The 57671-nt window shown below is 34.2% G+C and carries 56 protein-coding genes, 2 pseudogenes and 1 riboswitch (2 of these 59 cut by a window edge); of the genes and pseudogenes, 22 read left to right on the forward strand and 36 right to left on the reverse strand.

Annotated elements, in window-relative coordinates:
• On the reverse strand, positions 1-780 hold the 5' portion of the coding sequence (gene moaA, locus ACFQ02_RS03185) for a GTP 3',8-cyclase MoaA (RefSeq protein WP_380819208.1). Its footprint begins 237 nt before the window's first position; 780 of the gene's 1017 nt are visible here — the first part of the coding sequence; its start codon is at positions 778-780; its stop codon lies beyond the left edge, outside the window.
• A riboswitch (molybdenum cofactor riboswitch) is annotated at positions 769-917 on the reverse strand. It overlaps the preceding gene by 12 nt.
• Before the next feature lie 198 nt (positions 918-1115).
• Between moaA and ACFQ02_RS03190 the strand changes: the two genes are divergently transcribed.
• Positions 1116-2042 carry a gluconeogenesis factor YvcK family protein gene (locus ACFQ02_RS03190; protein WP_380819211.1) on the forward strand — a complete coding sequence of 309 codons (927 nt, stop codon included), beginning with the start codon at positions 1116-1118 and terminating at the stop codon, positions 2040-2042.
• A gap of 62 nt (positions 2043-2104) precedes the next feature.
• Here the strand turns inward: ACFQ02_RS03190 and uvrD are convergent, their stop codons facing one another.
• From uvrD to ACFQ02_RS03205, 3 genes are all read right to left on the reverse strand, one after another.
• Positions 2105-4291 (reverse strand): DNA helicase II, encoded by a 2187-nt coding sequence (uvrD, locus tag ACFQ02_RS03195; RefSeq protein WP_380819214.1) that lies wholly within the window; start codon positions 4289-4291, stop codon positions 2105-2107.
• A gap of 87 nt (positions 4292-4378) precedes the next feature.
• Positions 4379-5464 carry a 23S rRNA (cytidine(2498)-2'-O)-methyltransferase RlmM gene (rlmM, locus tag ACFQ02_RS03200; RefSeq protein WP_380819217.1) on the reverse strand — a complete coding sequence of 362 codons (1086 nt, stop codon included), beginning with the start codon at positions 5462-5464 and terminating at the stop codon, positions 4379-4381.
• Positions 5457-6359 (reverse strand): transcriptional regulator GcvA, encoded by a 903-nt coding sequence (locus ACFQ02_RS03205; protein ID WP_380819223.1) that lies wholly within the window; start codon positions 6357-6359, stop codon positions 5457-5459. Before ACFQ02_RS03205 ends, rlmM begins: the two co-directional genes overlap by 8 nt.
• Before the next feature lie 436 nt (positions 6360-6795).
• On the opposite strand from ACFQ02_RS03205, the gene ACFQ02_RS03210 reads away from it, so the two are divergent.
• Complete coding sequence (locus ACFQ02_RS03210) at positions 6796-7815, forward strand: branched-chain amino acid aminotransferase (protein ID WP_380819227.1); 1020 nt, start codon at positions 6796-6798, stop codon at positions 7813-7815.
• A gap of 106 nt (positions 7816-7921) precedes the next feature.
• Here the strand turns inward: ACFQ02_RS03210 and aroG are convergent, their stop codons facing one another.
• The 9 genes from aroG to prfA form a co-directional block, all read right to left on the reverse strand.
• On the reverse strand, positions 7922-9010 hold the full coding sequence (aroG, locus tag ACFQ02_RS03215; RefSeq protein ID WP_380819230.1) for a 3-deoxy-7-phosphoheptulonate synthase AroG: 1089 nt from the start codon (positions 9008-9010) through the stop codon (positions 7922-7924).
• Between the two features lie 76 nt (positions 9011-9086).
• A complete protein-coding gene (lolE, locus tag ACFQ02_RS03220) occupies positions 9087-10349 on the reverse strand; it encodes a lipoprotein-releasing ABC transporter permease subunit LolE (RefSeq protein WP_380819238.1) in 1263 nt (420 codons plus the stop codon).
• Positions 10346-11035, reverse strand: coding sequence for a lipoprotein-releasing ABC transporter ATP-binding protein LolD (gene lolD, locus ACFQ02_RS03225; RefSeq protein ID WP_380819586.1), 690 nt, complete (start codon positions 11033-11035; stop codon positions 10346-10348). The genes lolE and lolD overlap by 4 nt, the downstream gene beginning before the upstream one ends.
• 28 nt (positions 11036-11063) lie before the next feature.
• A complete protein-coding gene (locus ACFQ02_RS03230) occupies positions 11064-12248 on the reverse strand; it encodes a lipoprotein-releasing ABC transporter permease subunit (RefSeq protein WP_380819241.1) in 1185 nt (394 codons plus the stop codon).
• 65 nt (positions 12249-12313) lie between these two features.
• Entirely contained in the window at positions 12314-13255 is a 942-nt protein-coding gene (locus ACFQ02_RS03235) for a 2-hydroxyacid dehydrogenase (protein ID WP_380819244.1), read from the reverse strand.
• A 125-nt stretch (positions 13256-13380) separates the two neighbouring features.
• Positions 13381-14235, reverse strand: coding sequence for a 3-deoxy-8-phosphooctulonate synthase (gene kdsA / locus ACFQ02_RS03240; RefSeq protein WP_380819247.1), 855 nt, complete (start codon positions 14233-14235; stop codon positions 13381-13383).
• Between the two features lie 13 nt (positions 14236-14248).
• On the reverse strand, positions 14249-15064 hold the full coding sequence (locus ACFQ02_RS03245; RefSeq protein WP_380819250.1) for a SirB1 family protein: 816 nt from the start codon (positions 15062-15064) through the stop codon (positions 14249-14251).
• Complete coding sequence (prmC, locus tag ACFQ02_RS03250) at positions 15054-15959, reverse strand: peptide chain release factor N(5)-glutamine methyltransferase (protein ID WP_380819253.1); 906 nt, start codon at positions 15957-15959, stop codon at positions 15054-15056. Before prmC ends, ACFQ02_RS03245 begins: the two co-directional genes overlap by 11 nt.
• A gap of 29 nt (positions 15960-15988) precedes the next feature.
• The gene (gene prfA, locus ACFQ02_RS03255; RefSeq protein WP_380819256.1) at positions 15989-17071 is read right to left on the reverse strand and encodes a peptide chain release factor 1; all 1083 of its coding nucleotides are present in this window, start codon (positions 17069-17071) and stop codon (positions 15989-15991) included.
• A gap of 234 nt (positions 17072-17305) precedes the next feature.
• Here prfA and ACFQ02_RS03260 point away from each other — a divergent pair.
• Positions 17306-17458: pseudogene (locus tag ACFQ02_RS03260) on the forward strand (IS3 family transposase); the annotation flags it as partial.
• A 198-nt stretch (positions 17459-17656) separates the two neighbouring features.
• Here the strand turns inward: ACFQ02_RS03260 and yfbV are convergent.
• A pseudogene (gene yfbV / locus ACFQ02_RS03265) lies at positions 17657-18033 on the reverse strand (terminus macrodomain insulation protein YfbV); the annotation flags it as partial.
• 227 nt (positions 18034-18260) lie between these two features.
• On the opposite strand from yfbV, the gene ACFQ02_RS03270 reads away from it, so the two are divergent.
• From ACFQ02_RS03270 to ACFQ02_RS03280, 3 genes are all read left to right on the forward strand, one after another.
• The gene (locus ACFQ02_RS03270) at positions 18261-19463 is read left to right on the forward strand and encodes an acetate kinase (RefSeq protein ID WP_380819259.1); all 1203 of its coding nucleotides are present in this window, start codon (positions 18261-18263) and stop codon (positions 19461-19463) included.
• A gap of 64 nt (positions 19464-19527) precedes the next feature.
• On the forward strand, positions 19528-21669 hold the full coding sequence (gene pta, locus ACFQ02_RS03275) for a phosphate acetyltransferase (protein ID WP_380819262.1): 2142 nt from the start codon (positions 19528-19530) through the stop codon (positions 21667-21669).
• Positions 21670-21759: 90 nt separating this feature from the next.
• Positions 21760-22566: a hypothetical protein gene (locus ACFQ02_RS03280; protein WP_380819265.1), complete on the forward strand. Its 807-nt coding sequence runs from the start codon at positions 21760-21762 to the stop codon at positions 22564-22566.
• A 62-nt stretch (positions 22567-22628) separates the two neighbouring features.
• Here the strand turns inward: ACFQ02_RS03280 and ACFQ02_RS03285 are convergent, their stop codons facing one another.
• Positions 22629-23180, reverse strand: a complete 552-nt coding sequence (locus tag ACFQ02_RS03285; protein WP_380819267.1) for a hypothetical protein — start codon at positions 23178-23180, stop codon at positions 22629-22631.
• Between the two features lie 435 nt (positions 23181-23615).
• Between ACFQ02_RS03285 and nrdD the strand changes: the two genes are divergently transcribed.
• A complete protein-coding gene (gene nrdD, locus ACFQ02_RS03290; protein WP_380819270.1) occupies positions 23616-25739 on the forward strand; it encodes an anaerobic ribonucleoside-triphosphate reductase in 2124 nt (707 codons plus the stop codon).
• Positions 25740-25745: 6 nt separating this feature from the next.
• Entirely contained in the window at positions 25746-26219 is a 474-nt protein-coding gene (gene nrdG, locus ACFQ02_RS03295) for an anaerobic ribonucleoside-triphosphate reductase-activating protein (protein ID WP_380819273.1), read from the forward strand.
• Between the two features lie 64 nt (positions 26220-26283).
• Here the strand turns inward: nrdG and ACFQ02_RS03300 are convergent, their stop codons facing one another.
• Together ACFQ02_RS03300 and ACFQ02_RS03305 are read right to left on the reverse strand one after the other, a co-directional pair.
• The gene (locus tag ACFQ02_RS03300) at positions 26284-27174 is read right to left on the reverse strand and encodes a hypothetical protein (RefSeq protein ID WP_380819276.1); all 891 of its coding nucleotides are present in this window, start codon (positions 27172-27174) and stop codon (positions 26284-26286) included.
• 77 nt (positions 27175-27251) lie between these two features.
• Positions 27252-27524, reverse strand: coding sequence for a hypothetical protein (locus tag ACFQ02_RS03305; RefSeq protein WP_380819279.1), 273 nt, complete (start codon positions 27522-27524; stop codon positions 27252-27254).
• 308 nt (positions 27525-27832) lie between these two features.
• On the opposite strand from ACFQ02_RS03305, the gene ACFQ02_RS03310 reads away from it, so the two are divergent.
• Complete coding sequence (locus ACFQ02_RS03310; RefSeq protein ID WP_380819283.1) at positions 27833-28117, forward strand: helix-turn-helix domain-containing protein; 285 nt, start codon at positions 27833-27835, stop codon at positions 28115-28117.
• Here ACFQ02_RS03310 and ACFQ02_RS03315 read toward each other — a convergent pair.
• Together ACFQ02_RS03315 and ACFQ02_RS03320 are read right to left on the reverse strand one after the other, a co-directional pair.
• Positions 28064-28864 carry a TatD family hydrolase gene (locus tag ACFQ02_RS03315; protein ID WP_380819285.1) on the reverse strand — a complete coding sequence of 267 codons (801 nt, stop codon included), beginning with the start codon at positions 28862-28864 and terminating at the stop codon, positions 28064-28066. The genes ACFQ02_RS03310 and ACFQ02_RS03315 overlap by 54 nt on opposite strands.
• A gap of 6 nt (positions 28865-28870) precedes the next feature.
• Positions 28871-29380: a peptidylprolyl isomerase gene (locus ACFQ02_RS03320; protein ID WP_380819288.1), complete on the reverse strand. Its 510-nt coding sequence runs from the start codon at positions 29378-29380 to the stop codon at positions 28871-28873.
• Between the two features lie 117 nt (positions 29381-29497).
• Between ACFQ02_RS03320 and cysS the strand changes: the two genes are divergently transcribed.
• Positions 29498-30883, forward strand: a complete 1386-nt coding sequence (gene cysS, locus ACFQ02_RS03325) for a cysteine--tRNA ligase (protein ID WP_380819291.1) — start codon at positions 29498-29500, stop codon at positions 30881-30883.
• Positions 30884-30991: 108 nt separating this feature from the next.
• On the opposite strand, the gene ACFQ02_RS03330 is transcribed toward cysS, so the two are convergent.
• Entirely contained in the window at positions 30992-32431 is a 1440-nt protein-coding gene (locus ACFQ02_RS03330; protein ID WP_380819293.1) for an alanine/glycine:cation symporter family protein, read from the reverse strand.
• Between the two features lie 244 nt (positions 32432-32675).
• Here ACFQ02_RS03330 and ACFQ02_RS03335 point away from each other — a divergent pair, with 244 nt between their 5' ends.
• Positions 32676-32867, forward strand: a complete 192-nt coding sequence (locus tag ACFQ02_RS03335; protein ID WP_380819296.1) for a hypothetical protein — start codon at positions 32676-32678, stop codon at positions 32865-32867.
• A gap of 17 nt (positions 32868-32884) precedes the next feature.
• Here the strand turns inward: ACFQ02_RS03335 and ACFQ02_RS03340 are convergent, their stop codons facing one another.
• Complete coding sequence (locus ACFQ02_RS03340) at positions 32885-33151, reverse strand: hypothetical protein (RefSeq protein WP_380819299.1); 267 nt, start codon at positions 33149-33151, stop codon at positions 32885-32887.
• Positions 33152-33436: 285 nt separating this feature from the next.
• Positions 33437-34102: a GTP cyclohydrolase II gene (gene ribA, locus ACFQ02_RS03345; protein ID WP_380819302.1), complete on the reverse strand. Its 666-nt coding sequence runs from the start codon at positions 34100-34102 to the stop codon at positions 33437-33439.
• A gap of 74 nt (positions 34103-34176) precedes the next feature.
• Between ribA and ACFQ02_RS03350 the strand changes: the two genes are divergently transcribed.
• The 3 genes from ACFQ02_RS03350 to ettA all read left to right on the forward strand — a co-directional run bounded on the left by ACFQ02_RS03350 (position 34177) and on the right by ettA (position 37834).
• Complete coding sequence (locus ACFQ02_RS03350; protein WP_380819305.1) at positions 34177-34935, forward strand: phosphatase PAP2 family protein; 759 nt, start codon at positions 34177-34179, stop codon at positions 34933-34935.
• 24 nt (positions 34936-34959) lie between these two features.
• Positions 34960-35871, forward strand: coding sequence for an N-acetylglucosamine kinase (gene nagK / locus ACFQ02_RS03355; RefSeq protein WP_380819307.1), 912 nt, complete (start codon positions 34960-34962; stop codon positions 35869-35871).
• 292 nt (positions 35872-36163) lie between these two features.
• Positions 36164-37834, forward strand: coding sequence for an energy-dependent translational throttle protein EttA (gene ettA / locus ACFQ02_RS03360; RefSeq protein WP_380819310.1), 1671 nt, complete (start codon positions 36164-36166; stop codon positions 37832-37834).
• A gap of 110 nt (positions 37835-37944) precedes the next feature.
• Here the strand turns inward: ettA and ACFQ02_RS03365 are convergent, their stop codons facing one another.
• Positions 37945-38862, reverse strand: coding sequence for a LysR family transcriptional regulator (locus ACFQ02_RS03365; protein ID WP_380819313.1), 918 nt, complete (start codon positions 38860-38862; stop codon positions 37945-37947).
• 265 nt (positions 38863-39127) lie between these two features.
• Between ACFQ02_RS03365 and fabG the strand changes: the two genes are divergently transcribed.
• The 7 genes from fabG (at position 39128) to ACFQ02_RS03400 (ending at position 47453) form a co-directional block, all read left to right on the forward strand.
• Positions 39128-39865 carry a 3-oxoacyl-[acyl-carrier-protein] reductase gene (gene fabG, locus ACFQ02_RS03370; protein ID WP_380819316.1) on the forward strand — a complete coding sequence of 246 codons (738 nt, stop codon included), beginning with the start codon at positions 39128-39130 and terminating at the stop codon, positions 39863-39865.
• Positions 39866-39931: 66 nt separating this feature from the next.
• Positions 39932-41272 (forward strand): GntP family permease, encoded by a 1341-nt coding sequence (locus ACFQ02_RS03375; protein WP_380819319.1) that lies wholly within the window; start codon positions 39932-39934, stop codon positions 41270-41272.
• Between the two features lie 16 nt (positions 41273-41288).
• On the forward strand, positions 41289-42866 hold the full coding sequence (locus tag ACFQ02_RS03380) for an acyl CoA:acetate/3-ketoacid CoA transferase (protein WP_380819322.1): 1578 nt from the start codon (positions 41289-41291) through the stop codon (positions 42864-42866).
• A gap of 18 nt (positions 42867-42884) precedes the next feature.
• Positions 42885-44126: a thiolase family protein gene (locus ACFQ02_RS03385; RefSeq protein WP_380819326.1), complete on the forward strand. Its 1242-nt coding sequence runs from the start codon at positions 42885-42887 to the stop codon at positions 44124-44126.
• 63 nt (positions 44127-44189) lie between these two features.
• Positions 44190-45692: a class I adenylate-forming enzyme family protein gene (locus tag ACFQ02_RS03390; RefSeq protein ID WP_380819329.1), complete on the forward strand. Its 1503-nt coding sequence runs from the start codon at positions 44190-44192 to the stop codon at positions 45690-45692.
• 28 nt (positions 45693-45720) lie between these two features.
• Entirely contained in the window at positions 45721-46500 is a 780-nt protein-coding gene (locus ACFQ02_RS03395; RefSeq protein WP_380819332.1) for an enoyl-CoA hydratase/isomerase family protein, read from the forward strand.
• 20 nt (positions 46501-46520) lie between these two features.
• Positions 46521-47453, forward strand: a complete 933-nt coding sequence (locus ACFQ02_RS03400) for a nitronate monooxygenase (RefSeq protein ID WP_380819335.1) — start codon at positions 46521-46523, stop codon at positions 47451-47453.
• Between the two features lie 73 nt (positions 47454-47526).
• Here ACFQ02_RS03400 and ACFQ02_RS03405 read toward each other — a convergent pair whose 3' ends face one another.
• The 8 genes from ACFQ02_RS03405 to xthA form a co-directional block, all read right to left on the reverse strand.
• Positions 47527-47745, reverse strand: a complete 219-nt coding sequence (locus tag ACFQ02_RS03405; protein WP_380819338.1) for a hypothetical protein — start codon at positions 47743-47745, stop codon at positions 47527-47529.
• A gap of 103 nt (positions 47746-47848) precedes the next feature.
• Positions 47849-48088 (reverse strand): hypothetical protein, encoded by a 240-nt coding sequence (locus ACFQ02_RS03410; RefSeq protein ID WP_380819341.1) that lies wholly within the window; start codon positions 48086-48088, stop codon positions 47849-47851.
• Positions 48089-48221: 133 nt separating this feature from the next.
• Positions 48222-48392, reverse strand: a complete 171-nt coding sequence (locus tag ACFQ02_RS03415) for a phage tail assembly protein T (RefSeq protein ID WP_449329120.1) — start codon at positions 48390-48392, stop codon at positions 48222-48224.
• A gap of 44 nt (positions 48393-48436) precedes the next feature.
• Complete coding sequence (locus tag ACFQ02_RS03420) at positions 48437-48712, reverse strand: hypothetical protein (RefSeq protein ID WP_380819344.1); 276 nt, start codon at positions 48710-48712, stop codon at positions 48437-48439.
• Positions 48713-48896: 184 nt separating this feature from the next.
• Entirely contained in the window at positions 48897-49712 is an 816-nt protein-coding gene (locus ACFQ02_RS03425; protein ID WP_380819347.1) for an OmpA family protein, read from the reverse strand.
• 226 nt (positions 49713-49938) lie between these two features.
• Positions 49939-50988 (reverse strand): protease SohB, encoded by a 1050-nt coding sequence (gene sohB, locus ACFQ02_RS03430; protein ID WP_380819350.1) that lies wholly within the window; start codon positions 50986-50988, stop codon positions 49939-49941.
• Positions 50989-51108: 120 nt separating this feature from the next.
• Positions 51109-51894, reverse strand: coding sequence for a TIGR01619 family protein (locus ACFQ02_RS03435; protein ID WP_380819353.1), 786 nt, complete (start codon positions 51892-51894; stop codon positions 51109-51111).
• Positions 51895-51903: 9 nt separating this feature from the next.
• Complete coding sequence (gene xthA, locus ACFQ02_RS03440; protein ID WP_380819358.1) at positions 51904-52707, reverse strand: exodeoxyribonuclease III; 804 nt, start codon at positions 52705-52707, stop codon at positions 51904-51906.
• Positions 52708-52892: 185 nt separating this feature from the next.
• On the opposite strand from xthA, the gene ACFQ02_RS03445 reads away from it, so the two are divergent.
• Positions 52893-53834 (forward strand): Kdo(2)-lipid IV(A) acyltransferase, encoded by a 942-nt coding sequence (locus tag ACFQ02_RS03445; protein ID WP_380819362.1) that lies wholly within the window; start codon positions 52893-52895, stop codon positions 53832-53834.
• A 70-nt stretch (positions 53835-53904) separates the two neighbouring features.
• Here ACFQ02_RS03445 and ACFQ02_RS03450 read toward each other — a convergent pair whose 3' ends face one another.
• The 5 genes from ACFQ02_RS03450 to sstT all read right to left on the reverse strand — a co-directional run.
• Entirely contained in the window at positions 53905-54471 is a 567-nt protein-coding gene (locus ACFQ02_RS03450; protein WP_380819367.1) for a TorD/DmsD family molecular chaperone, read from the reverse strand.
• Positions 54464-55111, reverse strand: a complete 648-nt coding sequence (locus ACFQ02_RS03455; RefSeq protein ID WP_380819372.1) for an NAD(P)H-dependent oxidoreductase — start codon at positions 55109-55111, stop codon at positions 54464-54466. Before ACFQ02_RS03455 ends, ACFQ02_RS03450 begins: the two co-directional genes overlap by 8 nt.
• Positions 55108-55587, reverse strand: a complete 480-nt coding sequence (locus ACFQ02_RS03460; protein WP_380819378.1) for an NfeD family protein — start codon at positions 55585-55587, stop codon at positions 55108-55110. Before ACFQ02_RS03460 ends, ACFQ02_RS03455 begins: the two co-directional genes overlap by 4 nt.
• Positions 55588-55656: 69 nt before the next feature.
• On the reverse strand, positions 55657-56574 hold the full coding sequence (locus tag ACFQ02_RS03465) for an SPFH domain-containing protein (RefSeq protein ID WP_380819382.1): 918 nt from the start codon (positions 56572-56574) through the stop codon (positions 55657-55659).
• A gap of 127 nt (positions 56575-56701) precedes the next feature.
• Positions 56702-57671, reverse strand: partial view of a serine/threonine transporter SstT gene (gene sstT / locus ACFQ02_RS03470; protein ID WP_380819387.1) — the 3' portion only. 275 nt of this gene lie beyond the right edge of the window; only the last 970 of its 1245 coding nucleotides appear in the window; its start codon lies off the right edge, out of view — the gene reads right to left on this strand; it ends in the stop codon at positions 56702-56704.

Consider the following 57671-nt stretch of genomic DNA (forward strand, 5'->3'; position numbering starts at 1 on the left):
AGGCATAATCAGACCAATCTCACCAACATAGTCGCTATGTCTAAATATTTTTGCAGGCCCATCTAAAGGTAGCTTTGGCTGTAATTGCCATCCAGTATGAAGCAATTTTTGTTCTAAAACTTTACCTGACAAATGATACTTTTCAAAAAATTCTTTCATATCATTAGTTTGCATTAATTCAATAAATCGCATTTGAATTGGTTGATCTTTGATCCAAGCTAAAAATGAGTCAAAATCTTTATCATTTAAATTCTTCATGAGAACAGAATTCACTTTGACTTTTTTATAACCAACTGTAAACGCTCGTTCAATTCCTTGCATTACATCATTAAACCTGTTAGTCCCTGTAATAGCATGAAACATTTTGGGATCAAGGCTATCCACACTCACATTGATTGATGTGATACCTGCTTGTTGCCAATCTGATACTTGAGTCGCCATTCTGTAACCATTAGTTGTTAACGCAATTTGTTTAATCTGTTCTTGCTGTGCTACGGTTTCAACAATAGATAAAAAATCTTTACGTAAAGTTGGTTCTCCACCCGTTATACGTATTTTTTTAGTGCCAAATTCAGCAAATCCATTAACTAAACGACGAATTTCATCAATATCGAGAAAGTGCGGTCGATTTGTAGTACATTTATATCCCTGAGGTAAACAATAATTACAACGAAAATTACAAGCTTCAGTAATGGAGAGCCGTAAATAATGATACTCACGCTGAAAAGAATCAATTAAGCGATCTTCACTTATATTTTTAACAAAGATTGGTTGTTGCATTATACACCTTTCTAAAATACGAGAGGATAAATCGTTTCCAATTTTATCCTTGAGCAGTATAAATACTACTGGCATTGCCACCTTGTTTTTATAAAAACTAAAAAGTTAGGTAAACAAGCTCGGAGTCATGCGTAATATTGCGTTAATTCTAATATAAAGCGTTTATCTACGCTATCATTTTTGATATAAATTTCCTTAAAAATCAATTATATAAAAAAATACATAACGATATTTTATAGCAATTTGAGAGAGTAAATTGATTTATTTGATTGGCTTTAAAATACAAGTGAGTATAATGAGGCTATTGAAATCACTACAAAATAAAAGAGGATGAAATGACTAACTCTCGCCCTTATACCAGTCATAAAAATCTTGATAAAATAAAAAAAATAGTCGCAATTGGTGGTGGACATGGTTTAGGACGTGTTATGTCGGCATTGAGTTTCATGGAAGAACGTTTAACTGCGATTGTAGCAACCACAGATAATGGTGGTTCTACAGGGCGAATTCGTAGAGAACAAGGCGGTATTGCGTGGGGAGATTTACGTAATTGTCTCAATCAAATCATTACTGAACCCAGCACAGCCTCTGCATTATTTGAATACCGTTTTTCTGGTAGCGGTGAGCTAGCAGGACATAACCTTGGTAATTTAATGCTCAAAGCTCTAGAGAATATGCACATTCGCCCCACAGATGCGGTAAATTTAATTCGTGATTTGCTTAGAGTGAAATCTTTTATTATTCCCATGTCAGAACATTCAGTGCATTTAGCTGCAACATTACCATCAGGTAATGGTATTGTTGGGGAAGTCGATATTGATAATCTAGCAGAATTACCTAAATCTGTATTTTTGGTTCCGTTAGTAAAGGCAACTCCCGAAGCTATAACCGCACTTCAACAAGCTGAAATCATTTTGTTTGGACCTGGTAGCTTTTTCACAAGTATTCTTCCTCCTATTCTATTGCCTGAAATTGCTGAAACTTTGAAACAAAGTGTAGCAAAAAAAATATTCATTGATAATCTTGGCGTAGAACATAGCCCTGCAGCAGAGCTTTCTTTATCGGCTCGAGTTGATTGGATCAATCGTACTGTAGGTAAAGATATTATTGATGGAGCAATTGTACAACATGATACTGTAGAAAAAATATTTACTGATAGAATAAACGTTATTGCACGTCGTTTAAACGATGATAATATTAACTACCGTCATGATCGCACTTTATTATGTAAAGCAATTGATGATCTACTAGAAACATTATAGCTTATTCATTTTTGCAATAGAAAATTGAGCAATATTACTCGATTTTTAACATCGGTGATTAATCAAAACAATTTTTCTAATTTTGCTAAGGAAGCAATCAACCATTTTATCCCCTGACCTTGGAAAGCAATTTGAAGCCGAGTATTATTTTCAGAACCTTCAATATTGATGATTGTCCCTGTTCCAAATTTAGCATGCTTGACCTTTTGCCCCACCTTCCAATCGGATAATTCGTTTTCTATGAAAAGTCTATTAGTACTGACCGCACTTCTATTATAAGCTCGACGAACCGTTCCTCGTAAACGCACAGCTTGAATATTGGCTTCGGGTAACTCGGCAATAAAACGAGAAGGAAAATGTTTTTCTTCTTTTGCATATAAACGACGATTTTCTGCATAGCAAAGCGTTAATTTTTTCTTTGCTCTAGTAATACCTACGTAAGCTAATCGACGTTCTTCTTCCAATTGTTGTGGTATTTCTAAAGATTGAAAGCTTGGGAAAATACCATCTTCCATACCAATAATAAATACTCGATCAAACTCTAATCCTTTTGCTGAATGCAAGGTCATCATTTGTACTGAGCTTTCATGCACAGAAGCTTGTTCTTCACCAGCCTCAAGAGAAGCGTGAGTGAGAAAAGCCGTTAAATCAGACATATCTTCTGCATCAGTAGGTTTAACAAATTCTTTTGCTGCAGTAACTAACTCTTCTAAGTTTTCAATTCGAACTTCGCCTTTTTCACCTTTCTCTTGTTGATACATTTGATATAAACCAGAATGTTTGATGACAAAATCCGTTTGAGCAAACAGCGGCATTTCTGATGTATCTTGTTCTAGTGAATTAATTAATTCTATGAAACGAAAAAGTGCAGTAGCAGCACGGCTAGCCAACATATTTTCATTAATTGCGAGTTGAGTTGCCTGCCATAAAGTGATTTGCCGTTCTCTTGTCAACGTTCTTAATACATCAAGAGTACGCTCCCCAAGACCTCTTAGCGGAGTATTAACGATACGCTCAAAAGCAGCATCGTCTTGGCGGTTAGCAATTAAACGTAAATATGCTAATGCATCTTTAATTTCCTGACGTTCGAAAAAGCGTAATCCACCGTAAATACGATAAGGGATATTTGAACGAATTAAAGCATCTTCAATAACACGAGATAATCTATTGCTACGATATAAGATAGCACAATCATCTAATTTTCCGCCTTCATCTAGCCATAAGTTAATTTGTGATGCTACAAATAAAGCTTCGTCTAGCTCATTAAACGCTGCATAAATTTCTACAGGCTCGCCTTTTTCTCCCGCTGTCCAAAGATTTTTTCCTAAGCGTTTTTCATTATTGGCAATCAACTGATTTGCACTCTGTAAAATATTTTCTGTAGAACGATAATTCTGCTCTAAAATAATCTTTTTAACTTTTTGAAAATCCTGTAAAAAATGGTGAATATTTTCTACTTTAGCACCACGCCAACCATAGATAGATTGATCATCATCGCCAACAATCATCAACTTTGCACTATCACCTGCTAATAATTTAATCCAAGCATATTGAATTTTATTAGTATCTTGAAATTCATCAATTAAAATATGTTGAAAACGTTGTTGATAGCGCTGAAGAATAACTGGTTTGCTCTCTAATAATTTATATGCTCGCAATAGCAATTCTGAGAAATCAACTAAACCAGAACGATCACAAACATCTTGATAAATTTGGTAAATTCTAACCCACTGTTTTTCTTGAGGATCATTATAATGCTCAATTTGGTTTGGTCTTAACCCTTCTTCTTTTTTATGATTGATATACCAGCAGGCTTGTTTAGGTGGAAAATTATGTTCATCATAGTGGTGTAGCTTCATTAAACGCTTGACTAACCTTAACTGATCTTCACTATCCAAAATTTGAAAATCTTGTGGTAGCTTTGCATCAAGGTAATGTGATCGTAATAAACGATGTGCAATACTGTGAAACGTACCAACCCACATGCCAAATAAATTAGGTTGCGAATATTGTGCTAGTGTAGATTCAATACGATGTCGCATCTCCGCCGCAGCTTTATTTGTGAAAGTAACTGCCATAATGCTACTTTCGGAAATGTTTTCTACTGCAATCAACCAAGCTATACGATAAGTTAAAACTCGAGTTTTACCACTTCCCGCTCCAGCCAATACTAAATAGTTACCTAAAGGAGCAGACACTGCTTCACGCTGACGATCATTTAATCCATTGAGTAATTCTGAAATATCCATCACATCACCACTGTTTTTTTATACAGCAACATTATAATCAATTTTAGTTCAAATGCAATAAGACAAAAATTATGTGACATTTCACTGTCACATAATTTGAATGTGAACTGTGACTTCCTCTCGATCATGATACAGTTGTTTTGCCTGTATTTTCACTTTAAATCCTTTTTCATCAAGAATGGTTTCAATATAACTTAAACACTTTTGTACTTCTTGATAACGTTTTTTCATTGGTAATTTTAAATTAAAGATACTTTCTTTACACCAACCATAACTAAACCACTTTGCAATAAGAGTAATCACACGACTAGGTTGCTCTACCATATCGCATACCAACCAATGAATTTTTTTACGTTTTGGAGGATGAAATTTAAAACCATCTTCAGCACAATGTTCAATACGCCCAGTCTCATGCAAGCTTGATGCCATTTTGCCATGATCAACAGCATAAACAAACAAGCCTCGTTTCACTAGCTGATAAGTCCACCCACCAGGACAAGCACCTAAATCTACAGCATACATTTCTTGGTTGAAATGCAGATGTTCTTTTTCTTTAGGAATAAAAGTTCGGATAGCTTCTTCCAGCTTAAGTGTTGAGCGACTAGGTGCTTCTACAGGAAATTTTAACCGCAAAATTCCCATAAAATAGGGAGCATGATGTTGGTTATAAGAATAACCGATATAACAATTATTTGGTTGAATGAAAAAAATATGCAAAGTTAGACCGCACTTTAATTGTTTATTAGATACTAACCATCCTTGTTTTTTCATTGCATTTCGCATAGGTACTGTAAATTTACGACAAAATGTTAAAAGCTCTTTCGCTTCATTAGTATCTGCTGTTTCCACCCATAGTTCAGTACTCTTAGTCAGATCAAGTGCGGTATTATTTTTATATTTTTCGATAATAGGAGTAATGCGATCTTGGGGATTTAAAGAAGATAATAAATCAGATACTACTATCATTTGACGAGCAAAAATTAGTTGTTGTATAGATAATTGTTGTGCTAACCAATCAGCTTCAGACTCTTGATAGCATTCAAATAACAAATAACCACTGTTTTCTACTACTCTAGCAAAACCAAACACGCCCAATGCACTAGATTTTTCCGTTATTTCTGCAGCAAGCTCTTTTTCAAAACCTGCTCGACAATACAAAAGTAGACTATTCATTTGTATTACCTTGCTTTTGTTTGATTGCACTCATAATCCAATTTCGAAAAGCCACGATTTGTGGATTATTTGCTTGTTCAGGATAATTTACAACATAAAAAGACTTCGGATCTTTTAACACCGTTGGTAAAGCTATTTGCAAGTCCCCATTATCCACTTCCTGCTGTGCCAATAATTTATTTGCCAGTACAATTCCTTGTCCATGTATTGCGGCTTGCAACGCCATAAATGTATGACTAAAAAGAGGACCATGTTGAATATTCATACCTTCTAATTGCAAATAATCAGTCATTGTTCGCCAATTATCATAAGTGTGAATATGAATGAGAACATGATTATGTAAATCTTCTGCCGACAAGAGCGGTTGTTTTTCCAACAATTTTGGAGAAGCTAACACCAGTAGCTCTTCCTCTACTAACTTTTCTACTTGCAAATTATCCCAATGCCCGCGTCCATAATAAATTGCGACATCAACATCTTTACTCAATGCACCTTCATCTTGATCAACACCTTTTAAGCGAACTTCTATATCAGGATATAATTTATTAAATTCACTCAAATGTGGAACAAGCCATTGAATCCCAAAAGTTTGCGGTACACTGATTGTTAAATGTTTTTCATTTACTTGTGCAAGCAATTTGTTTGTTGCTTCAGACAAACGTTGCAAAATTTTACTTATATCTAAAAAATAAGCCTTGCCTGCATCCGTAAGCTCTAACGAACGATTTTTACGCTTAAATAACTCAATACCTAAAAAATCTTCTAGCAACTTTATCTGGTGACTAACCGCTGCTTGAGTCACAAAAAGTTCATCTGCTGCTTTAGTAAAGCTTAAATGACGAGCAGAACATTCAAAAGCCTTCAATGAATTCAAAGGAGGCAAACGTTTATACATAAAAGATCCTATTAAAAAACATTATCTTTTGATAACCCATTGATCTCAGATTAGTTTTTTTTATATCTGTAATAAAAAAATATACCTTGTGGGATTCTAATTCCCTCATTAAAATAAACACATACTTAATGATTGGTAATTCCTTACTGGTTAAAGAGTTTCGGACTTAAGTATGATGTTGTGTTTGCATATTGTCCGAGAGATCGGACAGAGTAACTAGTCTAGTTACTCATTTCACTTCCTGTATATTTGAACCTATTTAGGTTATGCACCGCTCTACAAGGGCGGTGTTTTTTTACTTTGGATCCTATCATAATTTCTCTGATTTTTCCTATCTAAATAAAAGAAATTTAAAATTCTTTATATTTTTAGTTTTAAAAATTTTTATAATAGTGTAGATTGAAACGATTCTGTCGTATAGAACCAAGGAAATAAGATGACTAAAAATATAGATTGGCAAAACTTAGGATTTAATTATATTAAAACAGATTATCGCTATATTGCTTATTGGAAAGATGGTAAATGGTCAGAAGGCGAACTCACTAAAGATAATGTATTGCATATTAGCGAAGGTTCAACTGCTCTTCATTATGGTCAACAATCTTTTGAAGGACTAAAAGCTTATCGCTGTAAAGACGGTTCAATCAATTTATTCCGCCCAGATCAAAATGCATTGCGTATGCAAGCCAGTGCGAGACGCTTACTCATGCCAGAAGTCCCTGTAGAAATGTTTATTGATGCTTGTAAGCAAGTAGTAAAGGCTAATGAACAATGGCTTGCTCCATATGGTACTGGAGCAACTCTCTATTTACGTCCATTCCTTATTGGTGTAGGTGATAATATTGGAGTGCATCCTGCCCCAGAATATATATTCTCTATTTTCTGTTGTCCTGTTGGTGCTTATTTTAAAGGTGGAATGTCTCCAACTAATTTTATTGTATCAGAATATGATCGAGCTGCACCACATGGTACGGGAGCTGCAAAAGTAGGTGGAAATTACGCAGCAAGTCTCTATCCAGGGTTGATAGCGAAAACACGCCATTTTGGTGACTGTATCTATCTCGATCCAGCTACACATACAAAAATTGAAGAAGTTGGATCTGCAAATTTCTTTGGTATTACAAAAGATAATAAATTTATTACTCCGCTTTCACCTTCTATTTTACCTAGCATTACTAAATATTCTTTGCTTTACTTAGCAAAAGAACGTTTAGGAATGGAGATTATCGAAGGTGATGTATATATCGATCAATTAGAACAATTCAAAGAAGCTGGTGCTTGTGGTACTGCTGCTGTCATTACACCAATCGGCGGTATTCAGTATGGGGATAATTTCCATGTATTTTATTCAGAAACTGAAGTCGGTGAAGTTACACAAAAGCTGTATAACGAATTAGTCGGCATTCAATTCGGTGATATAGATGCACCAAGTGGTTGGATCGTTAAAGTAAAATAGAAATTCTTTAAATTAAAAGGCAGTTAATAAAATGCCTTTTAATTTATACCTAAAAAATTTTTGCAGTATTACACCGCACTTAATAAATGATGATTTGTATCAGTAATCAGATGCAAGAGCTATTCTTATGACGACGAGCAATAACGGCCTGAGACAAATCAGCCAAAACTTGTTCTGAATCAGACCAGCCAAGACACGCATCTGTTACACTTTGACCATAACAACTCGCGGTACCGTCGATAATATCTTGACGACCTTCAATTAAATGGCTCTCAACCATTACACCAAAAATTTGGGTCGAACCAGCGGAAATTTGATGGCATACAGATTTACACACATCTAATTGTTTTTTAAATTGTTTATCACTATTAGCATGACTAAAGTCAACCATAACATGTCCAATTCGACCGCTCTCTTTAATTTTATCACAAACTAAAGTTACGTCTTTTTCACTGTAATTTGGACCTTTATCTCCACCTCGTAAAATGACATGGCAATCATTATTACCTGTCGTAGATACAATGGCTGAGTGTCCAAATTTCGTGACGGATAGAAAATGGTGGGGTGCTTCCGCTGCACCTATCGCATCAAGGGCTATTTTAACAGAACCATTTGTTGCATTTTTAAACCCCACAGCACAAGAAAGTCCCGACGCTAACTCGCGATGAACTTGAGATTCTGTAGTTCTAGCTCCAATCGCCCCCCAACTAATAAAGTCAGCTAAGTATTGCGGTGTAATCATATCTAAAAACTCACTAGCTGCAGGAACTTCTAAATCATTAATATCGGATAGTAATTTACGAGCAATCCGCAATCCATCATTTAAAGCATAAGTATTATTTAAAAAAGGATCATTAATTAATCCTTTCCAACCAACTGTAGTTCTCGGTTTTTCAAAATATACTCGCATGATAATTTCAAGAGTATCTTGATACTTCTCTCGCATTTGTTTAATTTTTAAAGCATATTCTAAAGCAGAATTAGGATCATGAATTGAACAAGGTCCAATAATTACTAACAAGCGATCATCATTTTGATGAATAATATCATGAGCTTTTTGACGAGTTTGCTTTACAATGTTAATTGCTTTCCTACTTGCTGGATATTTTTCTAATAATGCAATAGGCGGTAGTACCTGAGCTGTTTTTACAATTCGAGTATCATCATTTGCAATTTTAATTTTTGTTTTTGTCATATATCACTCACTTAATTATCAACATTTATTATTTGTTTTCACGAAAAAATAAAAAAATTACCACATTTTCAACAAATCAATAGTTACTCAGCACTTGTGCTGGTTGTAATTTTGCGGCACGATTGGCTGGGTACAAACTTGCTAGCAAGCTCAACATTAATGTAGCTAACAAAACTAATAACACATCTTGCCAATGTAGTTCACTTGGTAAAAAATCCACAAAATAGACACCATCTGATAATAATTTTTTACCAATGATCGATTCAAGAGCTTGAATAAGTGCGGTTAAATTTAAAGATAGTACTATACCTAAAATAGTACCAATAATACAACCTTTCATTCCCACTAATAAACCATAAAAAATAAAAATCTGCCTAACAAAGCCGTTATTTGCCCCTAACGTCCTCAGTACAGCAATATCACTTTGTTTATCTTTTACTGCCATTATTAAAGTAGAAACCACATTAAAACAGGCTACACTAATTACTAGTATCATTGAAATATACATTACTGCACGTATTAACTGAATATCACGATACATATAACCAAATTTATCACTCCAATTTTGAACAGCAAGTCTTTGTGGATAATCTTGCAATTCAGCGTAACGCATTGAGCTAATTTTGAAAGGATCTTGTACTTTTATTTCTATACCATTAATTTGTTGTGAATTATAACCTAATAATTGCTGAGCTTGTTTTAAAGGCATCAGAGCATAACTATGATCCAGTTGTCCATCCAAACGCAAAATACCAGTAACATAAATAGAATAACGTTCTGGTTGCTCAAATTTATTATTCGAGGCATTGCTTTGATTTTTTGAAATTAACAAAGTGACTACATCACCCACTTTCACTCCAAGTTCTTTCGCAATACCATTACCTAATATCAAACCGCCTTGCTGATCAAATTTTTGCCAGTTTTGTTCCAAAACATATTGTCCTAACTGACTCACTTTATCTTGTGCTTTTTTTGCCACACCTTTAATTTGAACAACTTTCAATTTTGTACCATTTTCAATTAATGCAGAGAACGAAACAAAAGGTGAGCTAGCAACAATTTGCGGATTTTGTTGTAAAAGTGCGGTCAAATTTTGTCTCTGTTCAATTACTGAAATGCCACCCTTTTCCGCTAGTGTAAAAATTTCAGCATGGGGTACAACTGCAAGAATGCGATTATTTAGCTCTCGTTCGAAACCATTCATTGCACTTAGTCCTAAAATCAACACAGCTACACCAAGTGCGATGCCAATTAAAGAGAAAGCGGAAATTAACGATACTAATGGATTTTTTTGTTTAACTTGTTGATAACGCAGACTAATAAAGAATGGGTGACTCATGCTATTTCTCCTGTCAGAGTACCATCTTGCATCACTAAACGTTTTGAGAATTTTTCTGCTAAATGTAAATCATGAGTAACTAATAAAAATGCCGTATTTTGTTCAGCGTTTAATTGTCGGATTAAGTCAAAAATACTTTCTGTAGTATAGCGATCTAAATTTCCCGTAGGTTCATCAGCTAAAACAAGAGCAGGATTATTGACTAATGCTCTGGCAATAGCAACTCGTTGACGTTCTCCCCCTGATAGGGCTGACGGACGATGAGTCAAACGATGAGCAAGCCCTACAGAATTTAAAATATTTTCTGCTCGATTTTGAGCTTCAGTTTTATTTTGTCTACCAATCAACATTGGCATCATTACGTTTTCAATAGCGGTAAAATCTGCTAACAAATGGTGAAACTGATATACAAATCCTAAATACCGATTACGTAAAATAGCTAATTCATCACTATTTGCTTGTTGAAGTGATTGCCCTTTAATAAAGACTTCGCCACTATCTGGTTGATCAAGTCCACTTAGCATATGCAGAAGGGTGCTTTTACCAGATCCCGAAGTACCAACGATTGCGACAAGTTCACCTTGTTGTAGTGAAAAATTCACATTTTTGACTACAAGAGTTTTAGTGTCTCCTTGCAAATAAGACTTGCTCAAATTTTTACAATCTAATAAACGTTTCTCATTCATATTTTTTAAATTACCACAAATTTGTTTATCACTCATAACGTAGCACTACTGCTGGTTCTGTTTTTGCTGCTCGATAAGCTGGATATAATGTTGATAGTAAAGATAATAACAACGAAAACACAAGGATCATGATGATTTGGACATTGTTGATTTCTATAGGCAAATATATGCCATAAGGATTAATGAGAGTGAGTATATGATTTAGATTTAAAGTCAAGATCAGTCCTAACAACAGTCCAGATAGCGTACCAATTGCCCCGACAATCAATCCTTGAAAAATAAAAATTTGTTGAATCTGTTTATGTTTTAAACCCTGCGTTTGTAAAATAGCAATTTCTCCCTGCTTATCTACTACCATTAAACTCAATGATGTAACAATATTCGATACCGCAACAATAATCATAAGACTCACAAGTAAACCCATCATATTTTTTTCCATTTTAACTGCTTGGAAAAATTCCCCTTTTTGAGTTCGCCAATCTTTAATTTTCCATTTTTCCGTAGGAAAAGATCGTGATAATTCAGTAATTAAAAATGGATCTTGTAAAAATAAACGATAGCCTTCGGCTTGAGTAGTGGAAATCCGCATTAATCTTCCAATATCAGTTAGCTCAGTAAAAATTGTTGAATTCTCAAAGGGTGAAAAATAAACAGCAGAGACAGTAAATAAACGCTGTACAGGTACTCGCCCAAAAGGAGTATATTGACTATTTTCTGTAATCATCAACCTAACTTTATCTCCAACTTGTAGCTTTAGTTGTTGAGCAAGCTGAGAACTAATAATAACTCGAAAACCACCTTTAGGTAATAATTGTTGTAATTCACTCGCACTAAAATTTAGTAATAAAGGATCGTCAGTTTCTTTTTGCACGCCAATTACTTTCCCTGCACTAACTGCATTCGCCGATTGTAGTATTACATCCGTACTATTGATAGCTACCGCACTTTGCACTTCTTTGGGTAAAATAGGCAAAGAATCTGATAATTCAATATGCCCCTGTAATGGACTAATAATAGCATGTGGAATAGTAGCTAATACTTGTTGTTTTTGGTTGTTTTCTAGGCCGTTCATCACTGATAATACAATAATTAACGCACAAACACCGAGCATAATCCCAATAGAAGCAAGATTACTCACTAAACGACCAAAACGATCCGCACTTTTAGCTCGCCAATAACGCAAAGCAATAAAAAAAGAAATAGGCAATGTCATTTTATAGCCAAATTAAATTCCCCTGTGAAATCAGGGGAATGATTTCAGAATTTGAAGATTATACGTCATTTACCCTCTACAACAAAATCTTCTATATTCTTACAAAGTTTTTTTACTAAAATATCTACTGCTTGATTTGATGCCCAAGCTATATGTGGTGTAATAATAAGATTTGGTAACGTCTTTGCGGCTTGTAATAGTAAGTTATCTTTTTCTGGTGGTTCTTTAACCATTACATCAATAGCTGCAGCTGCAATAGTATTATTTTGTAGAGCCTCTACTAACGCTTGTTCATTAACTAATGGACCACGACCAGTATTAATTAAATAAGCAGTCGGTTTCATTAATTTTAGAGTATCAGCATTAATTAAATCTTGAGTGTCTGCTGTTAATGGGCAATGCAAAGTAACGATGTCAGCTTCTTTTAGTACTGTTTCAAAAGGTAAATAACCATCACGTATCGTTTTGGCTCCTTTACGTTCTGCATACATGACGTTCATTCCAAGTGCGGTAGCTAAACGTCCAATTTCCGTTCCTAAGCTTCCCTTTCCTACAACCCCCAAAGTTGAACCTTTAACATCGTTGATAGGGTAATCAAAATAACAAAATTGCTTGCAATCAGCCCATTTTGCAGAAAGTTGATCTCTATACCAGTTCATCAAATTATGTCTAAGAGCAAAAATTAAACCCAATACATGTTCTGGTACAGTAACTGATGAGTATCCAGTAATATTTTTTACTGTAATACCGAGTTCTTTTGCCGCAATAAGATCAATATTATTTGTACCTGTTGCTGTAAGTGCAATCAGTTTTAAGTTTGGTAACTGTTGCATAACTTCGCGATTAAAAATGACTTTGCTAGTAATGATAATATCTGCTTCTTTAGCTCGCTCAACAGTTTGTTCAGCACTCGTATATTCATATTCAATCCATTGATGAGGAAAATTTGGACGTGGAATAGGAATATGTTTGGGTAATGCAGTACTATCAAGAAAAACAATTTTCATAAAATCTCCTTTAGCAAGTTATGATTAAATTACACTTCGACTATACAACAAGGCTTATTAATTAACAATATTTTCACTTTTGTTTTGCAAAAAAGATTAAACTGAAGCATAAATTTTAACTATTATTAATTTGTAGTATCAATTTCAACAAAGGATTTTACTAAATCATCAACAGCCTTAATTTGTGAAACAAAAGCTTCTAGCTTCGATAATGGTAATGCAGAAGGTCCATCGCATTTAGCTAAATCTGGCTGAGGATGAGCTTCCAAAAATAATCCAGCTAAGCCAACTGCCATTCCAGCACGAGCAAGTTCTGTTACCTGTGCTCTACGCCCACTTGATGCTGCACCAAAAGGATCTCGACATTGTAAAGAATGAGTCACATCAAAAATAATAGGGCAACCTCTAGAAACAGTTTTCATTACACCAAAACCAAGCATGTCAACAACTAAATTGTCATAACCAAAATTAGTACCTCGATCACATAAAATTATTTGATCATTGCCACACTCTTCAATTTTTTCTACGATATTTCCCATTTGACCAGGACTTAAAAATTGTGGTTTTTTTACATTAATTACCGCTCCTGTTCGAGCCATAGCCTCAACTAAGTCAGTTTGACGAGCAAGAAAAGCTGGAAGTTGGATAATATCTACAACATCTGCAACAGGTTGACATTGATAAACTTCGTGTACATCTGTAATGATTTTTACTCCAAAATTTTCTTTCAAAGCCTGAAAAATTTTCAGCCCTTGTTCCATACCTGGTCCTCGATAAGAATGAATAGAAGAGCGGTTAGCTTTATCAAAAGAAGCCTTAAATACATAAGGTACTCCTAGTTTTTGTGTTACTTCTACATATTTTTCACAAACTCGCATTGCCATATCAAGGCTCTCTAACACATTCATACCGCCAAACAATACAAAAGGTTTGTGATTAGCAATCTCAATATTGCCTAAACGAATAATTTTATTTTTCATAAATAATTTCCTTTTAATGAATAGGTTCTAGTTCATTTTTAAGTTCAGAAATTTGATTCGCTAATAATATCGCTGAAGGATCATGGGGACATTTTTCAACAAAATGTGTCAAGTCATCAACTGCTGCTCTAATACAACCTAATTTAACAAACACAATACCTCGATCTCTGACTTCATAAGGACTATTTGGATGTCGATCAACTAAAGCTTCAATATAAACTAACGCACTAAAATTTAACTGATCTCGAATAAGTGCATTTTTTGCTATTTCACTAAATCGTTTCACTAATTCATTACAACCAGCGTATTGCAAAGTTTCTTCTTTCATTTCCGCGGCAAAACCAAACGCACCTTCATATAATTGCTGTAAATATTGATATGTGACATATTTCCCATCCCAAGGATCAACAAAAAAAGTTTCCTTTTCTATGTCCACTCGCAAAATTAGTTGTGTTGGAAAATTAACTGGATAAATAGGTAATGACAAACTTTCCGCTAAGTATAAAATAATTCCTGCAATACTAATTGGCATTGCGGAGCGATTTTTTAGCACATAATGTAAGTATAAATTTGAAGAATGAAAATAATTACTCGGGTCACAATAAAATCCCCAATCGTCATAAACTAACGCAAGCAAACGATCAACTTTTTGTTTAATCGTCATTTCAGGACTAAAGGCTTTACGTGCTTTTCTAACCAAGTTTCCCATTAATCCCCGAATACGATAAATTTCCTCTCCATCATCATCAAAAGTAAGTTGGTAAAAATAGATCATTTCATCATACAATGCTCGGTGATAATATTTTTCCCCTAGCCAGTTATTTTTCATTTTTTTGTCCTATCGTCACTCTATCGTTACCACTATAATCTTTAATAGTCATAACATGCTGCCACTGATTCTTTGTAAAAAATGACCGCACTTTGTTCGCCTGTTGCCAACCATGTTCTAATAATAAGACTCCTTGTGGCTTTAGATACTGCGGTGCTATTTTAATAATATGTTTTAAGTCAGAATAACCTTCTTCTGCTGAGACTAATGCTGTTTTAGGTTCAAACTGCACATCACCTTGAGTTAAATGTTCATCGTTTTCATCAATATAAGGGGGATTTGCTACAATCATATCATAATGATCGTTGATTTCATTAAACCAATCACTTTGGATAAATTCCACTTTATTCAAATTATGACGTATGGCATTAGATCTTGCTAACTCCACTGCCTCTAACAAAAAATCTACTCCTACAATACGTAAATTGAATTTATGTTGCTCAGCAATATCCTCTAATTCAGATGCTAGAGAAAGTGCGATTGCTCCCGTGCCAGTCCCTAAATCCAAAATAGCAAATTCTTGTTGCACTAAATTTTGTGGATATTTTAACCGCTCTTTAATTATTTTTAATGCTTGCTCTACTAAAATTTCCGTATCTGCACGCGGTATTAACGTACAAGGAGATACTTTTAAATTTAAGGTCCAAAAAGATTTTTCCCCTAAAATATACGCCATCGGTTGCTGCTGACAACGTTTTTCTAATAGTTCTGTTAATTGTGTTAGTTCGAATTCAGTTAACCGATCATCAGAAAATGCCAAAATACTAGCTCGATTACGTTTAGTAACGAATTCTAATAACAAAAGACTATCGCTTTTAGGATTAAGAAAAGGATCTAAACTCTGATTTTGAACTAATCTTTCCTTAGCAAACTCAAGCCATTGAGCATAATTCATGTTATTACACCAATTTAATGAAGTTCAAATTAATTTTGCTCAGAAAGTGCTGCAAGCTGATCTGCTTGATATTCAGTAATAATCGGCTGAATAAGCTCATCAATTTTACCATTCATTACTTCATCAAGACGATAGATAGTCAAATTAATTCGATGATCTGTTACTCGTCCTTGCGGATAATTATAAGTCCGAATTTTATCGGAACGATCGCCTGAGCCGAGCAAGTTGCGTCTAGTATCAGCTTGTTCTTGAGCTTGTTTTTCTTGTTCTGCTTGCACAATACGAGATGCCAATACAGACAAAGCCTTAGCTTTATTTTTATGTTGTGAACGTTCATCCTGACATTCAACTACAATTCCCGTCGGAATATGAGTAATACGTACTGCGGAGTCCGTTGTATTAACATGCTGACCACCTGCACCAGAAGAGCGGTAAGTATCAATACGTAAATCTGTAGGATTAATTTCTGGCATTTCACTTTCGGGTAATTCTGGCATTACAGCAACAGTACAGGCAGAAGTATGAATTCGACCTTGAGACTCTGTTTTCGGCACACGTTGTACACGGTGACCGCCTGATTCAAATTTCAATTGACCGTACACACCGTCACCAGAGATCTTTACAATGACTTCCTTGTATCCGCCTTGCTCACTTTCATTAGCACTTAGCATTTCTACACGCCACCGCTTGCTTTCTGCATAACGACTGTACATACGGAATAAGTCTCCAGCAAAAAGACCTGCTTCATCACCGCCTGTTCCAGCTCTAATTTCTAAATAGCAGTTATACTCATCGTTTGGATCTTTCGGTAATAATAAAATTTGTAATTGTTGCTCAATACCCTCTAACTCTGATGTACAATTTTCGATCTCTTCTACTGCCATTTCTTTCATACTTGGATCGTTAAGCAAAAACTCCGCTTCTTGTAAATCAACGTTTAACTGCTTCCAACGAGCAAAACATTTAACAACTTCTTCTAATTGAGAATATTCTTTTGAATATGCACGAAATTTGTCTTGATCATTAATCACCGATACATCACCGAGCAAAGCTTCTAACTCTTCATGACGTTCATTCAAGCTTTCTAACTTATTGATAATAGAAGATTTCATTAATTTATTTATCCTAAATTTTAAATACTATACAAAAACAACCATATTCTAACATACTTCTATAAAAATCCCATGTGTGAATAAACCATATTACAATTCTAAATTATGTTTAATTTCTAACTACTTAATTATTACTATAACTTAATTTTTCCAAAGTAATTTTTGGAAAAATAATAAATTTGCTTAGAGAATAGAGCGATAGAAAGCTTTTCAATAGGCTAAAAAAATGAGTGTTATTTGGAGAAACAATTTGAGACTTTTGCCGAGCTTGAAAAAAAGATTCAAGAGTATACTTATTACAACAATAAGCGTATTCAAATGAAATTAAAAAGGCTGAACTTTGCGGAATACAGAACGCAATCTTTGAATTACATCAGTAAATTTTGAACAGCGAATCATTATATATGTAACTATACTACTCCGTAAAACAGATCCAAATAATAGGCTACATATAAAAAAACAACTAAATGCAAATAAATATAATTAAGTGATATATAAATGAAATTTTGATTATAGCTAAACTTAAATATCTTGCCAAAAATCTGGATCTAACTTTTGTTGAGCTTTTTTCAACACATCTGCTAGGTCTTGGTAAGTTGGAGTTTCTTTAACTGGCACAACTATATTTTGTTTTTTCAACATGGTACAAATTTTCTTAAACCACACCGCACTTTTCGGAGGTAAATAGGTTGTTGCGCGTTTACCCAACCAATATAGACCTTGCAATGGTAGTGCTAATGCAACTAAACCAGTTAAAATAGCAGCAGCTAAAGCAACATAATCACCTTTGGCATAAAACTGCTGCCATAAAATCGCAAATACAGCAATAAAAGGCATAAATTTTGCCCAAACATTGTGGCTCGGATTACTCTATTTTCTGGAAAAATCATCGCTAGCTTTTTTTCTAAAGGCCAAGTTAATAAATAACGTTGCCCCTTTTTAAGCAAACTAAAAAAATTCATAGTGATTGTCCTAAAAGCTAATATTCATGATTTAACGCAAGCTTGCTTGCTTACAATAAAAACGTATAAATCTATAAAAAAATTAAAATTATTGCAACCAAATCATTATTTTTCTAATTTAAGAATTTATTTTAATCACAAAAAGTTGTATTCTAGGGTAGTAAAACGATTGACTCAATTTATTTGAGTCTTTCTTATTCTAACTTAATCAAAAAATAGGTCTTAATATGTCACAAAAATCAGTTCTTATATTAAACTGCGGTAGCTCTTCATTAAAATTTTCTGTTTTAGATCCAATGTCAGGGGATGAAAAATTATCTGGACTAGCTGAAGCCTTTCATTTACCAGATGCTAGAATCAAATGGAAATTACACGGTGAGAAAGGAAATGCAGATTTAGGTGCAGGTGCAGCACATAGCGAAGCTCTCGCTTTTATCGTTAATAATATTTTTCCATTAGACCCATCTTTGCAAGATGACATCGGAGCTATCGGACACCGTGTCGTACATGGTGGAGAAAAATTTACTTCTTCTGTCATTATTGATGATAGCGTACTTCAAGGGATTAAAGATTCTGTGCCTTTTGCACCTTTACACAATCCTGCTCATTTAATTGGTATTGAAGAAGCATTTAAAATGTTCCCTCATTTGAAAGATAAAAATGTTGCTGTATTTGATACAGCATTCCACACTACAATGCCAGAAGAAGCTTATTTATATGCTCTTCCTTATTCTTTGTACAAAGAACACGGTATTCGTCGCTATGGTTTCCATGGCACAAGCCATTATTATATTACGCAAAAAACTGCAGAATTTTTAAATGTTCCTGCAGATCAAGTCAATTTAATCAGCTGTCATTTAGGTAACGGTGCTTCTGTTGCGGCTATTCGTCATGGTAAATGTATTGATACTTCTATGGGCTTAACTCCGTTAGAAGGTTTGGTAATGGGTACTCGTTCTGGTGATTTAGATCCTGCTATTATATTCCATTTATATGATAATCTTGGCATGTCTGTAGAAGATATTAACAACCTATTGACTAAAAAATCTGGATTATTAGGACTAACTGAAATTACTAGTGACTGTCGTTATGCAGAAGATAATTATGACAAAGAAATCCCAGCAAAACGTGCATTAGACGTATTTTGCTACCGTTTAGCAAAATATATTGGCTCGTACATGGCTGTAATTGGAGAACGTTTAGATGCGATCGTCTTTACTGGTGGTATTGGTGAAAATTCTGCTCACGTTCGTGAAATTACTTTGGAACACTTAAAATTATTTGGTTATAAACTAGATAATGATAAAAACTTAACTGCTCGTTTCGGTCAAGAAGGAGTGATCAGTACAGATAACACGCCAATAGCAATGGTTATTCCAACTAATGAAGAGTTAGTAATCGCACAAGATACAGCTCGTCTTTGTATCTAAATAAATACTACTGCCGAAATTATTCGGCAGTTTCTTTTTTTATATCGTAAAAGTAAGGTTTATTATGTCAAGAACAATAATGCTTATTCCTATTAGTGCTGGAGTTGGTTTAACCAGTGTTAGTCTCGGTTTAATCCGCTCTTTAGAACAAAAAGGAACTAAAATTGGTTTTATTAAACCAATCTCTCAACCTCAGACAGACGAAGATAAAATCGACCGCTCGACTTCCATTATCCGTAGCAGTGCTTGTTCAGTAGAAACAGCTGAACCTTTTATGCTTAGCGTTGCTGAAAATCTTATTAGCCAAAATCAAACAGATGTTTTATTAGAAAAAATTGTAGAACGTCATCAAAAACTTAGTCTAAATAACGACATTATTATTGTAGAGGGATTAGTTCCAACTCGTAAGCATGCTTATGCTAGTTCTATTAATTACAATATTGCTCAGGCATTGGATGCAGAAATTGTTTTAGTTACTACCCCAGCAACTGAAACACCAATAGCCTTAAAAGATCATGTTGAGGCGGCAGCTTGCCAATTTGGTGGAAAAGAAAATCCTAATTTATTAGGTGTAGTTATTAATAAATTTAACGCTCCTATTGATGAAAGTGGACGAATTCGACCAGATCTTAGTGAAATTTTTGATGCTTACCAACATAGCCACAACAATGTAGCTGACGTTTATAAATTATTCGATAAAAGCCCTATTAAAGTTCTCGCTTGTATTCCATGGAATGCTGAATTAATTGCTACACGCGTCATTGATATTGTCAATCACTTAGGTGCTGCCGTTATTAATGAAGGTGAAATTAAAACTCGTCGTGTTCGTGGTATTACATTCTGTGCAAGAACTATTCCAAATATGGTTGAACATTTCCGTGATGGTAATTTATTAGTCACTTCAGCAGATCGCCCAGATGTTCTTGTGGCAACGGCACTAGCTGCCTCTAATGGAATTAAACTGGGTGGATTGTTATTAACTGGCGGTTATAAAATTGATAATCCAATCAAAAAACTTACTTTACCAGCTTTTGAAAAATCAGGGTTACCAATTTTCCGCATTGAAGGCAATACATGGCAAACTGCATTAACTTTACAAAGTTTTAGTTTAGAAGCACCTGTAGATGATAAAGAACGTATTGAAAATATTAAACAATATACTTCTAAGCATTTCGACACAGGATTTATTGATTCTTTGGCTGCGGTTTCAACACGCTCACGTCGCATGTCACCACCAGCATTCCGTTTCCAATTAACAGAGTTGGCTCGTCAAGCGAAAAAACGCATTGTTTTACCAGAGGGTGATGAACCTCGTACGGTAAAAGCCGCAGTGCTTTGTGCAGAGCGTGGAATTGCAGAATGTGTATTGTTAGCGAATCCTACTGAAGTAGAGCGTGTTGCTACTGAACAGGGGGTCACCCTTGGGAATGGTATCAGTGTAATTGATCCTGCCAGCATCGCAGAAAATTATGTTGCTCGCTTAGTAGAATTACGTAAAAATAAAGGCATGACTGAAGAACTTGCTCGTGAACAGCTGAAAGACACCGTTGTACTTGGAACAATGATGTTAGAAGCTAACGAAGTAGATGGTTTAGTGTCAGGGGCTGTACATACTACAGCTAATACTATTCGACCTCCAATGCAAATCATTAAAACTGCACCTGGTAATTCTATTATTTCTTCAATATTTTTTATGTTATTACCAGATCAAGTTTTAGTTTATGGTGACTGTGCAGTAAATCCAGATCCAACAGCAGAACAACTGGCGGAAATTGCTATTCAATCAGCAGAATCTGCAAAATCATTCGGTATTGAACCAAGAGTGGCGATGATTTCTTATTCTACAGGCTCATCAGGTAGCGGTGCAGACGTAGAAAAAGTAAAAGAAGCTACTCGTATCGCTCAGGAAAAACGCCCAGATCTAATAATTGATGGTCCATTGCAATATGACGCAGCTGTTATGGAAGATGTAGCTCGCTCTAAAGCCCCAAACTCTCCTGTAGCAGGTAAGGCTACTGTATTTATTTTCCCTGATCTGAATACAGGAAACACTACTTACAAAGCTGTTCAACGCTCTGCTGACTTAGTTTCTATTGGACCTATGCTACAAGGAATGCGTAAACCTGTGAATGACTTATCACGTGGCGCATTAGTCGATGATATCGTTTACACTATCGCACTAACCGCAATCCAAGCGACTCAATAACTAAAATTTTCAAAAATATAAACCGCACTTTTATCAAAAAAGTGCGGTTACTACTAAGCTCATAATAGCAACATATTAAACAAAATTTTTATGTCAGAAAAACGTTCAAATTTGATGATAATTCAATCACTCGTGATGATATGCTTTTTGCTTGGTTGTGATCTTTTTGCTTTTTATTTGCAACTAAACTTAAAAGCGATTTCTCATTTAGCTATAGCTGTATTAACGGCCCAATTAATTTGTCTTTTAATTTTTGCTAAAGGAAAAATATGCCGAGGGCAAAATACAAGGCTTATTCAAGTAAATTTGTATTTCTTGCTTTATTGGGGAACTTGGTTTTTATTAAGCGTATTTTCAAATTATCATTATGTTATTACCGATATAGTCAGTTTATGTGGTATCGCAACAACAATTGCAATATGGCAACAACCTCAAGATCCTGTTATGCGAAAATCTCTCTTAATAATTGGCTCATTATCAGCAATATTAGGTATATTAACTTACTTGATAGTTTTTGTTCAATTACCTTTCTCATACTTTTTAAAATACAATATTATTACTCAAATTTTAATAGGATTTATTATAGCAAACCTAATCCTTGTATCTGCTAAAAATCGTCTTAATGGCTTTATTTCCTTACTTTCATTCGCTACATTAATTTTATTATTTTTAAATGCAACTATTGCATTGTTATTAATATATTATGCTTCTTTAAGTGCGGTTAATTTTGTTAATGAATTTGCACTAGGGCTGTATTTTATATTACACTTAATTATCGTTTTAATACTTGGTTTCCATATTTTTAATAAAAATATGCTAAGTTATTACACACTACTGATTTTATTTTTTATCAGTTTAACATTTCCAATCTGGATTTTATTTTCTTTAATATACTAATAAAAAAACTAATTAAAAAAACAAGGGAGCATATGCTCCCTTTAATTTTTATTTTACTTTAATTATTTTTTCGTAGTATTGTTTAAGTATTTAACTAAATCATCTGCTGTTGTAACTACAATTACAGATTTGTCTTCAAATACAATTTTTCCTGCCAATACTTTAACGTTAATATTTGCTTTTGGATCCATAAAGAAAGGACGACTAGTTTCCGCAAGACTTTCTATAGATTTAGTTAACGTAACTGTTTCGGTGCTTTTTGCAGCTAAAGGCTTTTCAAAAACTGCTGGAATATTAGAAATATCAATAATACCAGAGTCAACACCAGCAACGCTAAACCATTGAATTTCGCTAATTGCTTTATCACTAATATTTTCTATTTTAAAAATTAAAGAAAAAGCGTCTTTTCCATTTTTATCTTTTGTAAGATTACGCATTGTAGGAACGATTTTGACGGCTGAATTAAATTGGTTCAACGCTACCGTTTCTGCCGAAGCTGATTTAGATTGCTCTGCTACTGGTTGATTATTTGCTGTTTTCTGAAAATCGCAAGCAGTTAAAAGCATGGCAGAAGCTGCTATAGAGCCAATAAAAAGTGATTTTTTTAATTTCATTTTAATTCTCACATATTGTGTTAAGGTTACATCATTATAATTAATACCATACCAAAAAGTAATACTGTTTTTCAAAAAGATTACTTTTCTCCCATTAGATTATAAATTTTTGTATAAGTTCCATTTTAAATTCAAAGATATCCAAGCTTAGATATTTTTGAGCATTGATGATTATTTATATTTTTCTACCGCACTTTGTATGCAAGCTATTCATCTAACTATATTATGTGATCTAGATCACATAATATTCATTTTTTGTCCTCTATTTTAATTTTACTATGCCCTATAATTTGTCCTTAAAATTCATCAACAAACCCGAAAATCAATCCAATAATTTTGCTAAACATTCGCAATAACACTACATATTGTGGTTGAAATAAAAATAATATCAATATATAGTATTACTATTTTAACTATAGGCATGAGATTTCAGCTATGGCAACTTTCTTTGTAATCAAACGTGATGATTCACGCACTGGCTTTGAGCTTCAACGAATTATCAATGCAATCAAAAAAGCAGCAACTGCTGTGGGAATAGATGATGAGAGTTATTGTCACAAAATTAGCCAACAAGTATGTGACAGTATTTTCTCTCACCATCAATTAGAAATCGACATCAATCAAATCCAGCAATTAGTAGAAAATCATTTGATGTCAGGAAAGTATCCTGAAATTGCTCGTGCGTATATTGAATATCGTCATGATCGTGATCTTTCTCGTGAAAAACGTAGCAATTTAACTAAAGAAATTGAAGGGCTAATAGAACAAAGTAATGTTGAGCTACTGAATGAAAATGCGAATAAAGATGCTAAAGTAATCCCAACTCAACGAGATTTACTAGCAGGCATCGTGGCAAAACATTATGCTAAACGCTATATTTTACCAAGAGATGTTGTTTTAGCTCATGAGAAAGGTGAGATTCATTACCATGATCTAGACTACTCACCATTTTTTCCAATGTTTAATTGTATGTTAGTAGATCTGAAAGGTATGCTTACTCAAGGTTTTAAAATGGGTAATGCTGAAATTGAACCGCCAAAATCTATCGGTACAGCAACAGCAGTCACTGCACAAATCATCGCTCAAGTAGCAAGTCATATTTACGGCGGAACAACTATTAACCGTATTGACGAAGTGCTCGCTCCTTATGTACAACTTAGTTATGAAAAACATTTGAAAAATGCCGCACTTTGGCAAGTGCCAAATGCGCAAGAGTATGCAAAATGCTTAATTGAAAAAGAGTGTTTTGACGCATTTCAATCTTTAGAATATGAAGTGAACACTTTACACACATCTAATGGACAAACGCCTTTCGTCACTTTCGGTTTTGGCTTAGGTACTAGCTGGCAAGAGCGGTTAATTCAACAAGCAATTTTACAAAATCGTATTCGTGGTTTAGGCAAAAATCATAAAACGCCTGTTTTTCCTAAACTCGTATTTACGATTAAAAAAGGAGTAAACCATGTTGCTGAAGATCCAAATTATGACATTAAGCAATTGGCATTAGAATGTGCTTCAAAACGAATGTATCCTGATATTCTAAATTATGATCAAGTAGTGAAAGTAACGGGTTCATTTAAAGCACCAATGGGATGTCGAAGTTTCTTGGGGGCATATGAAGAAAACGGTGAATATTTACATGATGGTCGTAATAATCTAGGTGTAGTCAGCCTAAATTTACCTAGAATTGCTATTGAATCTCAAGGCAATGAAAAACGATTTTACCAATTACTTGATCAACGTCTCGCCATTGCAAAAAAAGCCTTAATGACTCGCATTGCTCGTTTAGAAAATACAAAAGCCCGTGTTGCACCAATTCTTTACATGGAAGGAGCTTGCGGTGTGCGGCTAAAAGCTGATGATAACGTAGCCGAAATCTTCAAAAATGGACGTGCCTCAATTTCATTAGGGTATATTGGTATTCACGAAACTATCAACGCATTATACAATCATCATATTTATGATGACAAAATTCTGCAACAAAAAGCGATTGAAATTGTTCAATATTTAAATGAAGCAACTAAGCAATGGAAAATGGAAACAGGTTATGCATTCAGCCTTTATTCCACACCGAGCGAAAATCTATGCGATCGTTTCTGCCGTTTAGATACAAAGCAATTTGGTATCATTGATGGAGTAACAGATAAAGGATACTATACTAATAGCTATCATTTAGATGTAGAGAAAAAAGTTAATCCATACGATAAATTAGATTTTGAAATGCCTTATCCCCCATTAGCAAATGGAGGTTTTATTTGCTATGGAGAATATCCAAATATTCAGCATAATTTAAAAGCACTAGAAGATGTATGGGACTACAGTTACACCCGAGTACCTTATTATGGCACAAATACCCCAATTGATGAGTGTTATGAGTGCGGTTTTACTGGTGAATTTAACTGCACTAGTAAAGGCTTTACTTGCCCAAAATGCGGTAATCATGACAGTGAAAAAGTATCTGTAACTCGACGAGTATGTGGTTATTTAGGTAGCCCTGATGCTCGTCCATTCAATGCAGGTAAACAAGAAGAAGTTAAACGTCGTGTAAAACATTTATGACTATAAATGAACTATTTGCAATATTATCCTGTTGATATAGTAAACGGAGAAGGTACACGTTGCACTCTCTTTGTTAGTGGATGTGAACACAAGTGTAAAGGTTGCTACAATCAAAAAAGTTGGTCTTTCTGCTCGGGAATATTATTTGATAAAGCAATGGAAGACCAAATTATCAAGGATTTAAAAGATACTCGTATTCGCCGTCAAGGGTTGACACTCAGTGGTGGCGATCCACTTCATCCTAAAAATCTCAATACAATTTTATCTCTTGTAAAGCGAGTTAAATTTGAATGTCCTGATAAAGATATTTGGGTATGGACAGGTTACAAATTAAGCGAGTTGAGCGAACAACAAAAGCAAATTTTGCCTTATATTGATGTAATAATTGATGGCAAATTTATTCAAGAACAAGCTGATCCTTCACTTATCTGGCGAGGTTCTGCTAATCAAGTAATTTATCGATTAAAAGATCTGAAATAAAAACCGATCTTAATTAAATTGATTTAAGATCGGCATAACACATTAAATTAAAAAATTGACTGCACTATTCCATTAAGGTTTTGAAATCATCATAGGGCAAACTAAGTTCCATACGAGCTGATTTTGTTTGTTTACAAGGATAGCTGTTCATGATTTTACTTTGTTTTATATAATTATTTTTTACATTTTTAATTTGCATTACACATTGATTATAATCTCGTTTTAGTAATTCATAATCTTTCACATATTGACTAACTACTTCTTTATGCTTTTTATTGATAATCTTATTCAATGTAGAACAAACAACTTGACTCGTTTTATAATCGCAATAAGTAGTTTCTTGATTATTTAGTTCTTTTAATTCCATTTGCTCAAAATATTCTTCAGCCTGCTCATTCAATGTTTTTTCCCAAATATCACAAACTGAATGAGGACGTTTATCTTTTGCACAATAGGATTTTTCTTGATTGAATAGCTCAACAAAAGGGATTTTAGTTAACTCTGCTTTAGCATCTTTTACTTTATCTTGATAAATTTCTCTGAATGCTATGCAACTATAATCATCATTACCGACAAACCATTTTTTTGCACATTCTGTATTAACGTAAGATTGAGCAAATAATTTCCAATTAGTATTACCATACTCTTTTAAAAGTTTTTCTTTTGCTTCCAAAATTGCTTTTTTCCGTTCAGTTTCTTTTAACAGAAGAGCTTGCTCTGCTTTTGATATCTTATCTTCTCGAACTGCTTCACGTGCAGCAAGACATTCAGGATCTTTTTTTAATTTTACAAGTTTTTCTTTATTGTTTGTCAAAAAAGCTTCTTCTAATTCCGTTGTACATTGTTGTACTTTTTTCTCAGCCTCATCAATATTATTTATATAGTAATTTTTGTCTTTTTCAGAACAAGCAGTTAACATAAAACTTGCTAATAATAACAATAATAATTTTTTCATTTAATTTCCTATTCATCATATTCAATTAAAAGCCTCCCTTTCTTTCCTAAACTAAAATAGAACAGAAAGGGTTCTTTTTATAAAGTAGCTGCACTAGTACCTAAACCAAAAATCGCTAATAACATAGGTGATGTTAATAGCCCAACTAGCACCAATACCCAAGCTAGTATATTTATACCAATGCCACGAATATTCTTATTTTTTATTGCTATAATTGTTCCTATTAATGCAACAATTGCTGCAATAGGAACAAAAATAAAACCTAAAAATAAAATACCTAACACTGCTAATACGCAAGCAATAATGTCAGCCATTACACCAATACCTTTCTGTTGATTGAGTTCTACCATATAATTTTTCTCCTGTATTTTGTTAACTCAAATTAATTTAATTACAGCATCTCGTATCTTTTAATAACATATTGAATTATGATTTATTTTCGTTTTTGACCGCACTTTTGATACCTAAACAAATTGCATTGAGAAAGTCACAGCGTTTCCAACAAAATCACAACCAATCAATATAGAAATACTTTAAATCAACTTAATTTTTTACTATCAATACCTCTATTTAGTTAGCCTTAAGTTTTTGAATAATACTTATTATGCTGATCGCACCCAAAACAGGTGCAATACTGTTTGAACCTAGAATAGGTGCAATGAAAAAATTAAGAACATCAATTTATTCCGCAGAACAAGTTTGGTTGCGAGAATTATTCATTCTCCAGAGAAATAAACTAGGTTTATCGCAACGCGAGTTAGCGAAGAAAATGAACGTAGTTTATTCGTTGATAAGTAAAATTGAGACTGGAGATAGAAGATTAGATATTTTAGAATTTATTCAATATTGCCAAGCCTTAGAACTAGATCCTAATAATGTATTACAACAATTAATCTTGATCCAGCAGAAACAACCTACAACTATTTTGCCAAATTACTTGTAAAATTTGTGTTGATGGTTCTGATCTAATTGAACAAAGTGCGGTGAAAATTTGACGAATTCTCTCAGGACGGTTAGGCTGACCCTGAAATCCATTAATAGGCATATCTGGGCTGTCAGTTTCAAGAATCAAGGCATCAAGAGGCAGTTTAGCAATAGTATTTCTTGTTTTATTTGCTCGCTGATAAGTGATTGTACCACCAACACCAATTTTATAACCTAGATCAATAAAACGTTTAGCTTGTTGGTAACTTCCAGAAAAACCATGAATAACACCACATCTTGACAAATTAGCTACTTTCAAAAAACCAAACAATTGATCATGTGCTTGACGAGAATGAATACTAACGGGTAATTGAAATTGTTTTGCCAGCTGCAATTGTGTAGTAAAAAAATCACATTGTTTTTTCCATAATTGCTCCCTAAGTAGCTCAGGATAATGACGCTCCAAACCAATTTCTGCTACAGCAATACAAGATGGATTATTGTATGCTAGTTTTTTTTCAAGCAAATCCAAATCACTTTGCCGATGTTTCTGAATATACAGAGGATGTAAACCCAATCCATAATAAAGATTTTTTGGATAAAGTGCGGTAAGTTTTTCGATATTAACAAAATCTTGGCTTTGTACTCCTACAATCAAGATCTTTTCTACCGCACTTTGTAAAGCTTTTTGAACAAGTTGAGCAACAGGTTCGTCAGTTTGACGAACTAAATAATCAAAATGAGTATGTGTATCAAAAAACCTCATCTATTTTTATTCAATACTAACAGATTGAATGACAACATCTTCTTTGGGTACATCTTGATGAAAGCCATAATTCCCTGTTTTTACACTTTTGATTTTATCTACGACATCCATACCTTCAACAACTTCTCCAAATACTGCATAGCCCCATTCTTGCACAACTTCACGACCAAACATTTCTTTACTGCGATAATCTAAAAAATTATTATCTGCTACATTAATAAAAAATTGTGCTGTTGCTGAATGTGGATCTGATGTACGAGCCATTGCAATAGTGCCTCGTTTATTGCTCAAACGGTTATTTGCTTCATTTTTAATTGGTGTATTAGTGTTTTTTTCTTTCATACCACTTTCCATGCCACCACCCTGAATCATAAAACCATCAATGACACGATGAAAAATAGTGTTGTGATAAAAGCCATTTTTACAATAATTTAAAAAATTTTCTACAGTAATTGGTGCTTTTTCATGATTTAAAGCAATTTTAATATCGCCAAAATTAGTATGTAATGTAATCATTTTTATTTCTCCAAAGTAAAATTTCCTTATTATTTCATAAAAGCAATAGAAGTGCTATAAACTGGATTAAAAAGTGCGGTATAATCCACGACAGTTTATTAAGTAAAGAGAATTCCAATGCTGAAAATTTTTAATACCTTAACAAGAGAAAAAGAAATTTTTAAACCAATCCATGACAACAAAGTTGGGATGTATGTATGCGGTGTAACGGTTTATGACTTATGTCACATTGGACATGGACGCACTTTTGTTTGTTTTGATGTAATTGCTCGCTATTTACGTTATTTAGGTTATAACCTCACTTACGTAAGAAATATCACTGATGTAGATGATAAAATCATCAAACGTGCATTAGAAAATAAAGAAAGTTGTGATCAATTAGTAGATCGTATGGTGCAAGAAATGTATCGTGATTTTGACGCCTTAAATATACAGCGTCCTGATAGCGAACCCCGAGCAACTCACCATATCACAGAAATTATAGAACTTGTCGAAAAACTTATAAAACGTAAACACGCTTATATAGCAGAAAACGGTGATGTCATGTTTGATGTACAAAGTTTTACTCAATATGGCAAACTCTCACGACAAAATCTTAGCCAATTACAAGCTGGTGCGAGAGTTGAGATTTCGTCCATAAAGAAAAATCCAATGGATTTTGTATTGTGGAAAATGTCGAAAGAGAATGAACCAAGCTGGCAATCTCCATGGGGAGCTGGTCGTCCTGGTTGGCATATTGAATGTTCTGCAATGAATTGTAAACAGCTTGGAAAACACTTTGATATTCACGGAGGTGGCTCCGATCTAATGTTCCCTCATCATGAAAATGAAATTGCACAGTCTTGCTGTGCTAATGATACTAATTATGTAAATTACTGGATTCATTCAGGTATGATTATGGTGGATAAAGAAAAAATGTCGAAATCACTCGGTAATTTCTTCACTATCCGTGATGTACTAAAAGTTTACCATGGTGAAGTGGTTCGGTATTTTCTCTTGACGGCCCATTATCGAAGTCAATTAAACTATAGCAATGAAAACTTGGATCTAGCACAAAATGCTTTAGAACGCTTATATACTGCTTTGCGTGATACTGATCAAAGTGCGGTAGCCGTAGGAGGCGAAAATTATGTTGAAGCATTTGGTCAAGCAATGGATGATGATTTTAATACGCCAAATGCAATTTCTGTACTTTTTGAGATGGCTCGAGAAATCAACAAATTAAAATTAGAAGATAAAATATTAGCGGATCAATTAGCAGCTCGTTTACGACAATTGGCTGCAATTTTAGGCTTACTCCAACAAGATCCTCAATCTTTCCTACAAGCTGGTTCAGCAAATGATGAAGTAGAAAAAATCGAAGCCTTAATTAAGCAACGTAATAATGCACGTGCAATAAAAGATTGGGCGACGGCTGATTCAGCTCGTAACAAATTAACTGCAATGGGGATTATCTTAGAGGATGGAGCAAACGGTACAACTTGGAGAAAACAAACAACCTGATTAATTTTTATTTACTAATTTAGATATAATAACGGCATATTTCTATGCCGTTATTGTTAACTGAATCTATTACATACTATAAAGATAGTTTTGAACTGACTTTATAGATTATTTCCAAATATCATCTTTTACGCCTCGTTTAATTAATTGCGGATAGTTTTCAATATTAAAGACTGGCTCTTTCCCTGCTTTCAATTGAGATTGATAATCTTTCAGTAATAACCATACTATTGGAGATAGTAATACAATAGAAAACAAATTGATCAGAGCCATGATTGCCATTACCGTATCTGCAAAATTCCAAACTATATTACCAGAATTAACTGCACCGAAGTAAACAAAAAATAAGACAAATAAACGGAAGATCAATACAACTAATGGACGGTTTTTAATAAAACGCACGTTACTTTCTGCATAAGCGTAATTACCAATGACTGAAGAAAATGCAAATAGCAATAAAATAAAGGCTAAAAAATGTAACCCAAAATCACCTACATGATATTGTAAAGCTCTCTGAGTGAGAGAAATACTCTTTAAGCTTTCTCCTCCATAATTATCGGATAATAAAATAATTATTGCAGTACAACTACATACAACTATAGTATCTACAAACACTCCAAGCATTTGAATCAAACCTTGACTAGCTGGATGCTTCACGTCAGCTGATGCCGCCGCATTTGGAGCAGACCCCATACCTGCTTCGTTAGAAAATAAACCACGTTTAATGCCCATCAACATTGCTTTAGAAAAAATCGCTCCAAACATACCGCCAGCCATTGCATCAAAATTGAAAGCACTTTGAATAATGCGAGAAATAACGGTTGGTACCATATGAATATTCATACCTAAAATGATTACTGCAATAATCAGATAAAATAATGCCATCATCGGTACAATACGAGCTGAAACTTGTCCAATACGCTTTACACCACCAAAAATAATTAATCCCGTTAAAATCACCAACCCAATTCCAACATAGTGTGATTGCCAATGCCAAGCATTACTAGTGGCTTCTACAATTGCATTAGCCTGTACAGCATTAAAAGCAAATCCAAAAGTAAAAATCAATGCTAGTGTAAAACATACAGCTAACCAAGGAGACTTTAATCCTTGCGTAATATAATATGCAGGACCGCCTCGAGTAGTACCATCAACATCTTTTACTTTGAATAATTGAGCTAACGAAGATTCAGCAAAAGCACTCGACATACCAATTAATGCAGTCACCCACATCCAAAAAACAGCTCCTTCGCCACCAATAGCAATTGCTGTTGCTACACCACCGATGTTACCTACCCCCACTCGACTTGCTAATCCTGTAGCAAAGGCTTGAAAAGGTGTTAAAGAATTTCCATTTGTTGATCGCCCAAACCACATTTCACGTAAACTTTGTGGAAATAGACGCAATTGAACTAAACTTGTAGTTAAAGTGAAAAAAATCCCTGTTCCTAATAAAACAATGACGGTAATGTCCCAAAGCGGCCCATCAAAATGTTCAATAAACCAAGTCAACGCCCTTTCAATAGATACTGTAAATTCAGAAAACATAAAAAACTTCCTAATAGCTAAAAGGCGAATTTTAAACATAGTTTCTAATAAATGACTACTTATTACGATAATTTTAATAAATTAATAGTGAATACAATATATTTTTTCAAAAAATAACGTTAATTTTTAAAATTAATTTAATTAACCCATTAAAACGAAGTGATTTCCTATATCTATTTTCGTTATTTTAGTATTAGAGAGAAATTTCGTTGTAGATAGAACACAAGAGGAAAAGCGTGCAAAAATGGAATCAGGAAATTCAAAAGCGATAGGCGGCAGACCTAAAGTATTATCTGACAATTTGCTAAAAAGATTTGAGAAAGACGTGTTAAAAAATAATTCATTAGCACAATTAGCAAGAGACCATAATATATCAAAGTCGACAGCCTACAGAATGAGAAAAAAATTATTGAATAATAAAAAAGCACAAAAATAAGGCTGAAAGCCTCAAATTTAGTGATCCTCTTCAAAAAATGAACCTGTTTTTTTCTTCACCTCAAACATATAGTCAAAAACTGTATCTAAAGCAAAACCAGGAACACGTTTGTAAAGTCGTGTATTTTGGCTTCTACGCCAATTTCTAATTTGATTTGAAGATACTTCATGACCAGTTTTTAATTTTATTAATTTAATTAGTTTGTCTATATCATTACTGAGTCCTGACAAGTGGATAAGTAAGTTAAAAACTTTATTTATATCATAATGTTGATTTTGATTCATTAAGTAAACTCCATTGCAATTCATAGCTAAAAAGCTACGAAAAATATCAATTTGTAAATAGTATAGACGTTTAAATCACGCTTCACAATTTAAAGCGTGATTTATTTTTGTTAGAAAAATTATTATTTAGCCTTTTCAGCATCAACTAATTGAGTGACAAAAGCACAAATTTTCATCAACAAATTTGTATCTTTTAAAGAAAAACTAAGTTCTTTAAATAACTATCGTCTTTATAGTGATACTTAACCACTAGGCGTTTATAAGTATATGCATACACGTTAATCTTTATTTTTTCACCTTTGTGTGCGGAATTTCAGCCTGACAGTGAGGGCAGTCCATAAGATGTTTTTGTCCATCACGAATAATGAAATGTCCCATTTTCTTTGCTTTAGTATTAAGGTATTCCGTGTTATAGCGATTTTCTCCCACATTGAGAGGAACTCTTTCAACTACATTAATTCCTGCTTTCTTCATCGTATCAATTTTATTCGGATTATTAGTTAATAACCGCACTTTTTTAACACCTAACAGCGCAAATATATCAGCACAAACAGAAAAGTTACGTTCGTCAGCTGCGAAACCTAAGGCTAAATTTGCCTCAATTGTGTCTAACCCTTGATCTTGTAAAGAATATGCCCTAATTTTGTTAATTAAGCCAATTCCTCGCCCTTCTTCACGATGATAAATTAATATTCCCCGTCCCTCTTCGCTAATTTGGCGTAATGCAGTAGCAAGTTGAAAACCACAATCACATTTTAAACTATGCAACGCATCACCAGTCAAACATTCAGAATGAATACGAGCCAATACAGGTAGTTCGGGATCACTAATATCCCCCATTACTAAGGCAACATGTTCTTTCTTTGTATCGCAAAACTCAAACCCCACGATTCGGAAAAGACCAAATTCAGTAGGTAAATTAGCTTCAGTTACAAGTTGAATTTTTGACATAACTAAATCCTTATTCTTTTTTAAATTAATGGTGTTAGAATACCCCATCATTTATTGCTTCTGACATATTCACAATGAGAAATATACTAAAAAATCTGTCATTATTTTCATTTTTACTTTGCTTAGTACCTTGCATTGCTTGGATTATCAAATGGCAATGGCAAAGCGATAAAACATTGACTGTTTTTGATCACGCTCTTTATTGGTTAACAGAAACAGGTAGTGTACCTTATGCTGTAATCACTTGCGGTATCTTTGCATTACTATATTTTTGGCTAATTCCAAATAAAAAACAAGCTATTTTAGTTATTGTTATTATGGCGTTCTCAATAGCATTGACACAAGGAATTAAAACAGGATTGAAAAATCTATTCGCTGAACCTAGACCTTTTATCACTGCACTCACAACAGAATCAAATTTTACCACAGAGCAATTTTATCGCTGCTCAAAATTAGAGAGGTCAGAAATAGTGCGGTCATTTTATAGAGAAAAATCAGATATGCCAATGTGGTTAGTTCGTCATCATAGTCATGAAATAGGATATTCTTTTCCGTCAGGACATAGTATTTTTGCAGCTTCTTGGCTTTTGTTGGCAGTAGGATTTTATTGTTTAATAGGTAAGGGTGATAAAAAACTCAAAATATTGACCGCACTTATCACTATATGGGCAGTACTTATGTTAATTAGTCGACTACGTTTAGGTATGCATTATCCGATAGATTTACTTGTGTCAGTGTTAATTGCTTGGTTAGTGCATATCGTAATGTTTATTGCATTAAAAAAACGATTTTTTATCTGGCAAAATCAGTTAACAAAGACAATCAAGAGTTGATTAGATAGTCAGTTGGAGGTAAGCATGTATTATGGTGTTGATATTGGCGGCACAAAAATTGAATTAGCAGTATTTAATCAACAACTTGACAAATTGTATAGTGAACGAATTGCTACACCACAAAATAGTTATCAAGAGTGGTTAAATGCTATTTCGGATTTAGTTAAACGAGCAGATCAACGTTTTGACTGTCAAGGAACTATAGGGTTGGGAATACCTGGTTTTGTTAATAAGGATACTGGAATTGCTGAAATTACTAATATCCGCATTGCAGATAGTAAACCGATCTTAAAAGATTTAAGTCTATATTTGAATCGTGAAGTACGAGCAGAAAATGATGCTAATTGTTTTGCTCTATCAGAAGCATGGGATAGCGAAAATCGTTGTTATTCTTCGGTACTAGGTTTGATTTTAGGAACAGGTTTTGGTGGCGGATTAGTTTTTGATGGTAAAGTTTATTCAGGGCATGTGGGAATGGCTGGAGAATTAGGACATTTACAGCTTAATTATCATGCCCTTAAGTTATTAGGCTGGGATAAAGCTCCTATTTACAATTGCGGTTGTGGTAACCAAGCTTGCTTAGATACTTATTTATCAGGAAGAGGCTTTGAAATGCTTTACCGAGATTTACAAGGAGAAAAGCTTTCTGCGAAAGAAATCATTCAGCTTTTTTATGATGATAACCAAGCAGCCACTAATTTTGTACAAATTTTTATACAGCTCTGTGCAATTTCAATTGGTAATATTATCACCGCACTTGATCCCGATCTCATTGTGTTAGGGGGAGGTTTATCTAATTTTGACTATTTATATGAAGCTCTACCGAAAGCTTTACCAGCACATTTGATGCGAAGTGCTAAAATACCAATGATCAAAAAAGCTAAATATGGTGATTCAGGTGGAACACGAGGTGCTGCGGCATTGTGGTTATCTTAATTTTATCAAAGAGGATAAAATCAAATAAAACTGTTTACTTTCCGACAAAAAAACTATAATATACCTACATTGAGGTGTATCCCTCAATACTCATAAAGTTCCTAAATAAAATAATCATAAATAGCTAAACTATTTTCCTACCCTCCTTAAATGGAGGGATTTTTTATGTCTTTTGTAAGTTACATTGAAAATATTCATTACTAGTCACTCAAATTTCTTATCGCACTTTCTTCTAAATATTATAAATTTCAAGTAAAATAACCGCACTTTTGAATAAAAATAGGGATTTATTATGTCATCTCAATTTGTTTATACCATGCATCGCGTGAGCAAAGTTGTACCTCCTAAGCGACATATTTTAAAAAACATTTCATTAAGTTTTTTTCCTGGTGCAAAAATTGGTGTACTTGGTTTAAATGGTGCGGGCAAATCTACCTTACTGCGGATAATGGCGGGAATAGATAAAGATATAGAAGGTGAAGCTCGCCCACAGCCAGGCATTAAAATTGGTTATTTACCACAAGAACCGAAATTAGAACCAAAGCAAACTGTGCGTGAAGCAGTAGAAGAAGCTTTATTTGAAGTAAAACAAGCATTACAACGTTTAGATGAAGTCTATGCACTTTACGCCGAGCCTGAGGCGGATTTTGATAAATTAGCAGCTAAACAAGCTGAATTAGAAGCTATTATTCAAGCCCATGATGGTCACAACTTAGATAATCAATTAGAACGTGCAGCGGATGCCTTACGTTTACCTAGTTGGGATGCTAAAATTGAACATCTTTCGGGGGGTGAACGTCGCCGTGTGGCTCTCTGTCGTCTACTATTAGAAAAGCCTGATATGCTGTTATTAGACGAGCCGACTAACCATTTAGATGCTGAATCTGTAGCTTGGTTAGAGCGTTTCTTACACGACTATGAAGGAACTGTTGTAGCTATCACCCATGACCGCTATTTCTTAGACAATGTAGCTGGTTGGATTTTAGAACTAGACCGTGGTGAGGGTATTCCTTGGGAAGGTAACTATTCTTCTTGGTTAGAACAAAAAGAAAAACGTTTAGCTCAAGAAGCAGCAACAGAGTCAGCTCGCCAAAAATCAATTGAAAAAGAATTAGAATGGGTACGCCAAAATCCTAAAGGTCGTCAAGCTAAAAGTAAAGCTCGTATGGCTCGATTTGAAGAACTTAATAGCAGTGAATACCAAAAACGTAATGAGACTAATGAATTATTCATTCCGCCTGGTCCACGCTTAGGTGATAAAGTAATCGAAGTTCAGCATTTAACCAAAGCCTACGGTGACCGCACTTTAATTGATGATTTATCGTTTTCTATTCCTAAAGGTGCGATTGTCGGAATTATCGGTGCAAATGGTGCAGGGAAATCCACCCTGTTTCGTATGCTATCTGGGCAAGAAAAACCAGATAGTGGCACAATCACATTAGGAGACACTGTAGTATTATCTTCTGTAGATCAGTTCCGAGATACAATGGATGATAAAAAAACAGTATGGGAAGAAATATCAAATGGGCAGGATATGTTACGTATCGGTAATTTTGAAATTCCGAGCCGTGCTTATGTGGGGCGTTTTAATTTTAAAGGTGTAGATCAACAGAAACGCGTAGGTGAATTATCAGGTGGTGAGCGTGGTCGGCTACACTTGGCTAAACTACTACAAGCTGGTGGTAATGTACTGTTGCTAGATGAACCTACTAATGATCTTGATGTAGAAACTTTGCGAGCGTTGGAAAATGCAATTTTAGAGTTTCCAGGCTGTACGATGGTTATCTCTCACGACCGTTGGTTTTTAGACCGCATTGCAACTCATATTTTAGATTATGGTGATGAGGGTAAAGTTACTTTCTACGAAGGTAATTTTAGTGATTATGAGGATTGGAAAAAGAAAACCTTTGGTGCAGAAGCTACCCAACCTCATCGAATTAAATATAAACGTATCGCAAAATAGCTCATTTCACATTTAACTGCCTCGCCATTATTTTCAATAATGGGGAGGCTGACTTTAAAAATTCATAGATTTAAATAAGTTAACATTAATATTCTCTAGTAAAATAACTTCTAGTTAAACTTACGTAAATTTTCAATGATGCTATTAAACAATAATAAAGTCGTGGGCGAAAGCATGCGTTCTTTTTTATACATGACTACAAAAGTTCCTTTTAACATGCTTTTCTTAAATTTATACACATTATAATCTTCTGTATAATCGGTGTTAATGGTGGAAGAAATTGGCATAAAAGTAGATCCCATACCAGATTTAACTAATGAAATTGCAGTATAAACCGTACTAATAGTTAATAGTCGATTTAGTTTTAAACTATTAAGTTCATAAAACTGATCTATTAAACGTCGTAAACCATATTCTTGAGGTAAAACAATCATTGGTTCTCGACCTAATAACTTAATATCATATGGAAATAATTCTACTTGTTTTATTTCTGGATTATAAAGTGCACTAGAGTTTGAAACTAGAAGATAAATACTATCTTCATAAAGATACTCATAAGATAAATTTCGATTAAGTATTGGTATCATTCCTATCGCAAGATCAATTTGATTATCATCCAACATTCTTTCTAGAATTTGGGTATTCTTTTCTATGATTTCAATTTGAATATTAGGGTTTTGCTGATGAAATTGAGGCAAGAACTTATACAAAGTTGAAGTAGCTAAAGCTGAATTTATACCAAGTGTTACTTTACCTTTTTTGTTTTGACTGATTAGCTCTAATTCATTTCGCATGTCTAATTCAAGACCGTTTATTTTTTTCAAATAACTTAAATAACGCTCTCCAGCAAAGCTTAAATGGAGAGAGCGTCTGGTTTTATTAAATAATTTAATACCCGTTTTCGTTTCAATACTTTGTATAAATTTTGACAATGCGGGCTGAGAAATAAAAAGAGCATTAGAAGCTTTAGAAAGGTTGCCAATTTCATCAATTTTCTCAATATAATGAATAATTTTAGAATATTTCACAATATCTCCTCTTAAGAAATTCAACAAACACCATCCAATTATAAACATTAAGTTATTATAATCAACTTTATTAGTTATAAATAAAAATTTTAAGATGTGACTCATGTCACACTAAATTAATTATGATTACTAATTAATCTATATATTATAACTACGCAGTTATAAAAAAAACAAATTTTAATCATTTTACTTTAATAATCTATTTTAACGATAATAATATCCATCTTATAAGTCTTACCCATCACTTAAAATAGGAGTAACAATTATGTTTAAAGATCAAGTTGTATTAGTCACTGGTGCAGGTCAAGGTATTGGTGCAGAGATTGCTCGTGAGTTTGCTAAAGATGGTGCAATCGTTGCAGTAGTAGATTTCAACCAAGAGACTGCAGAAAAAGTAAGCGCCGATATCAAAGCTCAAGGGGGGCAATCTGTCGCTTTCCAAGCTGATGTATCTGATACTGAGCGTGCAGCAGAAGTAGTTGCAGCTGTAGTAGCTCAATTTGGTAAACTTGATGTTTTAGTCAACAATGCTGGTATTACTCGTGACTCTTCTTTGAAAAAAATGACTATTGAACAATGGAATGCTGTTATCCAGACTAACTTAACAGGTGTATATAACTATACTAAAGCAGCATTTGATGTGATGACTACATTGGGTTACGGTCGCATTGTCAACTTTTCTTCTCTAGCTGCTATTTCAGGTAACTTTGGTCAAACTAATTACTCTGCGGCTAAAGCTGGTGTTATTGGTTTAACTCGTACTGTAGCATTAGAAGGTGCTAGCAAAGGTGTTACTGCTAACGCTGTAGCACCAGGATTTATTCAAACACCAATGACAGACAAAATACCTGAAGAAATAAAACAAAAAATGATTTCTAGTATTCCAGTTAAGCGTATTGGCTACCCATCCGATGTTGCCCATGCAGTGAAATTCTTTGCTTCTAAAGAAGCTGGCTATATTACTGGTCAAGTATTAGAAATTAATGGTGGCATGCACATTTAAATTAGGTGGTGGGTACTTTTACCCACCCTAACAATTCCGTAAATCATATCTTACCGAGAGGTTAAAATGGATACACTTGCTATTTTGGGGATTGCATTAGCGATTATCACAATTATCATTCTTTCAGTCCGTGGATTAAATATTGTCATTGCTGCACCACTTGCAACTCTTATCGTAATCTTAACTAATGACATGCCTATCTTCGAGAGCTTTATCGGACCACAAAAATCCTATATGTCAGGTTTGGCTCGTTTCTTAATTGCTAACTTTGCTATTTTTTTACTGGGTGCAATTTTTGCTCAATATATGGAGAAAAGCAATGCAACAGTTTCTATTGCAAATGTTGTATTGAAAAAAGTAGGTACAGATAAACCATTCCTAGTTGTGATGGCAATTTCAGCTATTGCAGCATTCTTAACTTATGGTGGTATTAGTTTATTTGTAGTAATGTTTGCATTAGTTCCATTATCTCGTCCTATCTTTAAGAAAATAAATTTAGATTGGTCGCTATTTATTATACCACTCTTCTTTGGTATGGGAACGTTCACAATGAGTCTGTTGCCAGGCACCCCTTCTGTACAAAACGCCGTTCCGACAACATCATTAGGTACAACTTTAACTGCCGCACCATTACTGAGCATCGTTGGTACCGTCGTTATGATCTCTTTTAATTTATGGTATATGTACTCTCAAGTGAATAAAAGCGTAAAAAGCGGTATTGGGTTCTATGGTTATTTAGACAATAAACAACCAAGCAATGAGAAAGAAGATACTGAGTTAGATGAAAGTAAGTTGCCTAGTCTATTAGTAAGTGTCGCCCCAATTTTAGTATTAATTGCTATCATCCTCGTATTCTCTAAAACACCACATATTATCCTAGTTGCCTTAACTGCTGCGATTTTAGTAAGTGCGGTACTATTTCACAAATATTTACCAAATAATAACCAAACCGCAGTATTAAGCAATGGGGCAGCAAGTGCGGTAATGCCGGCATTTGCAACATCAAGTTCTGTTGGATTTGGTAACGCTTTGACTACAGCGACAGGATTTGCAGTAATTAAAGATAGCATTATGAGTATTCCTGGAAATCCGTTGATTAGCTTATCTATTGCTACTGCACTACTTTCAGGTATTACAGGTTCATCATCAGGGGCACTTGGCATTGCGATGAGTTCTTTTGCACAAGATTACTTAGCAATGAACATTGCACCAGAGTTAATCCACCGTATCGCAGTTGTCGCATCAGCAGTATTAACTGTATTGCCACACTCTGGCGTTATTATTACCTTCAATAATTTGACAGGTATTCCACTGAAAAAAGGTTTTAAACATGCATTTTGGGTTGTCAATGGCGGACATTTTGTAACTTTATTAACAATCCTATTATTAGCATCTGTACTTTACTAAAAAGGAAAATATTATTATGAGTCACAACAAAATTATTTCATACAAAGAAGCCGCAAAATTAATCAAAGATGGTGATACCGTCGCTACTACTACCTTTGGTTTAGGCGGATTAGCAGAACAATTATTAGTTGGTATAAAAGAACGCTATGATGAAGAACAACACCCTAAAGGTATTACTTTTGTACATTCTTGCGGTATTGGTAATAACACTCCAGGTCGTGGTTTAGATCATTTAGTTGCAGAAGGTTTAGTAGATCACTTAATTAGTGGACATATTGGGTCTTCCCCATTAATGGTAAAAAATGTGGTAGATAATAAAGTTCAATGTCACTTAATTCCGCAAGGTGTAATGAACCAACTTTATCGTTCTATTGGCGGTAAGAAACCTGGTCTAGTTACTAAAGTTGGATTACAAACTTACGTAGATCCTCGTGTCGAGGGTGCGAAAGCTAATAGCATCACTAAAGGTGATATTAGTGAAGTACTTACTATTAATGGTGAAGAATGGTTGAATTATAAAAACTTTCCAATCAATGTAGCTCTTATTCGTGGTACTTACGCTGATAGTAAAGGTAATATTTCTTTTGAAGAAGAAACTGGTAAATTAGAAGGATTGCCTCTAGCAACTGCGGCTCATAATACTGGTGGTATTGTAATCGCTCAAGTAAAATGTATTGTCGAAGATGGCACAATTAATGCAAAAGATGTATATGTACCAGGTATGTTGGTGGACTATGTTGTTGTAGTTGAAGATGAAAAATATCATTCTCAGACTATGGGAACACTATACAATCCTTCTCTTTCTGCACAAGTACGTGTACCAACACATCACACAGAGAGTATTCCTCTAGATGAACGTAAAGTAATCGCTCGTCGTGCAGCTATGGAATTAAAACCTCATTCTATCGTCAATCTTGGTATCGGTATCCCTGCTGGTGTAGGTTCAGTAGCGATTGAAGAAGGCATTGGTGACGAATTAACTCTCACTCTTGAGTTAGGCGTTATTGGAGGTGTCCCTGCTACTGGTTTAGATTTTGGTGCTGCATATAATCCTGAAGCAATTATTGAACATCATGCAATGTTTGACATTTACGATGGTAATGGTTTGGATTTAACTGTGCTTGGTTTAGCACAAACTGACCAATACGGTAATATCAATGTATCTAAATTCGGTACACGTGTAGCAGGTCCAGGTGGTTTCATCAACATCTCTCAAAATACTCAAAATATCGTGTTCGTAGGTTCCTTTACTGTAGGTGGTAAATCTGAAATTCGCGATGGTAAAGTAGTTATTAAAGAGCAAGGTAAAGCAAAAAAATTCCTAAAACAAGTAGAACAAATCACATTCTCTGGTAAATACGCATACGAAAATAAACAAAATGTACTCTATGTTACTGAACGTGGTGTATTTGATATTTACGAAGGTAGAATGCGGTTAATTGAAATTGCTCCAGGAATTGATTTACAAAAAGATATTCTTGAATGGATGGATTTTGAGCCAATTATTGCTGAAAATCTTAAAGAAATGGATTCAGCATTGTTCCAAGAAAACTGGGGACAATTAAAAGATATCGTAATGGCAAAAGCAAAATAAATAGAAAGGAAATATAAAATGAGAAATATACAAGATCCAGTTGTTATTGTGGGTGCAGCACGCACCCCTGTTGGAGCCTATTTAGGTGATTTAAAAGAAGTTCCTGTAGAAAAGCTAGGTCAAATCGCTTTAGAAGAAGCTATTAATCGCTCAGGGCTAGAGAAAGAGGATATTGAAGAAGTTATCGTTGGTCATGTTACAGGTTCACAAACAACCAACAACCTTGGTCGTATTATAGGAATAAATAGTGGCTTAAGTAATGATTCTACTGGTATGACAGTAAATCGTATTTGTGGTTCAGGTATTCAATCTGCCATTTTAGCCACACAGTCTTTATGGTTAGGAGACCGTAAAATTATAGCTGCTGGTGGTGCTGAATCTCTTTCTCGTGCACCATTTTATTTGCCAGAAAGCTCCCGTTATCAACCTTATCGTATGGGTGATCAAACAATAATTGATGCTAATATAGAAGGTCATCGTAGTGCTTCAGGTCTACCATATAAACACATTAAACATATGGGAGATACTGCTGAGCTTGTAGTTGAAAAATTTGGTATTACCCGTGAAGAACAGGATCAATTTGCTTTCGATAGTCAAATGAAAGCAAAAGCAGCTATTGAGAGCGGTCGTTTTTCTCAAGAAATAGTACCAGTCTCTATTCCTGGTCGCAAAGGAACTGTTACTACAGTGGAATTAGACGGACATCCAAAACCAAATACCACACTTGAAGGTTTGGCTACATTAAAACCAGCATTCCGCTTTGATGGAAAAGGTACTATTACCGCAGGTAATGCTTCTGGATTAAATGATGGTGCAGCATTTGAGATCTTAACGACTAAATCTATCGCTAAAGAAAAAGGTTTAACCGCACTTGCAGAAGTAGTGGACTATGCAATCACTGGTTGCGATCCTAGCTTGATGGGTTTAGGTCCCGTTAAAGCTATTAATCAAGTGCTAGCAGCGAATAATCTAACTTTAGATGATATTGATGTGCTAGAAATTAACGAGGCTTTTGCTGGTCAAACTCTTGGTTGTTTACGTGAATTAAATATTTCTATGGATTCAGATTTCTATAAAAATAAATTTAATCCACATGGTGGTGCTGTAGCATTAGGTCATCCATTAGGTATGTCTGGAGCTCGTATTATTACATCTCTTTGCTATGAGTTGAAAAATCGTCCAGATATTAAATATGTAATTGGTAGTGCCTGTATTGGTGGTGGTCAAGGTATCGCAATTTTACTTAAAAACGTAGCTTAATAGCCTAATAAGTATTCTCGTTTTTTATTGAACGAGAATACTTAAAGAATTATAGGAGGAAGTATGAATCTAGACTGGTTAGAAACAAGAGCGTATATTTCTGGTAATTCTCTTGCAGTTATAGACTCTATCAACCATCGTCAATGGAGCTATATTGAACTTAATCAGCGTGCCGTTACGCTTGCTCATTATTTACAACAGCATCAAATCAAGAAAGGTGATCGTGTCGTTGTTATTAGCTGTAATCATATTTGCCATCTCGATCTTTTCTTTGCCTGTAACAAAATTGGAGCAATCTATGTTCCTCTTAACTGGATGTTTACAGCTGTAGAATTAAATAACTTGATTCAAGACTGTCAGCCTAAAGCTATTTTCTATAATTCTCAAAGTCTAGATGACAAGTACCGTCCACAAGCATTAATTACAATTGATATTTTAACAGAACAATACGAACAAATTTTTACTCAAACAAGAATCAAAGAACCTCTTGAGATCTTAACTGATCAAGAATTACCTGCAGTATTGCTTTATACTAGTGGCTCTACTGGAAAACCAAAAGGTGCGATCATTAGTCATCGTACAATTATTGCAAATGCATCATCTACTATTCCAAGCTGGAATTTAACTCAACAAGACCGCACAATTACATTTAGCCCAATGTTTCACACAGCAGGTATTTTTTGCTTAGTAATTCCTTTATTAATGGTAGGTGGTTCTATCGTTCTACAATCTCGTTTTCAACCAAAAGAAAGCCTTGAGTTAATCAAAGAATATAAACCTAGTTTAATATTCATGGTGCCAACCATGTACTACCTATTAAATGAGTCAAATGTTCTCACAAAAAAAGATTTATCTAATGTCCGTTTATTTATTTCTGGTGGAGCTCCGATTTCCAAGCAGGTAAAACAACAATTTGAAGAATTAAATTTACCTTTAATCGATTCATTTGGATTAACAGAAGCTGGACCAAATACTTTTTATATAGATCCAAGAGATCCCAAAAATAAACAAGGCTCTGTCGGAAAACCAATTCTATTTACTAAATTACGTTTAGTTGATGAATACAATCAACCTGTAGAAGTAGGTAAAATTGGGCAAATTGTTGTATGTGGCGATACTCTATACAGTGGTTATTGGGATTCTGAAAAAGGATTAGACAGTGTTGAAGTTCAAGAAGAATTTCATACTGGTGATTTAGCGATGATAGATCAAGATGGCTACTTTTACATCATGGGACGAATTAAAGAGCTGATCATTTCTGGTGGTGAAAATGTTATACCTAGAGAAGTATGTGATTGTTTACAATCACATCCACTTGTAAAAGACTGTGTAGTGGTAGGCTGTCCAGATAATAAATGGGGAGAAATAGTCTCCGCTGCCGTCATCCTTAATGAGGATGCTGTTGATTTCGAGCAAAAGCTTATCCAACACTGTAGAGCTAAATTAGCAAAATATAAAGTTCCTAAAATTATCATAAAAATGAATGAATACCCAAAAATAGGAACAGGAAAAATTAACATTAGAGAAATAGCTCGTCTTATTGCAAAACAACATCAATGTCAATGAATTCACTTTTAAATTTGGAGAAAATACTATGCAAAATGTCGTGTCATATGAAAAAAATAATGGAGTAGCAATCATCCAATATGATAATCCTCCACTCAATATTCTTACTATTGAGAACCTTGAAATAGTTAATGAAACTATCAAGCAAGCAGAATTAGATAATGAAGTTAACGTAATTATTCTCACAATGAAACGTCAAGGAAAAGTATTTTGTGCTGGAATGCATCTAGATGAAATGCTTGCTTCTAAAGATACAGCAAATGGCATCAAAGGCTACTGTGATCATTCTAAAGAAATTTTTTCTACATTACAACGCATTGTAAAGCCTGTTATTTATGTATATGACGGTGTAGTCATGGGTGGTGGTTTTGAATGGTCACTATTTGCTGATTTCCGTTTTTGTAGTGATGATACTACAGTAAAACTACCTGAGCTAAGTATTGGTATACTGCCAGGCGGTGGTGGTACACAAATGTTACCTCGTCTGATTGGTCATTCTAGAGCAAAAGAAATTATTCTTGCTTTGAAAACTCTAAATGCAGAAAAACTTAAAGAGCTTAATTTAGTTTCAGAAAGCTACCCAAGCGATAATTTAATGGAAAGTGCGGTAAAATTTGCTGAAAGAATGGCTGCATTGTCACCTGATGCATTAAAATTTGCTAAATTAGCAATTAATAACGAACAGAATCGTCCAATATCTGAATGTTTAGATATTGAAACTCAATATTTTATTGAGAATTTTGCTACTCCAAATGCTTCTGAAGGCATTACCGCTTTCCGTCAACATCGAAACCCTATTTATAAATAAGAAAAAGAGGAAAAAAAATTATGTCTATTACTACATTACTAGGAATTAAATATCCTATTATTCAAGGTGCTATGGCACGTATTGCCACTCATAAAATTGCAGGTGCAGTTTCAGCTGCTGGTGGATTAGGAATTCTAGGTTCTGGTGGTTGGTCTGCCGATCAATTACGCGAAGAAATCCGTCTCACTCGCGAAATTACAGATAAACCTTTTGGTGTCAATTTAATGTTACAAATGCCAAATATAGATGAATTGGTCGATGTAATCATTGAAGAAAAAGTTAAAATCGTAACCACTGGTGCTGGTAGTCCTGCAAAATACATGGTTCGCTTTAAAGAGCATGGAGTAATTGTTATTCCTGTTATTGCTGCAGTAAAACACGCAATTAAAATGGAGCAACTTGGAGCAGATGCTGTTGTTGCTGAAGGACAAGAAGCTGGTGGGCATATTGGTCAAACATCTAGCATGTCTTTAATCCCACAAATTGTTGATAGTGTGAAAATTCCAGTAATCGCCGCAGGTGGTGTAGGTGACAGCCGTTCTATTGTTGCGATGTACGCACTTGGTGCTCAAGGAGTACAAGCAGGAACAATCTTCTTATCAGCCGATGAATGCCCTATCCCTGATAGCTACAAACAACGTGTAATTAATGCTACTGATACAGACACTATTGTAACTGGACGTAAATCTGGTCATCCAGTGCGTTCTTTGCGTAATGCAATGTTAGAAAAATATCTTTCTTTAGAAAATAACAATGCACCGCAAGAAGAATTAGATAAACTTACTCAAGGATCATTAGTTAAAGCCGTTTACTATGGTGACATGGAAAACGGTTCACCAATGGCTGGAGAAATTGCTGGCATGATCAAATCCCTACGACCTGCAAAACAAATTATTGAAGAACTATTTGCAGGTACTCACGATGTCGTAAAAAATCTTCGTCTACCTAAATAGTCTTTTTTAAACAGAATCCCCATATATATGGGGATTTTTATATTAAATTAAAAAATAATATAAATATAATTTTTTACTTTATAATCAATATATTATAAACATAATTTTTAAAATGTGTTCTATTAACTACACCAACTACAATATTCACAATGCCACCTACATTTTTCCCCGCTCCCATAATAACTGGCGTAAAATGCACTGTACTTTTTTCGTCTAATATAATTTGGTTAGTTTTGATTTGATTTTCAGTTAAATAGCTTTTACCAATGCGAACTTTATAATATCCGCTCATCAAAGTAAGCTAATATCTAATATGCAGATTGCCAAGTGATGACATATCGTCTCCCAATAAAAAAGCCCGCAATAATGCGAGCTTCTTTTTAAAAATTTAAACTTTATTTAATGATTACATATTTCACACGTTCTTTTTCCCGTGCTATTTTAGCTAATTCATCATAATGTTTATTAGTTTGAACGATGATTATAGCAAAACGAATAGCAAAGAATGTAATAAATACCCCAAAAACAGCAAGAATATATGTAAAATCAATCGCAAATAAAAGTAGCAATCCGCCTAATGCAATAAGCATTATAAAAAAGATTTTTGCTGTAAATTGGATAAAATCCCAAAACATATTTCCCCCCCTATTTGCTAACTATCGATAGCTTGATTATATTGCCTAGCTTTATGCTACGCAATAACTATTTTATCGCTTAGCCAAATAAGCATCTGAACCATCATCTTCATCATCTTCACTACTATTCTTTTCAGAAAAAAAAGGGCATTAAGTCGCTAAGAGTTGTGGCTTTTTGTTTTGGATCTCGATGGATTGCCGCTAAAAGATGTGAAATTTGTGCCGTACGATAATCTTCACGCCATAATCCAAAAGGCTGCTCTTCATAAAACAACATATTTTCTTGGAAATGCGATTCAGGCATTTCTTCGATTTCCGCTAAAGTTTTACCCAACGCAAGACTAAGTATTAATTGGAACTTGCGTCGGGCTGTGAGTTTTTTGGTTCTTCTACCATTAACGCACGGCTTAGTTCTTCTGATACGGACTTATCTAGGCTGGATAACGCTTCTAAATCATCCATATTCTCAAAATCAAACAAATTATTGCCGTCTGCATCGCATAAACGTAGAGCAATATTTCTGGCTAAACGATACGGATCGTAAACTTTGCTAAGCTGTTTTACCAACTCTTCAGGATCGTCATAGTTTAATTTAATGCCTTGAGCTTCTGCTAGTTCACACATTATGCCAGAGATGTTTGAACCGTTTTTGAGTTCATTATCTGATTATCAAAAAACGCTAAGGGAACACAGAACAAACTACTTTCAATGACACCAGATAGCAGTCTAGATAAAAATAAAAGCCGATTATTATAAATAATCAGCTTTTATATATTTAATTTGTTAATCAATTAATTAGTTTATCAAATTATTTCTGATAAAGCGGGGTTGGACCATTAGGTCCTCCTTCAGCGACAGTGTTTTGTTGATTCATTGCAACACCATTTGCTGAAATTTCAACACGACGATTTGGACGCAAACACTCTTTTAACGTTTTACTATAGCCTTCACAAGCTTTCACTTGTTTAGCTTCACCATAGCCAACTGCAGTAATAGGTAATGTGACACCTTGTTTTACTAGATAAGCTTTCACTCGATCAGCACGACGTTGAGATAAATTCAAATTATATAACTCACTACCCAAAGGATCCGTAAATCCTGCTACTGTAATAGATTTAGCTTGGCTTTCTTTTAATTTGACTGCAACATCATCAAGTACTTTCATGCCTTTTGCTGTCAATAGATCTTTATCAAAGTCAAATAAGAAATCGCCGCTAAGTGTATATGCTGATTGACTATTACAGCCATTTGGATACCAGAAGAAGCTTTGAGCATTCATTTCTTTATCAAATAAAACTTTATATTGGCAAATTTTATGCTCACCATTTTCACGATAGTTGAATACATAATCCCACTCACGTACACCATAAAGTCCTTCGGCAAAATGAGGTCTACCGAGTAGGTTATAAAGTTGATCTTTATTCATTCCACGCTCAACCATACGAACATTATCCCAGTTTGGCCAAGAACCAAACTGACTACCGTCATGATTAAACACTGATTCGTCGATTTTAGGCCATACCAATTTATCTGATGTACCCTCATCCGTGACTTTGCTTAAATTACCACAAGCCGCTAAGGTTGTAGCTGCAACTGCAGATAATAATAGATGTGATAGTTTCATTTGCGTTACCTTCTTTTGGATTAATAACTTTTATTTGCTTACTTATGCAAGTAATAGCGAAACCTTGAGAACCGAAGCACTTACATTTGCAAAACGTGATAACATCGAAATCGTTCTCCCCTCACGGTAATAATAATTGCAATCTTTGTTGAAGTAAATTGAATTAATAAATAAATTACATAATTTTACAAATAATTGAGCTTATCTAATTCAATATAAAACTAAATTACAATAGCATACGATTATTACGTTTTAACCAACGCAATAGTATATTATCTACGCTTTGTTCTAGCTGTTTAGCTAATTTTTGACTTAAAGTTTTTTTAATTTGATATTCTACTGAAAGCACGGTTTTATTTTGAATTGATTCTAGGATTAAATCATCGCTAGTAGTTATATCATCAACTAATTTTAAATCCAACGCTTGTTTACCCAGCCAATACTCGCCTGTAGCAATTTTGTCAATATCTAAGTGCGGTCGATTTTCTAACACAAATGTTTTAAACAAAGTATGAATTTCTTCTAATTCTTGTTGGAATTTCTGTTTACCCTTTTCTGTATTTTCACCTAACAGCGTCATCGTGCGTTTATATTCACCTGCGGTCATCACATCAACATCAACATCATGTTTTTTTAGTAAACGATGAATATTCGGCATCTGTGCTACTACACCAATAGATCCTAAAATAGCAAAAGGTGCAGAAACAATTTTATCAGCAACACAAGCCATCATATAACCACCACTGGCAGCTACTTTATCTACTGCCACAGTTAATTTAATATTGTGCTGTTTTAAGCGAGCAAGTTGAGAAGCAGCTAAACCGTAACCTGGTACTGAGCCACCTGGACTTTCCAGTCTCAACAATACCTCATCTTCAGGTTTTGCCACTGAAATAATTGCATTAATTTCTTCTCGTAAAGATTCTGTTTGTGTTGCTAAAAGATCTCCTTTAAACGTCAACACATATAAATGAGGTTTGCGATGTTCTAAACCTTGTTTATGATCTTCTTTTTCCTGTTTTATTTTGATCTTCTGTTCTTTTTTTCTATCTTTCTCAATTTCTTTCTGCGTGGCAGAATTTAAATAAAAATTGCTTAATTTTTTATTTTTTTCCTCAAATTCTGTCGATAAATTTGCAATAACTAACTGTCCTGACTGATGATGTCTTTTTTGCTTTAATGCTATTACTGATGCAACAATAGCAAAAATTACTAATAGCACCGTTAGTATTTCTAAAATAAATATTCCGTATCCAATTAAAATTTCAGACCACATAACGTCTCCTTTACAATATATAAATTCGTTAACATTGTAGCCTAGCTATGCTAACTACTACAATAGCTCCTGTACCATTTAATATTTTGACTTTAATAACTAAATAAATTATTTGAACTTTTAATTTAATTGATTTTTACTCAAAATAATATCTGGACTTTCCCAACCGATATAATCTCCATCATTATGCAAAGCAAAATTTTCTAACTGTTCAACATAATCGAAAATATCTGAATTATTCAGCTGTAATTCTTGATCAATTTTGACTAAATAAACATTATCATTTTCATCCAATTGGACTGGTGTATTTGTATGTTTTAAAGTTAATATTGGCATATCTGATACTGAAACTTGTTCTAAAAATTGATACATCTGCTCTTCTTTGAGAAAATGAAAAGTGTGTTCAATAAAATACAGTTCAGCAAGATTATAACCATTTTGTAATAATATATCTAAAATTTCCTCTGTCGCATTAATTTTAATTTCTAAAGAAGAAGGTAATAGAAAGTCAAAATAAATATCCCATGCAGGGTCATATTGTACGTGAGAATGCTTAACTGATGGAAATTGATGTAAAATGTCCATCAAAAGCACCGCACTTTTACAATAAAAATGCAATTTTGCTTCACTAGATGAAAGGACATATCCAGCATAAAATACGTTTGGTTGTGAGCATAATAATGTAGATATTCTCATTATTTCCGTAAGTAATGCTTGATAAGCTGCTGAATCAGGTAGACCATCTTTATCGGCTTGATAAGCTAGTACTACTTCCAAAACATTATCATAGATATTTTCAGAAAAAAGTTGTTGTTCAAATAAACTTAAATTGACTGAACAAATAGCGGGCTTACCATTAACTAAAGTACGATAAATTTGCCAATCTCCTTTCTCTTTTTGTTCCATAATTTACTCTTATTTAAACTCTGCCCAAACTGGAGCATGATCGGAAGGCTTTTCCATTGCTCTAATATCTAATGCAATACCAGTATTAATACAACGTTGTGCTAATGTTGTATTTGCTAAAATATGATCTATTCTGAGTCCTCGATTATCATCAAAACCTTTAGAGCGGTAATCGAACCAAGAAAATTGATCTTTTACTGTCGGATTTAAATAACGGAAAGTATCTACTAAACCGTAGCTATAAAGGCGTTTGTACCATTCTCGTTCCTCTGGTAAAAAAGAACATTTGCCTGTTCGCAACCAGCGTTTACGATTATCTTCACCAATACCAATATCTAAATCTGTGGGACTTATATTCATATCCCCCATAATGATAATAGGATTTTCTTTGCAATGACAATATTCTAGATAATGTTGTAAATCTGCATAAAATTTTTCTTTTGCAGGAAATTTTGTTTCATGATGACGACTTTCTCCTTGGGGGAAATAACCATTGATCACAGTAAGCAAGCCAAAATCTGTCTCTAATTGAGTCATAATAATGCGTTTTTGTGCATCTTGCTGATCTGCAGGAAAGCCTTTGTTTACTATTACAGGTTTTTGTTTTAATAGTAATGCAACACCATAATGCCCTTTTTGACCGTGATGATAAACATGATAGCCTAGATCCTCAACTAAATGATGAGGAAAATCTTCATCAGCCACTTTAATTTCCTGCAATCCCAATACATCAGGACGGTATTGCTCAATAATCATTTCTAATTGATGAGGTCTAGCTCTTAGTCCATTAATATTAAAAGACATTATTTTCATTAGCTTCAATTCCTAAATATTTTAATTGATCCGCCACATTATACTGGTATTTATATAATTTATAAAACTTTAAGCAAAATCACCGCACTTTTTCCAAATAAATAACAATTCGACACCAAATTGTGCTATTTTATAAAAATTCCGTTAAACTACATACTTTCAAATTTATTATTGTTGTATTAATTATGGCAAAAATATCAACTCCTAAGTTTCAATTTTATTTTTTACAGCCTAAATATTGGTTTTTTTGGCTAGGTTTGGTTATATGGCGTATTATCTTATTACTCCCCTATTCCATTTTATTAAAAATAGGCTCTAAATTAGGTTTTTTATTCACAAAATTTCGTTTTGGTCAACGCCGTATAGAAATCGCTCGTCGCAATTTACAACTTTGCTTTCCTGATTTTGATCAAAAAAAAATTGAGCAACTTCTACAATCAAACTTAGAATCAGTTGGTATGGCAATTATAGAAACTGGCATGGCATGGTTTTGGTCAGATAAAAGAATAAAAAAATGGTCTAAAATTGAAGGATTATCTTACTTAATTGAACATATAAAAGAGGGTGTAATTTTCGTTGGAGTACATTTTTTAACTCTTGAGTTAGGTGCAAGAATTGTCGGCATTCATCAACCAGGAGTTGGTGTTTATCGTCCAAACAATAATCCACTAATGGATTGGCTACAAACTCGTGGACGATTACGTTCAAACAAATATATGTTAGATCGTAAAGATCTGCGAGGCATGATTAAAGCTATACGTAACGGTGAAATTATTTGGTACGCCCCTGATCATGACTATGGGCGAAAAAATTCTGTGTTTGTCCCTTTTTTTGCTGTGCAACATGCTGCCACAACGACTGGTAGTGCTTATTTACTAAAAGCTTCACCACAAAGTAAAGTAATCCCATTTAGCCCTTTACGTAACGAAGATGGCTCTGGTTATACAGTTAAAATTTCTGCTCCTGTGGATTTTTCTGATTTACACAATGAAGTTGAGATTGCTACTCGCATGAATCAGATAGTAGAAAAAGAAATCATGCAAGCAATTCCCCAGTATATGTGGTTACATCGTCGTTTTAAAACTCGACCAAATGAAAACGATATTAATCTATACGATAAAAAATAATATTAGTACGCAAAAGTGCGGTCAAAATGATCTTTTTTTCCGCACTTTAATTATTGCTTACGGCATTAATTTAGCCATTATCAACTTCATCTAATTCATCTGCCATCGCTGCTAAAATTTCTCTCGTTAATAAAGCTAATGAAAGATAAAAAGGCAATGTAGCGTGTTTTTCTACTTGCAACAAAAATTGACTAGCACAAGGCAATAAAAAGCGTTCAAACAATTCCTTTTGAGCTTCACTTGAAGAAACATTATCTTCTAACCAAGAAGCTGTTAATAACAGTAAACCAAAATGATCTGGATTTTCCAAAGGTTGCATAGCTCGTATAGCTCTAAATTGTACAAACTCTGTAACATTAATACCATAACTTGAAATGAGTGGACTGACTTTTGCTTTATGACCTAAAAATAACGTACTATATTCTTGATCTAATAAAGATAAATCGATTTTTATTTGCAAGTTTTTCAGAGCCTGTTCAGACTGAGAATCTGTAGCCAATGCCCAAATATGACTCAATCCTTGCTGCTGTAGCCAAACAAAAACATCTGTCAAAATAGAATCCGTTGGTTGTCGGTAAAATAAGTTCCCAAACAAACGGCTGACTAAAGAAAAAGCATTTAAATTATCGCTATTCACTACTTTCTTCCTTATTTTTAACCGCACTTTGAATTGATTCCGAAGAATTGAGTGCCGCTAAATTTTGTTTTGTTATTGATTTAACTTGATCAAGCATAGCCTGACGTTCTTTATTATTAACAGCGTGTACTCCACCAAAAAAACAATGTTTAATATCAGAAATACCACAGAAATTAAATAGCCCCTCGACTAAACAATCACGTAAAGAACGATCAAATCCCGCACTATGATATTTTTCTAAATCATTACCAATAGTAACAAACTGTTGCATTTTTTTACCGTGCAATAAACCAACTGATACTCCATTTTCTGTTTTATAAGCAAAACCGTGACTTAGTACTCTATCTAAATAACCTTTTAAAATTGCAGGAAATCCCATCCACCATAATGGATAAATTACTGTAATTAAATCAGCTTGATCAATTAACTGATGTTCGTGACGAATTTCGGCAGGAGTTATTTTTTGATTTGCTCCTTGCAACTCTTCAAAACATAGCACTGGATTGAATTTCATCACATATAAATCGCGTAAAATTAGTTCAGCAGACATTTCCTCTGTTGCATTGATAACTTCTTGCAAAATAGCACGATTAAAACTCTGTTTATTATCAGGGTGAGCAAAAATAACTAAGTGCTTCATCGTATTTCTCCTTGTTTATCTACGTTATTTTCCACTTTTTGAACTAATAATGTAATACCATCTACGCTAATTACTTCAACAATATCGCCAACTCGCAAATAGTTTCCTTTCACTCGCCAAGTAGTATCACCAAAATGTCCTCTACCTATATTATTTTGATTAATTTCCTGCACTACTCCTCTCGTACCAATCATGGCATGATCTCGTTGATTTAAAGAAGTGTGATGTTGATCTGCTTTATCTTTATTATGTTGGTAGTACCACCAAACAAGGCTTAATGCTATTGCTAATAAAGCATAACAGGTCAAAATTATAGAAATAGGTATACTAGGTAATGCTAAACTTACTCCACTAATTACAATAGCAGCTAATCCCCACCATAACAAAAAAACTCCTGGCATCATAATTTCAGCAATTAGCAATACCAATCCTAAGATCAGCCAATGCCACGCAGTCCAACTTGTCAACCATTCCATATCATCTCCTTTATAGATTTAAACTTAGTAAAAATCTACCGCACTATTTACTGATTTATTTTAATGTAATCAATGTTGTGAGCTTTTATCTCCTTTTAGTAATTCAGCAATTCCTGTAACTGAACCAATTAAATTAGCTGCTTCTAAAGGCATCAAAACCACTTTGCTATTTTGTGAACTACCGATATCTCTTAATGCTTCAGTGTATTTTTGAGCAATAAAATAGTTAATCGCTTTTGTATCACCACTAGTAATCGCATCAGAAACCATTTGAGTTGCTTTAGCTTCTGCTTGTGCTGCACGTTCACGAGCTTCTGCTTGTAAAAAGGCTTCTTGTCGTTCTCCTTCAGCTTTCAAAATACGAGATTGTTTTTCTCCTTCTGCACGCAGAATTTCTGCCTGACGTACCCCTTCAGCCTCTAAAATATCGGCTCGTTTATTACGTTCTGCTTTCATTTGTGCATTCATTGCAGCAATGAGTTCTTGTGGTGGACGTACATCTCGGATTTCGATACGAGTTACTTTAACTCCCCAAGGATTGGTAGCTTCATCTACAATAGCTAATAAACGACTATTAATATTATCTCGCTGTGACAACATTTCATCCAGTTCCATCGAACCTAATACCGTACGAATATTTGTCATGGTTAAGTTGATGATTGCCTGCTCTAAATGGTTAACTTCATAAGCCGCACTACGAGCATCAATCACTTGTACAAAGCATACTGCATCAATCGAAACGTTGGCATTATCTTTTGAAATGACTTCTTGAGATGGAATATCTAAAACTTGTTCCATCATATTAATTTTGCGTCCCACTCGATCAACGAAAGGCACAACAAAATTCAATCCAGGTGTCAGAGTACGAATGTAACGTCCAAATCGTTCAATTGTCCAATGATAACCTTGAGGTACAGTTTTAAGGGTAGAATAAAGAATGAAAGCAACTAGCAATAAAAACAATATGGTAGCAATAGATAATTCCATTTTGTTCTCCTAATTAATAATTAAAATCAATCACAATAGATTTTAAAGTCTAATAAATCCAGCTGTACTTTTCAAGAGTATAAAAAAAGCAGACTTTTCAATCTGCTTTATATTAATTGAAAACCTATTAAATTTTATTCGATCCTTGTTCAGATATACAAACTGCTGCCGTGAAAACAACATCTGTTGAAGAGTTTAACGCTGTCTCTACAGAATCTTGCAATACTCCAATAATAAAGCCAACCCCAATAACTTGTGCTGCAATATCATTTGAAACACCAAACAAGCTACAGGCTAATGGAATTAAAAGCAATGATCCACCAACAACACCTGAAGCACCACAAGCACAGATACTAGAAACAACGCTTAACAAGAGTGCAGTACCAAATGAAACTTGAATACCGAGTGTATTTACTGCGGCTAAAGTTAACACAGTAATTGTGATAGCAGCTCCCGCCATATTGATTGAGGCACCTAGTGGAATTGAAACAGAATAAGTTTCTTCATCAAGATTTAATCGTTTTGCTAATTCCATATTTACAGGGATGTTTGCAGCCGAGCTACGAGTAAAAAATACTGGCAATCCACTTTCACAGATACAAGTCCAAATTAGTGGGTAAGGATTACGGCGAATTTTCCAATAAACTAAAATCGGATTAATCACAAAAGCCGTAAAGAGCATAGAACCGATCAATACCAATAATAACTGAACATAGTTCCATAACTCACTTAAACCTTTATCCGCTAAAGTTTGAGATACCAGACCAAAAACCCCAATCGGAGCAAAACTAACAATAAAGTGAACAATCTTCGATACGCCTTCAGCAAAATCATTCATGACTTGTTTTGTGTTAACTGAAGCATGACGTAATACAATACCTAATCCAATTGCCCAAGCTAAAATACCAATAAAGTTTGCATTAAATAATGCATTCACTGGGTTATCCACTACATTTAATACTAAGCTACCCAACACTTCTGATACTTCACTCGGTGCTGAAAGAGAATCTTCTTTTGTAACCAGTGCAATAGTCGTTGGAAAAGCAAAACTAGCTATAACAGCTGTAAGAGCTGCTAAAAAAGTGCCTAACAAATAC

The organism is Seminibacterium arietis (genome assembly GCF_042675725.1).
In the GTDB taxonomy this organism is placed as follows: Bacteria; Pseudomonadota; Gammaproteobacteria; order Enterobacterales; family Pasteurellaceae; genus Seminibacterium; species Seminibacterium arietis.

What these genes read in the sequence shown, in the direction of transcription:
- ACFQ02_RS03315 (WP_380819285.1), bottom strand. Translation starts at nt 28,864, where the DNA reads ATGAGGTTTTTTGATACACATACTCATTTTGATTATTTAGTTCGTCAA.
- ACFQ02_RS03335 (WP_380819296.1), top strand. Translation starts at nt 32,676, where the DNA reads ATGGAATCAGGAAATTCAAAAGCGATAGGCGGCAGACCTAAAGTATTA.
- ACFQ02_RS03305 (WP_380819279.1), bottom strand. Translation starts at nt 27,524, where the DNA reads ATGGTAGAACTCAATCAACAGAAAGGTATTGGTGTAATGGCTGACATT.
- xthA (WP_380819358.1), bottom strand. Translation starts at nt 52,707, where the DNA reads ATGAAAATAATGTCTTTTAATATTAATGGACTAAGAGCTAGACCTCAT.
- uvrD (WP_380819214.1), bottom strand. Translation starts at nt 4,291, where the DNA reads ATGGATATTTCAGAATTACTCAATGGATTAAATGATCGTCAGCGTGAA.
- ACFQ02_RS03465 (WP_380819382.1), bottom strand. Translation starts at nt 56,574, where the DNA reads ATGGAATTATCTATTGCTACCATATTGTTTTTATTGCTAGTTGCTTTC.
- kdsA (WP_380819247.1), bottom strand. Translation starts at nt 14,235, where the DNA reads ATGAAAAATAAAATTATTCGTTTAGGCAATATTGAGATTGCTAATCAC.
- nrdG (WP_380819273.1), top strand. Translation starts at nt 25,746, where the DNA reads ATGAACTATTTGCAATATTATCCTGTTGATATAGTAAACGGAGAAGGT.
- ACFQ02_RS03230 (WP_380819241.1), bottom strand. Translation starts at nt 12,248, where the DNA reads ATGACATTGCCTATTTCTTTTTTTATTGCTTTGCGTTATTGGCGAGCT.
- ACFQ02_RS03330 (WP_380819293.1), bottom strand. Translation starts at nt 32,431, where the DNA reads ATGTTTTCTGAATTTACAGTATCTATTGAAAGGGCGTTGACTTGGTTT.
- ACFQ02_RS03340 (WP_380819299.1), bottom strand. Translation starts at nt 33,151, where the DNA reads ATGAATCAAAATCAACATTATGATATAAATAAAGTTTTTAACTTACTT.
- nrdD (WP_380819270.1), top strand. Translation starts at nt 23,616, where the DNA reads ATGGCAACTTTCTTTGTAATCAAACGTGATGATTCACGCACTGGCTTT.
- ACFQ02_RS03210 (WP_380819227.1), top strand. Translation starts at nt 6,796, where the DNA reads ATGACTAAAAATATAGATTGGCAAAACTTAGGATTTAATTATATTAAA.
- ACFQ02_RS03400 (WP_380819335.1), top strand. Translation starts at nt 46,521, where the DNA reads ATGTCTATTACTACATTACTAGGAATTAAATATCCTATTATTCAAGGT.
- ACFQ02_RS03395 (WP_380819332.1), top strand. Translation starts at nt 45,721, where the DNA reads ATGCAAAATGTCGTGTCATATGAAAAAAATAATGGAGTAGCAATCATC.
- ribA (WP_380819302.1), bottom strand. Translation starts at nt 34,102, where the DNA reads ATGTCAAAAATTCAACTTGTAACTGAAGCTAATTTACCTACTGAATTT.
- nagK (WP_380819307.1), top strand. Translation starts at nt 34,960, where the DNA reads ATGTATTATGGTGTTGATATTGGCGGCACAAAAATTGAATTAGCAGTA.
- ACFQ02_RS03445 (WP_380819362.1), top strand. Translation starts at nt 52,893, where the DNA reads ATGGCAAAAATATCAACTCCTAAGTTTCAATTTTATTTTTTACAGCCT.
- ACFQ02_RS03310 (WP_380819283.1), top strand. Translation starts at nt 27,833, where the DNA reads ATGAAAAAATTAAGAACATCAATTTATTCCGCAGAACAAGTTTGGTTG.
- ACFQ02_RS03460 (WP_380819378.1), bottom strand. Translation starts at nt 55,587, where the DNA reads ATGGAATGGTTGACAAGTTGGACTGCGTGGCATTGGCTGATCTTAGGA.
- prmC (WP_380819253.1), bottom strand. Translation starts at nt 15,959, where the DNA reads ATGAATTATGCTCAATGGCTTGAGTTTGCTAAGGAAAGATTAGTTCAA.
- ACFQ02_RS03270 (WP_380819259.1), top strand. Translation starts at nt 18,261, where the DNA reads ATGTCACAAAAATCAGTTCTTATATTAAACTGCGGTAGCTCTTCATTA.
- ACFQ02_RS03300 (WP_380819276.1), bottom strand. Translation starts at nt 27,174, where the DNA reads ATGAAAAAATTATTATTGTTATTATTAGCAAGTTTTATGTTAACTGCT.
- ACFQ02_RS03420 (WP_380819344.1), bottom strand. Translation starts at nt 48,712, where the DNA reads ATGTGTGAACTAGCAGAAGCTCAAGGCATTAAATTAAACTATGACGAT.
- fabG (WP_380819316.1), top strand. Translation starts at nt 39,128, where the DNA reads ATGTTTAAAGATCAAGTTGTATTAGTCACTGGTGCAGGTCAAGGTATT.
- aroG (WP_380819230.1), bottom strand. Translation starts at nt 9,010, where the DNA reads ATGACAAAAACAAAAATTAAAATTGCAAATGATGATACTCGAATTGTA.
- ACFQ02_RS03385 (WP_380819326.1), top strand. Translation starts at nt 42,885, where the DNA reads ATGAGAAATATACAAGATCCAGTTGTTATTGTGGGTGCAGCACGCACC.
- pta (WP_380819262.1), top strand. Translation starts at nt 19,528, where the DNA reads ATGTCAAGAACAATAATGCTTATTCCTATTAGTGCTGGAGTTGGTTTA.
- ACFQ02_RS03280 (WP_380819265.1), top strand. Translation starts at nt 21,760, where the DNA reads ATGTCAGAAAAACGTTCAAATTTGATGATAATTCAATCACTCGTGATG.
- cysS (WP_380819291.1), top strand. Translation starts at nt 29,498, where the DNA reads ATGCTGAAAATTTTTAATACCTTAACAAGAGAAAAAGAAATTTTTAAA.
- ACFQ02_RS03375 (WP_380819319.1), top strand. Translation starts at nt 39,932, where the DNA reads ATGGATACACTTGCTATTTTGGGGATTGCATTAGCGATTATCACAATT.
- ACFQ02_RS03380 (WP_380819322.1), top strand. Translation starts at nt 41,289, where the DNA reads ATGAGTCACAACAAAATTATTTCATACAAAGAAGCCGCAAAATTAATC.
- ACFQ02_RS03410 (WP_380819341.1), bottom strand. Translation starts at nt 48,088, where the DNA reads ATGTTTTGGGATTTTATCCAATTTACAGCAAAAATCTTTTTTATAATG.
- prfA (WP_380819256.1), bottom strand. Translation starts at nt 17,071, where the DNA reads ATGAAATCTTCTATTATCAATAAGTTAGAAAGCTTGAATGAACGTCAT.
- ACFQ02_RS03205 (WP_380819223.1), bottom strand. Translation starts at nt 6,359, where the DNA reads ATGTATAAACGTTTGCCTCCTTTGAATTCATTGAAGGCTTTTGAATGT.
- ACFQ02_RS03190 (WP_380819211.1), top strand. Translation starts at nt 1,116, where the DNA reads ATGACTAACTCTCGCCCTTATACCAGTCATAAAAATCTTGATAAAATA.
- ACFQ02_RS03455 (WP_380819372.1), bottom strand. Translation starts at nt 55,111, where the DNA reads ATGAAGCACTTAGTTATTTTTGCTCACCCTGATAATAAACAGAGTTTT.
- ACFQ02_RS03415 (WP_449329120.1), bottom strand. Translation starts at nt 48,392, where the DNA reads ATGCCTGAATCGCATTTCCAAGAAAATATGTTGTTTTATGAAGAGCAG.
- ACFQ02_RS03245 (WP_380819250.1), bottom strand. Translation starts at nt 15,064, where the DNA reads ATGAAAAATAACTGGCTAGGGGAAAAATATTATCACCGAGCATTGTAT.
- ACFQ02_RS03425 (WP_380819347.1), bottom strand. Translation starts at nt 49,712, where the DNA reads ATGAAACTATCACATCTATTATTATCTGCAGTTGCAGCTACAACCTTA.
- ACFQ02_RS03390 (WP_380819329.1), top strand. Translation starts at nt 44,190, where the DNA reads ATGAATCTAGACTGGTTAGAAACAAGAGCGTATATTTCTGGTAATTCT.
- sohB (WP_380819350.1), bottom strand. Translation starts at nt 50,988, where the DNA reads ATGTGGTCTGAAATTTTAATTGGATACGGAATATTTATTTTAGAAATA.
- ettA (WP_380819310.1), top strand. Translation starts at nt 36,164, where the DNA reads ATGTCATCTCAATTTGTTTATACCATGCATCGCGTGAGCAAAGTTGTA.
- ACFQ02_RS03235 (WP_380819244.1), bottom strand. Translation starts at nt 13,255, where the DNA reads ATGAAAATTGTTTTTCTTGATAGTACTGCATTACCCAAACATATTCCT.
- ACFQ02_RS03405 (WP_380819338.1), bottom strand. Translation starts at nt 47,745, where the DNA reads ATGAGCGGATATTATAAAGTTCGCATTGGTAAAAGCTATTTAACTGAA.
- lolE (WP_380819238.1), bottom strand. Translation starts at nt 10,349, where the DNA reads ATGAGTCACCCATTCTTTATTAGTCTGCGTTATCAACAAGTTAAACAA.
- ACFQ02_RS03285 (WP_380819267.1), bottom strand. Translation starts at nt 23,180, where the DNA reads ATGAAATTAAAAAAATCACTTTTTATTGGCTCTATAGCAGCTTCTGCC.
- ACFQ02_RS03320 (WP_380819288.1), bottom strand. Translation starts at nt 29,380, where the DNA reads ATGATTACATTACATACTAATTTTGGCGATATTAAAATTGCTTTAAAT.
- ACFQ02_RS03350 (WP_380819305.1), top strand. Translation starts at nt 34,177, where the DNA reads ATGAGAAATATACTAAAAAATCTGTCATTATTTTCATTTTTACTTTGC.
- ACFQ02_RS03435 (WP_380819353.1), bottom strand. Translation starts at nt 51,894, where the DNA reads ATGGAACAAAAAGAGAAAGGAGATTGGCAAATTTATCGTACTTTAGTT.
- rlmM (WP_380819217.1), bottom strand. Translation starts at nt 5,464, where the DNA reads ATGAATAGTCTACTTTTGTATTGTCGAGCAGGTTTTGAAAAAGAGCTT.
- lolD (WP_380819586.1), bottom strand. Translation starts at nt 11,035, where the DNA reads ATGAATGAGAAACGTTTATTAGATTGTAAAAATTTGAGCAAGTCTTAT.